Below are 55467 nucleotides of genomic sequence, written 5' to 3'. Positions count from 1 at the left end.
TCCGATGACTTTGAGTCGCCCGGTCTGTCGAGCTGCGGTGATGACATTGGCGTTGACCAGGGCGTAGGTACGGACGACCAAGGCGTCCGCCTCTCGCACCGTGTTGATCAGTGTAGCCTCGTCGTGGTTGCGGAGGCGGATGACCTCTCCGGCGGCCTGGAGCCGGGCCATGGCGGATTCGTTGACCTTTTCAGCGACGACAATACGGGCTCTTGGACTGCTGTTCATGGCTTGAATTATCTGGCGATTTGCGGCGGTGTACAAGCGTTGGCAACCGTGCGAGGCTTCTGGCGCAAAGCAGCGGGCCCAGCGCTGATGCGCCGGGCCCGCTGAATCAGGAGGCCGATTGAGAGTCGTTTACGGGCAGGGATTTGCCATGATCGTGCCCACGTTGTTGCGCACGAGGGTCATGTCCTGGGTGTTGAACGTGCCGCTGATATTCAGGTCGGCCCTGCAGTTAGTGGTGGTGATCTCCATACCGACGTTGTTGCGGAGGAGGGTCATGTCCATGGTATTGACTTTGCCGTCTCCGTTGATGTCTCCGAACAGGACTCTGACGCACTTGGTTTCGGTGACGGCGTTTCCGCAGGCGTCCTGAATGCCCGGGAACGCGATGATGAACCGGTCCGCGTTGGTGACGCCGGCCAGATCGACGGTCAATGCATCGCCGTTGATAGCCACGTTGCCGACTGTTCCGCTGGTGACGCTGACGCTCTCCGGACCCGCCGTTCCGCCGGCTGCCTGGATGGGTTCGCTGAAGGTGACGATGAGCTTGGTGAGGCCGCCGGTACGTCCCTCGACCACATTCCCTGCGGTGAGATCAACGTCGAAGTCTCCCTTGGTGCCATGGGTCTTGCGGGACAATGTGGAGACGATGGCGGGGGCGACGGTATCCTCGGCGCACGGATCGGCTTCGCTGAGGGTGAAGGTGATCGTATCTTCGACGGCTTCGTTGGCCGCCACGGCGAAGGCCTGGACCTGGGGTCCGCTGGTTGGGGCGGTCATGAGATCGACGTCGCCGCGGAGGACGTTGGTGCCGGTTCCGGGCACCAGACGCAGGACGTAGGTGCCCAGTGCCAGGGTCGAGGTGTCGATCTGGCCTTCGATCACTGGAACGATGTCCAGGCCGAAGGTGCCGCTACCCACGGGGACGGGTGTTCCGGCGGGGATGCCGATTCCTGGGGTGGTCGTGGTGCCCAAGCCGCATCCACGGCACCACTGGGCATAGCCTGCTCCGGTCCCGAGGATCTTACCTGCGGCAGCGGGGACGGTGGGCCACATGCACACTTCCATGAATGGTCCGTAGTACACGCCGGAGGATGCCGCCTCGGTCACGCGTGCATAGCCGGTCCAGGTGGGGACTCGCTTGTAGCTGAGGGCGAACGCGGAGCCGGCGCAGAAGCCGCCGCCGCCCTTGCAGGTGGTGCAGGGTACCGCGCCGCCGTCGTGAATGCTGCTGTAGAAATCAGCCGTGGTTACCAGGGGGCCATCGGCGGTCCCTTCGTGCAGTTCGATACTGACCACGAAGTTGGCGACGCCCCAGGTAGGCTTGCCATCCGAGGCATGGCCGGTCTGGCTGTGGAGACCCGTGACGGCGATCGATGCGGCCCAGTTCAGCACGCCCTTACTGAAGGTCAGGCCATCTGCAGGGCTGCCGGGGGTGTACATGGGACGTTGAAGAGCGATGACGTCCGCGGCATGGTTGTCGCCCCCGAGCTGCAGTTCGTAGCTCACCACGCTAGCGGCGAAGGCCGGCGCGGCAGCCAGCATCAGCACCACACTGAACAACCTTGCCATTCCCATTGTGAACCTCCCGATTGAAAGACCCCTGAGTTTACTTCTTACCACTCTGGGTCGTTACGGCACCCCACGACCCACGACTCCCAAGGCAGCCGATGCGTTGTAGAAACACATGCGAAGCGCCCAAGCGTGTCCGAGAGGCTTGGGTTCTTCTGTCCTGGGGAGCGTTCCGCGACACGGTGCTTTCCGTCCCCGCCAAGGACACACGATGGCTACACTTAATTCTACCGAGCCAGGCCCTGATTGCAAGCGGCTTCTGCACAATTCACCCCTGGGCTGTAGTCAGCTGTAACTTAATACTTGAAATGTGGTTACGTCTACCCAGGGAGGGTCGATCAAGGCTCGGTCTGAATGGCCTTGGGCGAAGCGGGGCAGTAAAACTGACATGTGCCGCAGCCCACACAAGCCCCGGCTCGGATCTCGATGCGTCCCCGTTGGTTCAAGGAGATGGCTGAGGGTCCGATCGGGCAGCGGTCGGCGCAGGCGGTGCAAGTTTCGCCGGTCGAACGGAGGCAGGCTTCCTCCTTCCAGCTGGCCGTGCCGAGGCGGATGTGGCCTGGGGACGGGGTGGTCTTCAAGGCCCCGCTGGGGCAGGCCTTGATGCAGGCCAGTTCGTCACAGAAGACGCAGGCGGCGAGATCGGGGTCGATGTAGGGTGTTCCGGTGCAATCCGGCTCGGCGGCGGTGATGGTCCGAATAGCCTTGGCCGGACAGACGTCGACGCAGTTGCCGCATCGGTAGCAGGTTTTCAGGAAAGCCGCTTCCGGCAAGGCGCCAGGAGGGCGGAGGACGGACCGCACGATGGGAAGCTGGACGTCCAGCCGGTCCGTCACGTAGGCGGCCAGCGGTTCGATGAGTCTCTGCAGGCCGAGCCGGAAGACGGATCGGCGACCACAGGGCGGCGTTTTCGGATCGTCGGCCATGAAGAGCCACCCCAGGTTTACCTGACAGACACCTGTCGCTCCAGCTGTTCGATCCTGCTGGCGAGCAACGCGATTTGCCGGTGGAACCGCTCGAATGCGTCACGGACAGGTGCGGGAAGCTCGGCGCAGGCCTGGCAGTGGAAGCGCGTGGCCAAGTTGCCCCGCCCGGGATACCGGTAGGGCTGTCGGCAAGACCGACAGGTACGTTCCTGCATTTCGTCCTTGGGGTTTGCCATGCTGGTATGGTAGGAGAGAGGCCGGGTGACTGCAATGCTGGCGGGCATGAAGGGAGCAGGACCTAGCCATGGGCGGCCGGGCTGGCTCTGGATCGCCGAGCGTTCCGTCAGAATGGCACCGAAAGCTGGGTTATTCGGCGCACTCGTTGGGTCAAATGGCGCAGCCTGGTTGGGTGATTCGGCGTGCGTGTGGTCGGGTTGGGCTACCTGGGTCGCCTTCGGGAAAGGGGTGGGCTTGGCTGCGGGCCCACTGGGGGCCACGGCGATCGATTTGGGGGATGTTGGCCGCATTCTGATCAGGCGGCTGCTGGCCGATCGCAGTCCGGCACGCAAGTTGCCATGTGAAGGTCAGTGTCTTGTGGGCGGATGAAGGTCTGTCAACACGATACCGTCACAGGCCGCAATGGTCTGTACCGGGCCAACAACAAGCAAGCCCTTCCGCTGCAATCCCCCTCTCCGGCCCGAACAAGGAAGGGTGTTGTTGGCCTCATGTAAGCGATCCACCCCGTTGTCTTCGGCGAGTCAGGCTCGCGGGTGACACCGGGGTGGTTTTTTTGTTGTCTAGTCTGCCCATCGTATCGGTCGTAGAATGAATGAGAGCAGGCGTAGGGTCTGATCGGGCCGGCATGCCTATGGCATTCCCGGCCGTGGCCGTGCCAACGAGGAGAGACTCATGGATGCGAAGCCGTCGTTGGGTATCTGCATCATGCGGTCGCTCGACAGCGAGGCGTGGACGGTCACGCTCTGTCATGCGCCGGATCGTCGCGAGGAGATTGGGCGGTTTGCCACGCGCGAGGAAGCGGCCGAGTTTGCCCTTGCCGAGCGTGATCGACGTCGCGACCTGGCCAACCTCGAGCCTTGCATTGAGGTACCGGACGATTGCCCGTGCAGCCGCAGCCGGTAGCGGCTGGTGGCCTGAGGTGGTGTTGGGTTCGGTGCTTATCCCGTGCTCACTCGGTGGTGGACTCCGAAGCGAGCGGCCGATCGTTTGGCGGTGGGCCGCGCGATCGCGTCATGTGCCGCGCTGCTGGCCAAACACCCAGAGCCGATCGCGCTCATTCTGCAGCGCCTGTTAGCTGGTCCGCAACACCGAGAAGGGCAGGGCTCGATGCATCGAGTCGGATCGGATCGTGGGTGAGCGAGCTCGGGAGGCGATGAAGCCGCGGTACGATCAGTGCCATAGCTGCGGGTTTGTCGATGCCAGCGCCCCGATCGTCGTGGGCGGCAAGCAGATTGCCAACTGGCTCATCGGCCAGGTCAACGCAGCGGGGGTGGACGCGGGGAGCATGGCGGTTTTCGCCTGCGAGATTGGTGTCCCTCCGCCGGAGCTGGTACGGGCGTTTCATCAGGTTCCGAGCATGCCGATGGATCGCTTTGCCGAGATTCTGGATCTCTTGTGGCTGTTGGCCGGGGAGATCTCCTCGCTGGCCTACAAGAACCTGCTGTTGGCTCGCGAGCTGGTGGCTCGGGAGCGGACGGAGGTCGAGCTCCAGAAGGCCAAGAACGCCGCCGAGGCGGGGGAGTTGTCCGTGCGGGACGATGAGACTCGGCCGTCCTCCCGCGCATTGGCCGGGCACAGGATCTTGCTGGCGGAGGACGGTCCCGACAGCCAGCGACTGATCGGCCACATGCTCAAAAAGGCCGGGGCCGAGGTGAGCATTGTCGGGAACGGCAAGCTGGCCGTGGATGCAGCGCTCGCCGCCTGGCGGGCGGGCGGACCTTTTGACCTGATCCTGATGGACATACAGATGCCGGAGATGGAAGGTTATGAAGCGACCGGGCTGTTGCGCAAGCAGGGCTATTCCGGTCGGATCATTGCCCTGACCGCTCACGCGATGACGGGCGACCGCGGCAAATGTCTGGCGGCGGGATGTGATGACTATCTCACCAAACCGATCACCCGAGACAGACTGATTGCGTCCGTCATTCTGCATGTATCGCGAGTCTTGGAAGGCTCTGCCAGGTAGACGTGGCCGCGTCGGCCTGACATCCGGCGGGTCTACATAGACCCCAGGAGGGCGAGGGTCTGGAGCAGCAGGCTGATCAGGCCGAGGATCGCGCCCACCAAGCCGCCGGTCGACGTGGTGTGCTTGCTTCGAACCAGTGCGGTCCACCCAAGCCCAAGAGCGATCAAGCCACACACCAGGCCTATGCCTGGGCACAGGGAGGCAAGTAATGCGATGACGCCGCTCATCGCGGCCAGGCTGCCGATCTCGGTGCTTGCGGTTGGGACGCTGTAATTGGCGGCTTCCATGGTGAAAGGCAAGCCGCACCCCGGGCAGCTATCGGAATGCACGGGAGAGTGTCGCTCGCAGCGCGGGCATTCGATCTCGAGGTGATCATCTTCGCAGCGGACGATGCGTGGCGCCTTGGTGCCCGCTGCGGCGTAGGCATGTACCGGGGCGGGCAGCTCGCCGTCGTCGCCCGGGTCGGCATGCTGAATAGCCAGGCCGGTTCGTGGATCCACCTGCGGCACGGTGAAGACGGCATCGCAACTCGGGCACCGGCCATCCCGGTTCGACTGGCTGGAGTGTCCCTCCAGCACCGATCCGCAGCGCAGGCAGCGGAAGTGGAAACGCCTGTCGACCGCGTTCGTCTCCGTATCGCTCATTGTCTGCTTCCGGGCCACGGATCGCGAGTATTATCGCAGGCATCTGGGGGCTCTTCATTCCCCTCGGTATGATACGCAGGTGGTGCCGGCCTTCAAGCGACGGTGTTCGCAGGTTTGTGTTTTGGCGTGTTGACGTTCGTGGGGCTTGTTAGGGGCTTGCTCTACTGGCGCGGGTGGAACTTCTGGTGGATGGCTTTGAGCCGGGAGGAGTCCACGTGGGTGTAGATTTGGGTGGTGGCGATATCGGCGTGGCCGAGTATTTCCTGCACGACGCGGAGGTCGGCTCCGCCGGCGAGCATGTGGGTAGCGAAGGAGTGTCGCAGGGTATGTGGCGACAGCTTGCCGGGCACGCCCATGCGGCGAGCGTACTTGGCCACCATGCGCCAGCAGTTGGTCCGATCGAGGGGCTTGCCGGTGCGTGAGAGGAAGACGCGGTCCGTTGGCCTTCCGTCGGCCAGTTGGGGGCGAAGATCGCGCAGGTACTCGGTGAGGGCCTTGATGGCGTGGCTGCCGATGGGCACGACTCGTTCCTTGTTGCCCTTGCCCAAGCAGCGGAGGTATCCGATCTCCAGTTGAACGTCGCCGAGGCTCAGGCCGACCAGTTCGCTGACTCGCAGTCCGGTGGCGTAGAACAGCTCGAGGATGGCTCGGTCGCGTGAGGCGAGGGAGTCGCCGTCGTCGGGCAAGGTCAGCAGAGCATCGACCTGCTTTTCATTGAGGACCTGGGGCAGGTAGTTCCACTTTTTGGGTGTTTCGATGAAGGCGGCGATGTCGCGGGCGAGGTGACCGGTGGCATAGCAGAACCGGCAGAAGAGCTTGACGGCCACGAGGCGTCGAGCGATCGAACTGACGGCCAAGTTATCTTCCTCACGGAGGGATATGAGGAACGTCTGGACGTCGCGTGGCGAGATGTGTCGAAGCCTGAGGCCGGCTTGCTCGCAGAAGGCGGCCAGGGATTGCAGATCGCGGCGATAGGCGGCCAGGGTGTTCTCGGCGAGTCCCGCCTCGGACCAGAGCCGGGAGAGGAACTGCTCGATCAAGGTGTGTATGGCGGGCTCTTCCGCCGCTGTTTTGGACGGCTCGATGGGCGGGGGCTCCGCCAGGCCGCAACTCGATTCAGGCCGAGCAGGCGACGAGAAGCTGGGTGTCACGTCGGAGCTCGGCCAGTCTGATCTGGTGGTAGACTCTACAGGCTTCATGGTTTCCCGCGCAGAGGCGAAAAGCCTCTTTGAGGTTAGTCATGGTCAGCAGGTTGGCGCAGCGCGCATCGCGCCGGTCAACGAACGGGCACAAGAAACCCGGTTTGATCACTGGACTGTCGTCCTCGCTCAAAGCGCCGGGGGGACGTTTGGACAACGTCCGCCTATCGGAGTATCGGGAGAATGGCTCGAAATGCTTGAACCGAACTGGCTTGAGTCTGGGTGTCCGGTTTTGGCCCCGGTTGTCAGGAGGCCGGGCGGCGCCTGGGCCGATGGGAGGCGCTGGTTTCCGCGGTGGGCAGGATTGGCCGTGATCTCACTCCTGCGGCACGTTGTTCGGGTGCGGTGGGGCGATGTGGGCGAACAGGTCCGCTGGCCAGCGGTCCCCATGGCGTCAAAGCCGAGAGACGCAACGTCGAAACCCGTGTCAAGGGGACGTATAATGTTCTCCGCGTTGTATGGTGTCTTCCTTTCTCCAATGGGAGCTTACCATGCGTCGATCCAAGCCTTCTCGTCGTCAGTTTCTGCGGGGCACGGTTGCCGCAACCGCGGGGCTCGCAGCGGCTTCGCTTGTCTCGCCAAGAGTTCGAGCGGCCTCATCCTCGGGCAAGATCGTGATGGGGATGATGGGTACCGGCGGGCGTGGGGTCTGGCTGCTGCAGCAGGAACTCATCAAACGCGAGGGGATCGAGATCGCCTACCTGTGCGATGTGGACGAGGGCCGGCTCAAGAGTGCGGCCGATCTGGTTGAGAAAGCGAGGGGCAGACGCCCCAAGACAGTCAGCGACTTCCGTCGCATCCTCGATGACAAGGACGTGAACGTGGTCTTCAACGTGACGCCGGATCACTGGCACGCTCTGGGGACGATCCTGGCCTGCCAGGCGGGTAAGGACGTGTACGTGGAGAAGCCCGCTTCGCACAATCCTTGGGAGGGCCGCAAGATGGTTGAGGCCGCTCGCAAGTACCACCGAGTGGTTCAGCACGGCACCCAGACGCGAAGTGGCGACTATGCGGCCGCCGCGGTTGAGTACCTGCGATCCGGCAAGCTCGGCGACGTCCACCTCGTGCGGGTGCTGAACATGAAGCTGTGGCCGCCGATCGGCCGCAAGGCGGACGGGCCGGTGCCGGCCGGCGTGGACTATGATGCCTGGCTTGGCCCGGCACCCATGCGGGCGTTCAACGCGAACCGGTTTCACTACTCATGGCACTGGTTCTGGGACTACTCGGGCGGCGACATCATCAACGACGGCATTCACCAGATCGACTTTGCCCGCTGGCTGATCGGCAAGGACTACCCGAAGTCGGTCTGGGCCACCGGTTCGCGGGTGTACGACCATGACGGCGAGGCTCCGGATACGCAGGTGGTGACCTGGGATTACGGCGGGCTGACCATGGTGTTCGAGCTGACCCTGCGCGTGCCATACATGAAGAAGATGCCCTGGGAACTCCGCGACGGCGACACCTATCCCCACTGGCCGTTCGATGGCATGCGGGTGGAGGTGCACGGCACGAAGGGGCTCATGTTCGCCGAGCGGCACGGCGGCGGCTGGCAGGTTTACGACGATAGCGAGAAGGTGATCGCCCAGCAGAACGGGCACCACCCGCACGTGGCCCACCTGGACAACTTTTTCAGGTGCGTCGAGACTCGCGAGCGCCCCAACGCGGATATCGAGGAGGGCCACCGTTCGACTTTGCTCAGTCAGATGGGCAACATCTCGTACCGAGTTGGGGGGCGCCAACTGCGGTTCGATGCCAAGACGGAGACGTTCATGGAGGATGCCGAGGCCAACGCTCTGTTGAAGCGGGCCGGCCGCGATGAGTGGATTGTGCCGGAGGCGGTGTGAGAGCGAGTGTGGCGCCGGCGTCTCGCCGGTGATGACGGCGTGACATGATGCGAAGACGTGAGTTCATACTGTGTGGTGCGGCTGCGGCGAGTGGTCTGGTGGCCGCGAAGTCGCTTCGTGGGCAAGCGAAGTCTCCCAGGATTCGGGTGCCGGTGATCGGCCGGACTGGGAGGGGTGGCTACGGGCACGGGCTGGATGTCATCTGGAATGCCATCGGGCGGGCGGATGTGGTGGCCATGGCCGACGAGGATGCGAAGGGGCGTGCTGAAGCGGCCGCGAGGCTAGAGGGTTCGCGCAGCTGCGCGGACTATCGGCCGATGCTTGAAAAGGAGCAGTAACCGCGTCCGGCGAGACATCCTCGGATCGCAGAGCCAACCGGTTGTTGGCGAAGTCAATCCTGGCCCCAACAGCCGGCAACAATGGGCCTCCCAGATACCCGTCGATCTTGCCCAGGCGCAGGTTGTCATGACCATCACTCCATCACTTGGCGTTCGCCGAGGCCGGCACCCTCTGAATGTCGGATGACACGATCGCCCCGCGTTCATCGGTCACATTGACGAAGTAGGTGATTGCCTGATCGGACGGAAGTTGGACGCGGACGCGCTGGCCGTTCTGATCCAACTGGGCTGGCCGACTTTCCCACTTACGTTCCTTCCATCCCCCCGTATCCGTGGTGTAGTTCAGGGTCGCCTCTTTGACCGGGATGGGGCTTTTGACCGTCGCCTGCACCTGTGTTCCCTGGCGGGTGATTCGCTTGATTCGGGGCAGAGCCTGTCCGTTGCGGAGCACCGAGTCGACGTAGAGGCCGATTTCCTTTGGAGCCCAGCCGTCCGGATGGCTGTGGGGCAGGCGAATACCGATCCGCTGGGACCGCGGCCCGGAGACCAGCCGGTAGGTTTTCTCAAAGCAATCAAGTCGATAGACGTCGTTGGTACCGTTAATGAACATGATGGGTGTCCAGCAGCCGGCCAGGTATCGTGACGGATCGAAGTTGTGGATCCACTGCTGGCGCTCGGTGTCGGTCAGTTTGTTCATTGGGTTGGTCCAGGTTGGGTCCTCGTAGATGAAGCCGCAGCCGTAGACGGGCACGGCGACCTTGAACCGGTGATCCAACCCGGCGGCGATGCAAGTGAGATATCCGCCCCAGGAGATGCCGGTGATTCCGACGCGTTCCGGATCCACGTCGGGCAGTTTCCGCAGCAGTGAATGAGCCCGGATCACCGCGGCCACGGCGTGGTAGGACCAGACCGCTTGAATGCCCTGGTTCATGGCCGTGAACTTCTCTTCGTGGCCCTGACCCGGTCCGCCGTCGGGGAGCGGTTTGGCGTCCGGGCCGCAGCCTGCCAGATCCATGGCGATGGCGGCGTAGCCTCGCTTTGCCCACATCTCGGCCCACTCTGGGAAGGCCTTGCCTCCGCCGCCGTGGACCAGCACCATGGCCGGCGCCCTGTCTGCGTGATTTTCCGGGACGGCGTAGTAAGCGAACACTCGGGTGGCGTGTCCGTTGTAGGGTTCGTTGGTGTAGTACAGTTGTCGGACCGTACCGCTTGTGTTCACCCATTGCACCGCCGGTGGCTGGTTTAACTGGCGGAGATTCCAGGGGCCGGTTTGCCGCTCCGTGCAGCCGAGGCAGACGGCGGTCAGTATCAGTGGTAACATGTAGTGACAACGGTGTTGCGGTCGTGCCATCGGGCTTGCTCCGTTTCAGGTGGCGCGTGATGACTCTGAGACCTGGACCGCGACGCGGCCTGCTCCTATCTTATTAGCGGGCATCATACACTGTGCAGCCACCACTCGTCACATTCCGCAGGATCGAGCCGGTGGCCCGGAGGATTCCGACCATGACGCAATCGAGAGGGTGCCATTCCGGTCTGATTTCACGGTCAGGGCTGCGTGTCTGGCTGTCGGCGGGTGTGATGGCTGTGTCGCTTGCGAGCGGCGTCCTCGGCGCCGAGCGGCCGCCGAACTTCGTCATCATCTTCGCCGACGATCTGGGTTACGGCGACCTCGGCTGCTATGGACATCCCACGATCCGCACGCCGTGCCTCGACGTGATGGCGGCGGAAGGCATGCGGTTCACCGACTTCTACTCCGCGGCCCCGGTGTGTACACCCAGCCGGACCGCGCTGCTCACCGGCCGGCTGCCGATCCGCAGCGGCATGGTCGGTGCCGAGCGCCGGGTGCTGGCTTCGAATTCGACCGGCGGACTGCCCGAGAGCGAGATCACCATCGCCCAGGCGCTCAAAGCCAAGGGCTACGCCACGGCCTGCGTCGGGAAGTGGCACCTTGGCCATCTCCCGCAGTATCTGCCCACCAAGCGGGGGTTCGACTCTTTCTTTGGTCTGCCCTACAGCAACGACATGAAGCCAACGCCGCTGATCCGCGGCGAGCAGACGCTGGAGGAACCGGTCGTGCTCGAGACGCTGACTGAGCGATACACCAAGGAAGCCGTCGAGTTCATTGTCGCCCAGCGCGACAAGCCGTTCTTCCTGTACCTGGCCCACACCTTCCCCCACACTCCGCTGAAGGCCAATCCGCGTTTCGCCGGCAAGAGCCCGCGCGGTCTCTACGGCGATGTGGTCGAGGAAGTGGACTGGAGCGTGGGGCAGGTGCTCAAGACGCTGCGTGCGCAGGGGCTGGCCGAGCGAACGCTGGTCATGTTCAGCAGCGACAACGGTCCCTGGCTCATTCGGGGACTGAACGGCGGATCAGCCGGGCTTCTCCGCGACGGCAAGGGTTCGACCTTCGAGGGCGGCATGCGCGAGCCGGGCATCTTCTGGTGGCTCGGCCAGATCAAGCCCTCGGTCAACCGCTCGATGGCGTCGACCATGGACGTGTTCCCGACGCTGATGGAACTAGCCGGCGTCGACATGCCCAGCGACCGTGAGTACGACGGCCGGAGTCTGCTGACGGTCCTGCGCGGGGGCGAGCGTGAGGAGGCGCCGTTCTTTTACTACGACAATGCCATGTTGATGGCCGTTCGCAAGGGTCCCTGGAAGGCTTGCCTGGTGACCCGCGCCAGCTACGGTCCGGATCGCCCGAAGATCAACCAGCACGATCCCCCGTTGCTCTACCATCTTGGCCACGACCCGTCGGAGAAGCTCGACGTCGCGAAGGACCATGCGGATGTGGTAGCTGACCTTCTGGCCGAGGTTCAGCGGCATCAGGCGGGGCTGAAGCCGGGCACGCCGCAGTTTGATCTGAAGTAGATCCCATGGCGTGCGATTCAGACCTTGCTTGCTGACGGACGTAGCGGGCCATGGGCTCGTCCTTGCGATCTTCGATCGATGGCGTACTTGTCCTTCCGCGGGACCGGTCGAGACATCGCGAACTCGCCCATCTCCGTTAGGCCCTCGTGACCTGGATAGTCTCTGGCGAATCCGCATACAACTCTACGAAACCGCAGCGGGCGCAGACATACGCGGACATAGTGGTAGTCGATCTGCCCTTGAAGATCAGCGCCTTTGGGTTGGCGTAAGTGGTAACCGACAGTTCCCATTCCGAGAAGCCCTCGCCTCTGTCAATGGCCTTTGCATCCGCGATGATGTCGTTCGATCCGCACTTCGGGCACTTGTTGCTGTTTTTCACCGGAGTCCTCCTCAATGCCTCGGCATCGATTGGGCTATTCGCCCTTGTTGCCGGACAGTCAGGTCGCAAGCTCGCTCTCGTGCCGCCGGCGAGCATGTACGGCCCGTTTGCGCTCATTATGGAGTGGTTCTGAGGGGTGTCAATCGACGCGCATGTCGATCATCACTGCACAGCCTGTTGGCCCTGTTGCGAAATGCGTCGCCCGGAGGAACGTAAGACATCCACTTGGCCGCCCGGGCAGCTGTCGCCCCTTCGGGGCTAGTGTATGTGGGTGGTTTGGAGTTCCGGGGAACGTGCGCCCCCGGCTACAGACCTGTGCCCCTTCGGGGCATGTGGATCAATGGCTGACCGAGATCGCGAGAGGATAACACCGGAGCGGCAGGTTCGGACCCGCGTCCCATGCAACTCTATGAGATCGCGGTCCTGCTCGTGGTGGCTGTCGTCTTCCTGAGGTTGGACATACGTCGCTGGCGAGGATCGTCGTTGTTGTGGTATCTCGCCTTGTATGGCTGCGGCCAGGCGCTGACGGAGTTCTGGCGAGGCGATTTCAAGGACCGTGTGCTTCTTGGCCCGCTGTCACACTTCCAATGGCTATGCTTCGCTGCCGCGGGGGTATCGGCGGCTATCTTGATGCATGCCGCAGCCACTCGGCGATGGCCTCGTCGTCGGCCGGCTCCCGGGTGATTCGCAGTTCGTGGCCGCCGAGGTTGGCTGCGGCCCGGGCCCACTGCTCGTTGAAATGCTCGCCCGCGTTGTACAGCCAAAGCGGCCCGCCGCCGGCCGCAGCGGCCGCCACTGCCTTCAGGCCGCCGATTTTCCGGATACCCGGCAGGAACAGGTCGTTGATGTAGGGCTGGTCGTCGTCGACGTTCATCTGGTTCATGTCGATTGCCGTGCATACGCCGGTGCGAAGAACGACCTCGGGGGGCATCATAGCGCGGGCCACGAGCGTGTGCGGGCCCATGCGGCCGAGACCGACGAGTTTCATTCGGGTTCCGCTTTGGCTGGGAGTCTCGATGCCAATCACCGAGAGGATGTCATAGACTGCTTCGGCGGCATCGCTGCGGTTGAAGGTTGTGTAGTATTTACCCTCGTCGGCTGCCCGGGTTGTCACTGGTGTTCGCTTCATATGGCTGGTGCCGAACGGCTGCACGAAGATGCCGTGGTCGCCCTCGGTAAGCAGTTTCCTGTGTTCTCCGATTTTCGCGAGTCCATCCGGCAGGACGATCACCGCGGCGTCGCCTTCTTGACCGGTCTTGGTGTCGCGCCACTCGTTCGCCGTCCACACCAGGCGTCCGCCTCGCTCCCAGGCGATTCGGGCGAGGGCTGAACGGCCCTTCGGGCGGACCGTGCCCACGACTGGCCAATCCGAACCGATGCTCTGACCCAGCCCGAGGCGTACGAGGGCCTGCAAGTTGGTCAGCGTTTCGGGGCTGGTGGGTTGGTAGGCCTCCATCCGTTCCCGGCAGGCGGTCTTAAGGCTCGCGATCAGGGCTTCACCCTTGAGCATGTTGGCCGGCGGTTCGGCATCAGCGAAGACCAGCATGTCCTTGTCGGTTTCGATCTTGATCTCACCCTCAGTGATCTTGTCCGCATCGGGTTGGTTGAGCAGCCGTCGCCCGAAGAACCGGTACATCGCCTCTCGGCTGGCCTTGTTGTAGTTGTGTGGAGCGTCGATGTGGACGTTCTCGACCAGATCTCCGCGGCCGTACAGCTCGAAGATGCTCTTGATGAACGGGTATTCGACCTGAGGTGTTTTCTTTGTCCAGTCGCCGGTGGCGCTGATCAGCAGGAGTGGTCTGGGGGCCATCAGTGCCCCGATCTCCATGTTGTTGGCGTCGATGCGCAGGAGGGGGGCGTTTTCGCAGATGCAGCCGCCCTGCATGGTGCTGGAGATCATGTTGACCGGGGCGGCCACCTTCACTCGTTCGTCGACCGAATAGAGGATGAACGTCTGCGTTCCGCCGCCGGATTCCCCGGTGACGCCGATCCTGGCCGGGTCCACGTCGGGCAGCGACTGCAGGAAGTCGAGCACTCGCACGCTGTTCCACGTCTGCAGGTGGAACTGGCTGATGCCCCACAAAGCGCAGTCTGCGGCTGCGAACCGGTGGTCGGCGTGCTCGAACTGTTGCTTGCTGTCGTTGTAGCCGACCATGTCGTACATAAACGCCACCGCCCCGAGCCTGGCCAGGGTGATACAGCGGGCGGCGATCGAACCGAGTTTCTCATGGGCCAGGCGGCCGCGGCCCCAGTGGCCGTGCGGATTAGCCACGGCCGGCACCCTGCCCTTGACCTCCGCAGGGCGGTAGAGGTTGCCGGTGACGTAGAAGCCGGGGTAGCTCTCGAAACGGACTTTCTCGAGGGTGTAGCCGTCGCGAACCAGCTTGCCGGAGAGGTGGGCGTTGATCGGGCATCGTTTGGGCTCGGGGATCAGTCCGGCCGCGAAACGGACCTGGTTGATCAGCCATGCCCGGCGGGCCTCCCAGGTGGAGAGGTGTCTGTATTCGGTTGGTGTGTAGACGGTATCCGTGTGGAGGAGAGGGCGGGAGTCCGCGGCCTCCCCTGGATCGGTGGTCTCTTCGGCCCGGGTCGTGGCCAGGGCTAATCCCAGTCCGGCCGCACAAATCACCCAGGATAATCGGCGAGTCATTCTCATTCTCCCTTCGTTGGACCGGGGCGAGCAGCCGTCGTTCCCTTGTGCGAGGATCCGAAGCGATCTTCGTGGTGGAAGACCGTCGGCCTGCCAGCGGCTGGCGCCGAATTGAGTGCGGCGATCACGGACATCCGATGGCCCTCGATGTACCGTCGGATGGACGAGGCCGACGGCGAGAGTGACGGAGCGTCACCGCCTGACGGTGGTCAGTATAAACCATGATTCGCTTTGGGAACACCGGTGCGTTGTCATTCAGCGGCGGGCTGCATGTACGTCTCCGGCTCGTCGGGTTCGGGAGAGGTCGCTGCGGTCGGATGAGGTCTTGGTCGTCTTGCGTCCCCTCGAGCGAGGAGAGGCATTGCTTGCCCGGGCGAGGTACAGGACGCTGCCGGGAGGCTCACCAGGGAAGTCGGTCGTTGGGAGTGTTCTTTGGCACGCCCATGCCCAAGTAGTGGAGCAACCGGGTGCGTGTGAGCACGGGGATGGAAAGGGCCTTGGCCTCGTTGGCGACCTCGTCGAAAGCCTTGCGGGCTGCCAGTCGTTGGGCGGAGCGCTGCTGGGCCTCGGGCGATTCGCCGTTCGCGGCGGCGGACGGTTGCGGAGGCGGTCCGCCCAGGACGACGAAGTCGGTGCGCGTGTCCAACTGTTTGACGACGTTGCCGCCCGACTGGACGATCATCTTGCTGACTTGCTCGCCTCCGGGATCCTCGGCTTCGCCGTCGAAGTTCAGGTCGAAATCGCCGGCCACCACGAAGTTCAGCTTGCGGGACCGATCGAAGAAAGGATTCGCGATCAGGTCGCCTTCGACCAGAGGCTCGCCGTTTGTCGCCTGGCTGACCCGGCATTCGGCGGTGTCGTCGAAGACCTGGGTCACCTCGACGGCTCCCTTGCCCTTGCCTTCGTCGGGAATGCCCTTGGTTCGCGAGTAGACTGAGAAACTCATTCCTCGCTTGATGCCGTCCTTGGCTCCGAGGCTGATGTAGGCGATCTTGTCGCCGGCGACCGCCCGGACGACATAGCCATCGGCGATTTGAAGGGCCGACATGGTGTCGCCCTTGGGGCGGAATTGGGAGAGGGTATCGACCAGTTCCTTGCTACGTTTCTGGGCGTCGGCCAGTTGCTGTTCGACGGCTCGGCGCTGCTGGCGCTCTCCGGTGAGTTGCTGGCCGGCGGCCTCGGAGCGGGTTTCCAGCTGTGCGGTCAGGTCCTGGACCTGTTTTTGCCAATCCTCACGGTTCTTGGCCGCCTGCTGCTCAAGGGCTTGGTAGTCATCTTCCAGCTTCTTGGTTTTCTCCGCGTACTGATCCTGTGTGGCCTTCAGGTCATCGGTGGCTTTCTTGATCTGGTCCTGGAGGTTCTGGATGTCCTTCTTGGCGGTGTCCAGGGCGCCCAGGGACTCGGCATACCTGGTGTTCAGCGTGTTGACGAGGGTGAGCAGGGGTGGGCGCGGCTTGGCGGTGTCCCCGTCGGTGGCCGGTTCGGTGGCTGCCGCCCTGGCTTCGGGTCGCTCGATGCTGTTGATCAGATTCTGCTGAGCGGTCTTGAGGGCCTGAGCCATCTTGGCGGGGTCGCCGTCGCCGGCGATGGATTTGGCTGCGTTCTGCAGACGGTTTTCGGCGTCGGTAGCTCGCTGCTGGGCGTCTTGGGACTGGGTATTGGCCGAGGCGGCCTGGGCCTGAAGGTCTGACTGATAGGTGTAGAGGATGATCGTGCCGGCCAGCGAAGCGACGGTGAGCACGACAAAGACGATGAGCGCGATCTTGATGCCGGTGGCACCTTCGCCTGATGCGCCGCTCTTGTTGCCCATTGCTGCCATAGTCCCGACTCCATGCACCTCGGGTAGGTTTAGGACCGCCATGTCAGGCCGGGGACCGGCCGTCGGGGTGCATTGTTGCGACTCCGTCGGCGTCTGTCAACGGGACGTGGGGGGCCGCGACGCCCAATTGGCGAAGCCGTTCCGGCCGCCCGCTCGGTCGCAGTGCTGCTGGCGGATGCCGGTGCTGCCCTGGTCCACGCGGTGGTCGCCGTCCGGATTGGCGTGTTGCAGCCGTTGGAGGGCGGGATCGTCTGTTCCGTCAAAGCGTCGACGTGGTGGAAAGCCGAACGTGCCTACCATGTTGGCTGGGAGGCTGGTGTTTCGGGTCCGGTGGCTGGAGGGGCAATCTCGCGCAGACGGAGGGTGCGGAACTGCACTGGCTTGGTGTGGGCGGACAGGCCGATGAAACCTCTGCGTGGTCGGTTCCTGAGCGCGGCGTGGTCGGTCATGAGCGTGTCGTTGATGATGTGGCCGTTCAAGGTGACCTTAACGCGGGGGCCGAGGCAAAGGACGGACAGGTCGTTCCACTGGCCTGCGGGTCTGGAGACGAACGCCTTTGGTGGGACGACTTGGTAGATTGCGCCAGTGTCGCCGACGCCCGGCTTGCCGGTGCGGGCTCCGTCATCGAGAAGCTGGATCTCCATGCCCATTCTGGATGTTCGCCCCTCGTGCGGAGCGCGGATGAATATGCCGCTGTTGCCGCGAGGGCTGAGCTTGTACTGCAGGCGGAGTTCGAAGTCGCCGTACTCGCGGGTTGTGCCGAGCCAGTAGGCCGTTTGGCTCTTGCCCGACCGATCGCCGACGATGGCGCCGTCCTGGATTGTGAACGAACCGGGTTTGCCGTTCGGTTCCCAGCCGGTCCAGTCCGTTCCGTTGAACAGCAGCTGGAAGCCCGCGGCCTTTTCGGTGGCCGTTAGTTGGTTCACTGGAGCATGGGGCGGTGCTGCTGGTGCGGGGGCAGTGTTGGTGGTGGGCGCGTCGGAGCCGCCCGCGATCCACAAGCCCAGGAGCGTGACAGCTGTTGTGAACATGGCATTACCTCGAAGGTCGGAGAATGGCCGCGATGCGGTGTGCTGACACTGCCCCGGCGACCTTCCCGACGATGAGATTCGGCGGTGTCGCAGCTACCCTTACCCTACCTCATGCGTTGGCTCGGCGTCAACTCGCCGATGGCCGCCATGGCTACTCGCTTTGCCGTCGCCACTGGAAGGGGCAAGGCGTATCCGATATCCTATTTCGTTCTGCTGTCGCCTGACGGGATGGAGTGTCACCCTTGGCCGTGGACCTTCGCAAAGTGCGCAACATTGGGATCGCGGCTCATATCGATGCCGGCAAGACCACCACTACGGAACGAATGCTCTATTATTCGGGGCGGACGCACAAGGTCGGCGAGGTCGACGACGGGACGACGATCACGGACTTTGACCAGGAAGAGCAGCAGCGTGGGATCACCATCTACTCGGCGGCCGTCAGTCTTCCCTGGAAGGAGAACACCATCAATTTGATTGACACGCCTGGTCACGTGGACTTTACGGCCGAGGTGGAGCGTTCGTTGCGGGTTCTGGACGGGGCGGTGGCGGTTTTCGACGCGAAGGAGGGGGTTGAGGCCCAGTCTGAGACGGTCTGGCGGCAGGCGACCAAGTATCACGTACCGCGGATCTGCTTCATCAACAAGATGGACAAGGTCGGGGCGGATTTCGCGGCCTCGTTCAGCTCGATCCGCGAGCGGCTGGACGCCAATCCGGCGGCGGTACAGCTTCCGATCGGGGCGGAGGGGTTTTTCGAGGGGATCATTGATCTGGTGGCGATGGAGGCGGTCTACTTCCACACCGACGATGTGGACGCCGCGCCCGTTCGCAAGCGGATCCCGGTTGAGCTGGAAGAGGCTGCCAAGCGGGCCCGGCACCGGCTTGAGGAGCAGGTGGCTGAGACCAGCGATGCCCTCATGGAGAAGTTTATTCACGATCAGCCGCTGACCGGGGAGGAGTTGAAGGCGGGTTTGCGGGCGGCCACGCTTGCCAATCGGCTGTACCCGGTGTTCTGCGGATCGTCGCTCCATTTTGTGGGTGTGCAGCCGCTGATGGATGGGGTGATCGATTATCTGCCGTGTCCTCTGGATCTGCCGCCGGTGGTCGGACTCAGGGTTGCCGAGGGGGGCGGCAAGCTCAAGGGTCGGCACAAGGCTGGGCTGGCCCAGGCCAAGGGCAGGTTGCCTGGGGATGACAGGATCTTGTGTCCGTGTGATCTCAGGGCCCCGCTGGTGGCGTACGTGTTCAAGATTCTGGCGTCGAAGCCGATGGATCTCTACTTCCTCCGGGTGTACTCGGGCACGTTGAGATCCGGCTCCCGGGTGGTGAATCCCAGCCGGGACTGCAAGGAGAACATCAGCCGGATCTTTCGCGTTTTCGCTAAGCGCCGCGAGCAGATCGAGGCGGCCGAGGCGGGCGACATCGTTGCGGTGATCGGCCTCAAGGACTCGCTGACGGGTGACACGCTATGCGAGCAGAAGCATCTGGTTGTGCTGGAGGCCATCGAGTTTCCGGAGACGGTGGTGAGCATGTCCATCGAGCCGCAGTCCTCGGCCGAACGTGAGAAGCTGATTGAGGCTCTGACCATGCTGGCCCGCGAGAATCCGACGTTTAAGTACCGGCTCAACGAAGAGACCGGCCAGACGCTGATCAGCGGGATGGGTGAGCTGCATCTTGAGGTTCTGGTGAACCGGCTGAAGCGTGACTACCACGTGGACGTGCGGGTGGGCAAGCCGCGGGTGTCGTATCGGGAGACGGTTTGTGCTGCTGCGGAGGTCGAGGAGGAGTTCAATCGTCAGATTGGCGGGCGGGGGCATTTCGCGAGGGTTCGTCTGCGGGTGGAGCCGTATGCTCCCGAGCCGGGGGAGGAGCACATTCTGTTCGTGAGCCAGGTGAGCGGGGTCAAGATCCAGCGGTCCTTTCTGGAATCTGCGGAGGCGGCGGTCCGTGACACCGCCCAAACCGGCGTTCTGGCGGGTAACCCGATGATGAACATCAAGGTCACGCTGGTGGATGCCGAGGAGCATGAGATGGACAGTTCGGAGGTGGCGTTCGATGCTGCCAGCCGGCGTTGTTTTGACAAGGTGGCGGTCGCCGCGAGTCCGGCGCTGATGGAGCCGATCATGAAGTTGCAGATTGCCACGCCGGAGGCGTATTTCGGGGTGGTGAGCAACGACTTGTCTCGGCGTCGGGGTGTTGTGCAGGATGCCCGGTTGCGAGGCGACCATCGGGTAATCGATGCGGTGGTGCCCTTGCGGGAGATGTTCGGATACGCCAGTGATTTGCGGAGTCTGACTCAGGGCCGGGGGAGCTGGACGATGGAGCCCTCGCATTACGCGGTCGTGCCGCCGGCGATTGCTGATACAATTCTTGCTGTGGTATGAGGTTGCAGCGGGCTGGGTCTGACGGGGGGTAGTCTCGGGAGAGGTCGGGGGGAGGGGGTAGGGCGCTGTTATCGGTCGTGGGGTGTGAAAAGACGGGCTGAATCTTATTTGGGTCGGGACCGGGCCTTGACACAAGACCTGGTGTGAGTACACTAACGAATCTCTGCCGAGCGAGAGGGGGCTATGGTGCGCCCTTGTCCGGCGGGTGGAGGCCAGGGCTGGCGACAAAGCGGCAGTCTGGGTGGCTGTTGTTTGGAGAGTGCCGGACCGAGCGAGTCCGGAAGAAGTGTTTTGAGGCACGCGATGCAAGGCGAACGAATTCGTATCCGAATGGAAGCCTACGACCCGCGGGCTCTGGACGCGTCGGCCCGGGAGATCGTTGATCACGCCAAGCGCACCAACGCGCGAGTTTGTGGCCCCGTTCCCTTGCCGACCAGGATTGAACGCTACACGGTTTTGCGTTCCCCGCACATAGACAAGAAGTCGCGTGAGCAGTTCGAAATGCGGACGCACAAGCGACTCATCGATATCTACGAACCGACCGCGAGGACTGTGGAAGCCCTCAACCGCTTGGTGGTGCCGGCCGGCGTTTTTGTGAAGATCAAGGCCTGACGCTCGGGCGCCGTAAGCGAGCGGGCGGCTGGGCCGGACAAGGGGCTCGCCGATCGGACCGGATGATGTTGTTGGAGTGTTGCCAGCGGTAGTCGGCCTCATTCGTCGGCTTTTCAACGACAAATCGGCCGCGTGAGCATCATCGCGAGGCAAGGCAAAGAGTCAGGAAGAGCCTGATAAGGCTTGAAGGGAATTCTGTCCACATGTTGGCGGCGCTGCTGGGTAGGAAGATCGGAATGACCCGGGTTTACACGGAGGACGGCACGGCCGTGCCGGTCACCGTGATTCAGGCGGGTCCGTGTTCTGTGCTGCAGGTGAAGAAGGCGGGTGCCGCCAAGAGCGGCGAGTCGAAAGACGGCTATCACGCCGTGCAGCTCGGATTTGAGGATGTCAAGGCTCACCGATCGTCGGTCCCGATGATCGGTCACGCGGCCCAGGCCGGGACGGGGCCGAAGAAGTTTGTCCGGGAGATCCGGTTGAAGGAGGCTCCTGAAGCGGCCCGGGGCGATGTCTGGACGGTGGAGGTTTTTGAGAACGCCAAGACGCGTTATGTGGACGTGGTGGGCACGACCAAGGGCCGGGGCTTTGCGGGGGTCATGAAGCGTCACGGCTTCGGTGGTCAGCCGGCCTCGCACGGCACTGAGCGCAAGCATCGCAGCCCAGGTGGCATCGGCGCCAGTGCCGGTCGTGGCCTGGGCCGCTGTGTTAAGAAGGGCAAGCGGATGGCCGGCCACATGGGTCACAGCCGTCGGACGGTCAAGAATCAGCGTCTGGTGAAGGTGGACAAGGAGAACAACCTGTTGCTCGTTCGGGGTGCGGTCCCCGGTCCGAACGGCGGGTACGTGGTGGTCCGGCAGGCCAAGACGAAAGCGTAACGGAAGCATTCGCGATGATCGACGTGCCCGTATACAACATGAGTGGTGAGCAGACCGGCTCGATGCAGATTGACGAGTCGGTGCTGGGTCGCCGGGTCCGGATTGACCTGCTCAAGCAGGCGATCGTGGCTTGGCAGTTTAATCAGCGGCAGGGTTCTGCCCGGCTCAAGAATCGAGCCCGGGTGGAGGGGTCGAGCCGCAAGATCTACCGTCAGAAGGGGACGGGGAACGCCCGTATGGGTACGGTGCGGAGTCCCTCGCGGCGGGGGGGTGGTCGTGCCTTTGCCAAGCTGGAGCAGAATCACCGGCGGGAGATGCCCAAGAAGATGCGTCAGCTTGCCCGCAACAGTGCGCTTCTGGCGAAGCTCAAGGCGGGCCAGGTGGCGGTCATCGATCCGGTCGACGTGACTGAGCCCAAGACCAAGCCGTTCGCTCGGATGCTCAAGGCGGTTGGTGCGGACAAGGGCTGCGTGTTCGTGACCGAGGCGGTCAATCAGGCGGTGTTTAAGTCGGGTCGGAATGTTCCCAAGACGGAAATCCGCCCGGTGACTGAGCTGAACGCGTACGAGATCCTTCGCCGGCGAAAGGTGCTTTTTACCCGTCTGGCGTTTGAGGTGGTGATGGCCCATCCGTCGACTTATCGTCAGGCGGATGAGACTCTGGTGGCGGGAGCGTAACCGGGACTGCAGGAAGGACGATCGGCGATGGACATTTACCATACGATTATCAGGCCGCTGGTTACCGAGAAGGGGACTCACCAGAGCCAGGTGACGCACCAGGGGACTCACAGTCGGAAGGCTCGCGGCGGGGCATACGCGTTCGAGGTGCATCCCGAGGCCCGCAAGGCTCAGATTCGCCAGGCGATCGAGAAGATTTACAACGTGAAGGTGGTCTCTGTTCGGACTGCCAACCGCAAGGGCAAGCCGCGTCGCGTGCGGATGACGACCGGCGTGACCCGGAACTGGAAGAAGGCGGTCGTGGTGCTGGATCCGAATTATCACATTGACCTGTTCTAAGGCAGGAAGTGTCAGGATATGGGTGTCAAGATCTACAGACCGACTTCGGCAGGACGGCGTCAGTCCTCGGTGAACGAGCGTGTGGAGATCACCGACAAGCGGCGGCCGCCGACCAAGGCTCTGCTTAAGCCATTGCACAAGACGGCGGGGCGCAACCACCATGGGGTGATCACGTCGTGGTGGCGAGGAGGCGGGCACAAGCGTCTGTACCGGGTCATCGACTTCAAGCGTCGCCGCGACGATCAGCGTGCCACGGTTGTTGCCATCGAGTATGACCCCAACCGTTCGTGCCACATCGCCCTGATTGAATACCCGGACAAGACTCTGAACTACATTCTCGCCCCCGCCGGCCTGAAGGCTGGCGACTGGGTGGAGAGTGGCAAGAACGCCGAGCCCAAGGTGGGCAACTGCATGCCGCTGAAGAATGTGCCGGTGGGCATGGACGTTCACAACATTGAGCTGACTGCTGGTCAGGGTGGCAAGCTGGTCCGATCGGCGGGGCTCTCTGCCCGGGTGGTCGCCCGGGAGGGTGAGTGGGCCACGCTGCTGATGCCGTCGGGCGAGATGCGGCAGGTGCGGGTTGAATGCCGGGCGACCCTCGGGGCGATCGGCAACGCGGATCATCAGCACGTGCGGGTCGGCAAGGCCGGTCGCAAGCGGCACATGGGTCGCCGGCCGCACAATCGTGGTACGTCGATGAACCCGGTTGCCCACCCGCTGGGCGGCGGCGAAGGCAGGAGCGGCGGTGGCCGCCATCCGTGCAGCGCCTGGGGCAAGCTGGCCAAGGGTGGTCGAACGCGGAGTCGCCGCAAGAATTCGAACAAGCGTATTCTCCGTCGTCGGCGGAGCGTCCGGTATGGGCAGCTAGTGCTGCCGAAGAAGTAGTAGACAGATGATGGAGGTCCGCCCGGCCGCGAGGCCTGGCCTCAAGCGAGCGAGAGTGTTGACCTATGTCCAGGAGCCTGAAAAAAGGTCCGTTCGTCGACGAGAAGTTGTTCCTCAAGGTCCAGAAGTCCAAGCAGACCGGCTCGCACGTTCCGATCCGGACCTGGGCGCGGCGTTGTACGATCGTGCCGGAGTTCATCGGGGTGGCCTTCGAGGTTCACAACGGCAAGATGTTCCACAAGGTCGTGGTGTCCGAGGACATGGTCGGGCACAAGCTGGGCGAGTTCAGCCCGACCCGAATGTTCCGCGGGCACACCGGGGCGAAGAAGGCGGTGGCCGTCTGATCCCGGGGGAGCGGAGGCCGGGGAGGAGGACCGGGGAGCATAGCCGGCCGGACTTATTGAGCAGAAGGTGAGATCGTGGCAGAGCAAGCAACGGAAGCGAGACAATGGCGGGCGACGCACCGGTTCGCTCGGATCAGTTCGCGCAAGGCCGGGCTGGTCATGGCCCTGATTCGCGGGCAGAAGGTGAATGACGCCCAGGACATTCTTCGTTTCACTCGCAAGAAGGGCAGCCGGCTGATCGACATGGTGCTGCGGTCGGCGATTGCGAACGCGAATGAGCAGGAGGCGGACGTCCGGTCGCTCTACGTGGTCGAGGCCCGGGTGGATGGTGGTCCGTTCTTCAACCGGTTCCGGCCCAAGGATCGCGGCCGGGCTCACCCGATTCTGAAGCGGACCAGTCATCTGGTGGTTGTCGTCGGGGAACGGAAGTCGTAGGAGCGTACTGTGGGACAGAAAGTCAACCCGATCGGATTTCGAACCGGCGTCACGCTGGACTGGAAGAGTCGTTGGTACGCCCCGAAGGCGGCCTATGGTGAGTTTCTGATCGAGGATCACAAGATTCGCCGGTTTGTCGATGATCGCTTCAATCGGCGTGAGCCGTACGCGGCCGTGTCCAAGGTCGAGATCGAGCGGACGCGGAGTGATGTGCGGGTGGTTTTGCACACGGCCCGTCCCGGCCTGGTGATTGGGCCCAAGGGGGCGGAGGTGGACAAGCTCCGCGAGGAGCTGGAGGATCTGGTTGACCGGAAGATCACGGTCAACATTGTCGAGATCAAGCATCCGGACCTGGACGCCCAGCTGGTGGCGGAAGGCATTGCGGAGCAGCTCAAGAAGCGGGTGAGTTTCCGGCGGGCGATGAAGATGCGGTGTGATGCGACCATGGCTTCCGGAGCGAAGGGGATACGTGTGCGGTGCAGCGGCCGGCTCGGGGGTGCGGAGATGGCCCGGGTCGAGACGCAGATGCGGGGTTCGATTCCCTTGCAGACTCTCCAGTCGAACGTGGGTTACGGCTACGCCATTGCCCGGACGACGTACGGAGCCATTGGGGTCAAGGTGTGGATTTACCTGGGCAAGTTCGGCGAGGAGATTGAGCCGATCGCGATTGAGAGCAGCCGGGGTCCGCGGCGGCGAGCGCGTCTGTAAGGATTTGGAGTTAAGGAGAAGAGACGGCCATGGCGTTAATGCCGAAACGGCTCAAGTACCGAAAGGCGCAGCGCGGCGGAAGGCAGCCGACGATCGCGACCCGGGGCAACCGGGTATCGTTTGGCGAGTTCGGGTTGCAGTCGCTGGAGCATGGGTGGATGACTGCCCGGCAGATCGAAGCCGGCCGTATGGCCGCGACCCACTTTCTCCATCGTGAGGGACGGGTTTACATCCGGGTGTTCCCGCACAAGCCGGTGTCGCGCAAGCCGCTGGAAACGCGCATGGGTAAGGGCAAGGGCGAGCCGGAGTACTATGTAGCGGTGGTGAAGAAGGGTTCGATGCTGTTCGAGATTGGTGGCGTGGCCGAGGACGTGGCCCGGCGGGCGTTTTCCCGGGTGGCCCACAAGATGCCCTTCCGCTGCCGGTTTGTGACCCGTCGCCACGAGGTATAGCCGAGGCGGAGACGATCTGATGAAGATTTCGGAAATGCGGCAGATGAAGACCGAGGAGCTGCACGGCGAGCTGGATCGGCTGCGCCGTTACACCTTCGATCTCCGCAGCCAGGCGGTGACCGAGAAGCTCCATGACCCCTCCCTGCTGACTCGGGCCAAGAGGGACATTGCCCGGCTGTTCACGGTGCTCCGCGAACGCGGCGAGGAGGGTGTCGAGCAGAAGCAATACCATCTGGAGGCTCTGGCTACGCACAAGCGTACCAAGTAGAGGTAGGTAACGGGCATGGCCGAAATGGTTCAGGACAAGAAGGCGCGCCGGGTGCGGCGGACCGTGATCGGGGTGGTGACCAAGGCGAACAGGACGCCGCAGACCCTTCGGGTTGAGGTCGAGTACCGGGCCCGCCACCCGCAGTACGACAAGTACGTCCGCCATCGAATGGTGCTGCACGCGCACGACGCCCGCCGGGAGGCGCGGCAGGGCGATCGTGTCCAGATCATGGAGTGCCGGCCGATATCCAAGACCAAGAAATGGCGTCTGGTCAAGGTGCTGGAGCGGTCCGTCCAGGGTGAAAAGCAGATTGGCGTCGACACGCGGGCTGACTCGGCCGGCGGCAAGGCATGAGTGAGAGACGGCAATGATTCAGCTTCAAACGGTAGTGGATGTGGCGGACAACACGGGTGCCAAGCTGGCCATGGTGATTCGCGTCCTGGGCGGCAGTACTGGTCGGGTGGGCAAACCCCGACGGAAGACGGCGGGGGTGGGTGACATCGTGATCCTGGCGGTCAAGAAAGCTCTGGCCAACAGCGATTTCATGAAGCCCGGCAACCACAAGGCCCGCGTGGTTCGCGGCGTGGTGGTGCGGACCAACCATCCGACCCGGCGTCCGGACGGCAGCTATGTCCGCTTTGATCGCAACGCCGTGGTGCTGGTGGACGACAAGAACGAGCCCAAGGGGACGCGGATCTTTGGGGCGGTGGCGCGCGAGCTTCGCGAGAAGGGGTACATGAAGATCGTGTCGCTGGCGGACGAGGTGGTTTGAGGGTTGACGGGCGTCCGGCGTTGCCGGAAGGGCTGACGGAAGGTTGCCATGGCGTTTCACATTCGAAAAGACGATCTGGTGGAAGTGATTGCCGGCGATCACAAAGGGGAGCGCGGCAAGGTGCTTCGGGTCAACCCCAAGCGCGGCCTGGTCATAGTCCAGGGCGTGAACATGGTGTTCCGGCACGTGCGTCCGAGCCGCCGCAACCCGCAGGGTGGCCGGCTCCAGAAGGAAGCCCCGATGCACATTTCGAATGTGCTGCCGGTGGACGAGAAGGGGGCCAAGGGTGGGCGCGGGGCCCGGGTCCGCTTTGAGGTGGAGCGCGGCGACAAGGGGAAGGTTCTGGCCAAGCATCGGGTGTCGGTGAGTGGGACGCGGCTGAGTACGCTGACTCGCAGGAAGACGGAAAGCTAATCATGGCTCGCTTGTTGGACAAGTACAAACAGGAAATCATGCCGGCCTTCTTCGAATCGTTGAAGACTCGCAATCCCATGGCCGTTCCGCGGCTGACCAAGATCGTGGTGTCCATGGGGGTGGGCAAGGCGACGCAGGAGAAGAAGCGGATCGAGGTGGCGGCCAAGGATCTGGCCACCATCACCGGGCAGAAGGCCCAGGTCTGCAAGGCCCGCAAGAGCGTGTCGAACTTCAAGCTTCGCGAAGAGAACCCGATTGGGGTGAAAGTGACGCTGCGGGGTACGCGGATGTACGAGTTTCTGGATCGGCTGATCAACATTGCCATTCCGCGTATCCGCGACTTTCGGGGCCTCAATCCCCAGGGTTTCGACGGGCGGGGCAACTACTCGATGGGGGTGAGCGAGCAGACGATCTTTCCTGAGATCGACGTGACCGCGGTCGAGTTTCCCCAGGGGATGAACATCACCCTGGTGACCACGGCCCGGGATGATCGGCAGAGCCGCGAGTTGCTGCGGATGATGGGCATGCCGTTCCGGACGGATGCCCACGCGAAGGATTGAGCGGGAGATTGAGACGATGCAGCCGCGGGCGGTAGCCGGTGGCCGCGAGAATGGATGTAATGCATGGCGACAACAGCGTGGATGTACAAGGCGAACCAGCCCCCGAAGTTCAAGTGCCGCTCGGTGAGGCGATGCCAGGTTTGCGGGCGGTCGCACGCGGTGTACCGCAAGTTTCGGCTGTGCCGGGTGTGTTTCCGGAACATGGCCAATCAGGGCCTGATCCCGGGCGTGAAGAAAGCGAGTTGGTGAACCGCGGGAGCGGGCATCGGGCGGGTGGCGTCCATGAGGCCGAGGGGCCGAGGGGCGCCGGTTCGCGGGTGCCGCCCCGTTTGAACGAGGATGCTGAGGATGTGGAGCGACCCGATTGCTGACATGCTGACCCGGATTCGCAATGCCGTTCGGGTGCGATCCCGCGAGGTCAAGGTGCCCTTGTCGAACGTCAAGGCCAGTATCGCCGAGGTTCTCAAGCAGGAGGGTTACATCCTCGGGTACGACCGGATCGAGGATGCCCACCAGGGTGTGCTCAGGATTCAGTTGAAGTACGGTCCGCTGGGCGAACCGGTCTTGAATGAGATCAAGCGGGTCTCCAAGAATGGTTGCCGGGACTATCGCGGGGTGGATGATCTCCCCCGGGTGCTCAATGGGATGGGGATCGGTGTGGTGTCCACGAGTCAGGGCATGTTGAGTGATCGGCAGTGCCGGGAACGTGGAATCGGTGGTGAGTTGGTCTGTATCGTGAGCTGATCGGCGTAGGTTCTGTCGGCGTCGGGTGAACGAGCGGCAAGAAGAGGACGTCAGGCGATGTCTCGTATCGGCAAGAAACCAGTTCCGGTGCCCGCGGGCGTGAAGGTCGAGGTTGCCGGCCGGACGGTGAAGACGTCCGGGCCGAAGGGTAACCTGGCCTGGGAATGCCCGTCCGGGGTCAGCATTGAGTTCGACAGCAAGGCGGCTGAGATTCGCGTGGGCCGGGAGCAGGATACGGCTCAGGGTCGGGCCCTTCATGGACTGACGCGGGCGCTCATCGCGAACATGGTTCTCGGGGTTCAGAGCGGGTACCGCAAGGCTTTGGAGATCTACGGCACTGGTTACGGCTGCAAGCTTCAGGGCGGCAAGCTGCTGTTGAACTGCGGTTACATGGGACGGGGTGTGGATGCGGCGGGCAAGCCGAAGGACGCGCAATTCTCACTGGAGATCCCCGCTGGGGTCAAAGTCACTGTGGAGGTTGCTGCCGCCCGTGGCGACAATGAGCCGGCCAAACTCTCGATTGAGGGGCCGGACAAGCAGGTGGTCGGTCAATTCGCGGCCGAGATCCGTAAGATCCGCCCACCGGAGCCCTACAAGGGCAAAGGAATCCGTTACGTCGGCGAGCACGTCCGGCGCAAGCAGGGCAAGGCGTTTGCGGGCAGCGGTGGTTGATCCGCTTCCGCTTATTGATCCGGGTAAGGTCATGAATAGAACCGAACAGAAGAAGATCCGCCGGTTACGCCGCAAGATGCGGGTGCGGAAGACGATTTTCGGCACCTCGCAGCGGCCCAGGCTGACCGTGTTCCGCAGCCTTCAGCACATTTACGCTCAGTTGATTGACGATGTCGCGGGTCGGACGCTGCTGTCGGCCAGCACCAAGGGCAAGGACCTCCGTGAGGGGGTCGGCTATGGCGGCAACAAGAAGGCGGCGGCCGCGATCGGCAAGACCCTCGGCGAGCGGGCCGTAGCCCAGGGCATCAAGCAAGCGGTACTCGATCGGAACGGTTACAAATACCACGGGCGCGTCGAGGCGTTGGCCAAGGCGGCTCGCGAGGCGGGGCTGAAGATTTAGTCGAGGCAGGCATGGCTGACGAGTTGACGAAACAGGCGCAGAACCAGGAGCCGACCGGTGAAGCCCAGACCAGTGGTCCGCATGGCGCGGACGGAGAAGGGGAAGTCGGCGGCGGACGGGGTGGACACGGGGGTCGGGGCGGGCACGGCGGCGGTGGTCGGGGCGGGCACGGCGGCGGTGGTCGTGGCGGTCCGGCGGGTCGTGGTGGCCGCGGCGAGCGTGGTGGCCGTGATCGCCGGGACAGCGGGGAGATCGACGACGGCGGGATCGAGGAAGCGGTGGTCAAGGTTTATCGTTGTGCCACCGTGGTCAAGGGCGGCCGGAGATTCAGTTTTGCCGCGTTGGTGGTCTGCGGTGATCGTCAGGGCAAGCTGGGCGTGGGCTACGGCAAGGCCAACGAAGTGCCCAGCGCGGTGGACAAGGCCAGCAAGGCCGCCCGACGGGCCATGGTGCCGGTGAAGCTAGACGGCACGACCATCCCGCATCGGATTCGCTCCAAGTATCGAGCGAGCGAGGTGGTCATGCTGCCGGCCAGCAAGGGAACGGGTATCATCGCCGGGGCTGCGGTCCGGTCGGTGCTCGAGTTGGCGGGCGTGAAGGACGTGCTCACCAAGGTGTACGGCTCGACCAATCCGAAGAATCTGGTCAAGGCCACGTTCGAGGGCCTGTTGGCTCTGCGGGTCAAGGCGGATGTCGCGCGGTTGCGTGAGGTGACGCTGGCTTGAGTGCCGGCTTGGTTTTGAGAGGCCGGTGGCGAGCCGGGAGTGATACAGCCATGATGATTACGGACGTGACTTCCAAGGCCGGAGCCAAGCATCGCGCCAAGCGGTTGGGGCGTGGTGTGGGTTCGGGTCGCGGCAAGACTGCGGGTCGCGGCACCAAAGGCGCCGGGGCCCACTCTTCTCACGGGGCCAAGCCTCTGAGCGAGGGTGGCCAGACGCAGCTCTTTCGCCGGCTGCCCAAGCGTGGCTTCAGCAACTTTGGTTTTCGGACCGAGTACCAGGTGGTGAACGTGGGCACCCTCGAGGATCGTTTTGAGGCCAACACCCACGTCACCCCGGACCTGCTCAAGTCGGTCGGACTCATTCACGACCCCAAGGCACCGGTGAAGATTCTGGGTGACGGTGAGGTTGGGAAGAAGCTGCGGGTTGAGGCCACCTGCTTCAGCGCCTCGGCGGTCAAGAAGATTACCGAGGCCGGCGGCCAGGCCACGGTGATCGGCAAGTAGGCATTGGCAGGGGAAGCGGCCAGGGAACACCAGTATGTTCAGCACGATCCTCAACATCTTCCGGATTCCCGAGTTGCGGCGCAAGCTGTTGTTCACGCTTGGCTTGCTGATGATCTACCGCCTCGGTTTTCACGTGCCCCTGCCAGGTATTGACCAGAGCTCGATGGCTGAAGCCCTCAAGAAGCAGGCCGGCGACCAGGGCGGTTTCGGTCAGCTGGCCGCCGCCTTCGCGCTGTTCACCGGGGGGGATCTGCAGCAGAGCACCGTGTTCGGCCTGGGGATCATGCCGTACATCTCCGCTGCGATCATTTTCCAGCTCCTGGCCACGGTCGTTCCGGCGCTGGAGAAACTGCAGCGCGAAGGGGACACCGGCCGCAAGAAGATCCAGGAGTACACCCGGTATTCGACGGTAGGTTTGTGCCTCATCCAGGCGGTGTTCTGGATCAACTACATGCAGGCTCGCGGCTACGTGTACGCGGATTTCGCGGGTGGGCTGCAGTTCTGGCTGATTGGCGTGTTTGGCCTGACGTGCGGGACCATTTTCCTGATGTGGCTTGGTGAGCAGATCGACGAGTACGGCATCGGCAACGGCATCAGTCTCATCATCATGGCCGGCATCATCGCCCGCATTCCGAACGCGGTGATGTACGTGGCGGAGAACACCTCGTTTGGTGGTTCCGCCGGCACGGCCGGCAGTCTGAGCCCGATCAGCATTGCGGTCCTGATTGTCGCGTTCATTTGTGTGGTCGCGGGGACGATCCTGATTACCCAGGCCCAGCGGAGAATCCCGATCCAGCAGGCCAAGCATACGCGTGGTCGGCGGGTTCTTGGCGGGCAGCGTCAGTATTTGCCTCTGCGGGTCAACCACGGCGGCGTGATGCCGATCATCTTTGCCAGCTCGCTGATGATCTTTCCGGGTGTGATCTTCGGGTATCTGGCTGACGCGACCAACTGGGCGTTCTTTCGCTTCATGCGGGACTCCCTGCAGCACGACGGCTACATTTACGTGCTCTGCTACATCGCCCTGGTGTACTTCTTCGCGTATTTCTGGACTGCGGTTCAGTTCCAGCCGAAGGAGATGGCCAACAACCTCCGCGACTACGGCAGTTTCATTCCGGGCCTGCGGCCGGGCAAGCGTACCGCCGACTACCTCGAGCGGGTCATGGGTCGCATCACTTACGTGGGTGCGGCGTTCCTGTCGATCATTGCCATCATTCCCACCCTGGTGGCCAGTTGGATGCAGATTCCGTACACCGTGTCCTCGTTCCTTGGAGGTACTGGCCTCTTGATTGTGGTCAGCGTTGCCCTGGATATGGTTCAGCGGATCGAGGCCAACCTGGTGATGCGCAACTACAAGGGCTTCCTGAGCAGCGACTGACAGGGAAAGGCGGACTTGGGCATGAACGTGATTCTGTTTGGACCTCCGGGTGCTGGCAAGGGCACCCAAGCCGAGCGGCTGGTTTCGACGTTTGGCTTCGAGCACCTCTCCAGCGGGGATGTGCTCCGGGCGGAGCGCAAGAGCGGGACGGCCCTGGGCGCCAAGGTGGCCGGTTACATGGACTCCGGAGCCCTGGTTCCGGACGACATTATCATCGAGGTGATTCTCGGCCGGGTGCTGAAGGCGTCGGCCGAGAAGCGCAGCGTGTTGTTGGACGGTTTCCCGCGGACCCTGGTTCAGGCCCGCAAGCTGGATGAGGCTCTGGCTAAAGCCGGAACGAAGGTGGATGTGGTGCTCTCGCTGGTTGTGCCGGACGGGCTGATTGTGGAGCGGATCACCGGACGGCGCATTTCGCCGAGCGGGAAGGTGTACCACGTGAAGTACAATCCCCCCAAGGTTCCGGGCGTGTGTGACGAGACCGGGGAGAATCTGGTGCAGCGGCCGGACGACACCGAAGCCGTGGTCAAGCAGCGTCTCGATGCTTACCACGCTCAGACCGAAGTCCTGGAGAGCTACTATTGCGCGAAGGGCGTGCTGAAGCAGGTAGACGGCACCCAGGATATCGAGGTCGTCGCTCGGCAGATGAGCGACTTAGTCCGTGCTTTTGCGCGATAGGTGCTCTCGATGAGGGGCATCCTGCGACGATCTGAGACCGCCAAGCTCAAGAGCCGCGAGGAGCTTGAGCTGATGCGAAAGGCGGGAAGGCTGGTGCATGGCGTGCTGGTTCGGATGCGGGAGATGGCCCGGCCCGGGCTGACGACCGCGGAGCTGAACGCGGAAGCGGATCGGTTGATCGCGGGAGCGGGGGGGGAGCCTCTGTTTCGCGGGCAGCGGATGAAACACGCGAGGTTTCCGTTTCCGGCGGTGTTGTGTACCAGCGTCAACGACGAGGTGGTGCACGGGATTCCGTCCGAGCGGGTGTTGAACGAAGGTGACGTCGTCAGTATTGACTGCGGTGTGCGGTTGGGCGGCTATTGCGGCGACGCGGCGACCACGATCCCGATCGGGAAGGTCTCGGGGGACGTCGAGCGGTTGTTGAGGGTGACTGAGGAGGCCCTGAGCATCGCGATCCATGAGGTCCGGCCGAAGCGGTGGTGGAGCGAGGTGGCCAGCCAGATGCAGCGGCACGTGGAGGCTGCGGGTTTCTCGGTGGTCAGGGATTTCGTTGGGCACGGCATCGGCAAGGAAATGCACGAGGAGCCGAAGGTGCCAAACTACACCGACGCGCGGGAGCGGCGGATGGATTTCATGCTGCTTCCGGGTCTGGTCATTGCAGTTGAGCCCATGGTGAACATGGGAACCGCGTCGGTGGGTTATGCGGACAAGACCGGCTGGCCGGTCGTCACGAAGGACGGGCGGTATGCCGCCCATTTTGAGCACACTCTCGCGGTGACGGAGTATGGGGTGGAGGTGCTCACTGACGGGCATTGAGGTCAGAGGCCGCAGTTGGGAATCGAGCCATGAAAGTCCGAAGCAGCGTTCGTCGTATTTGTGAGAACTGTAAGATTATTCGCCGGCGTGGCGTGGTGCGGGTGATCTGCACGAACCCACGGCACAAGCAGCGGCAGGGATGACAATGGACAGGTCGCCCGGCACCCGGGGACCGGTGCTAAGAGAGGAGGGTCAACGTGCCGCGTATCGCAGGCGTTGACATACCGAGTGACAAGAGAGTCGAGATCTCGTTGCGTTACATTTACGGGATCGGTCCGACCCTGGCCCGCGCTGTCCTCAAGGAGGCGGGTATCGAACCTGGAGTTCGGGCGAAGAACCTGACCGAGGACGAGGTGGCTCGCATTGCGGGCGTGATCGACCGGAACTATGTGGCCGAGGGCCAGCTCCGTCGCCAGGTGCAGCAGAACATTGCCCGGCTGCGGGACATTGGCTGCTACCGAGGGATGCGGCACCGGCGAGGCCTTCCGGTGCGCGGGCAGCGGACCCGCTCGAATGCCCGGACGCGCAAGGGGCCGAAGAAGACCGTAGCAGGGAAGAAGGGTGTGAAGGAGATGCATCGTGGCTAAAGGTGGCAAGAAGAAAGCTCGCCGGAGCGTATCCCGCGGGATCGCTCACATCAAGGCGACGTTCAACAACACGATGATCACGATTACCGACACGGCGGGCGAAGTGCTGGCCTGGGCCTCGGCCGGAACAGTCGGCTTCAAGGGCACGCGGAAGAGCACGCCGTTCGCCGCCACCCGGGCTGCCGAAGCCGCGGCTCAGGCGGCCAAGAAGTTTGGCTTGAACGAGCTCGAGATCCGCGTCAAGGGGCCCGGTCCCGGTCGCGAGTCGGCCATCACTGCACTCCAGGCGGCGGGCATGCGGATCCAGTCCATTGAGGATGTGACGCCGTTGCCGCACAACGGATGCCGGCCGGCCAAGAAGCGTCGCGTCTAACCCTTGACCGATTTTGGAGGAATCCCCGATGCGAACAAGGTGGCGTGGCCTCGAACTGCCGACGCAGGTCATTCGTGATGAGTCTATCAGCACGGACACCTATGCCCGGCTGCTCATCGAACCGTTCGAGCGCGGTTTTGGCACGACGGTCGGTAACAGCCTGCGCCGGATTCTGCTCTCCAGTTTGGAGGGCGCGGCGGTCACCAAAGTACGGATTGCAGGCGCCAGCCACGAGTTCATGAGCCTCCCCGGTGTGATGGAGGACGTGACTGACATCATTTTGAACATCAAGAACCTCGTTCTTCGAATGGAGAGCGAGGGTGAGAAGACCATGAAGTTGGTCCGCAAGGGACCTGGCGAGGTCTTCGCCCGGGACATTGAGCCGGATGCGAGCATCCAGATCATCAACCAGGGGCAGCTGATCGCCACGCTGACCGAGCCGGTCGAGCTGTCCATCGAGTTCTGGGTCAGTCCGGGCCGCGGTTACCGAACCTCGGAAGAGAACCAGACGGGCAGCGACGAATTGGGCGTTATCGCGGTTGACTCGGTTTTTTCGCCGGTCACCCGGGTGCGCTACAAGACCGAGGAGACCCGCGTGGGTCAGCGGACCAATTACGATCGTCTGATCATGGAGATCTGGACCAAGGGCACGATTCGGCCCGAGGACGCCATGGTCGAGGCGGCCAAGATTCTCCGCAAGCACCTCAATCCGTTCGTTGGTTACCAGGAGCTTGGGGAAGAGACGGCCGCGGCGGAAGTTCCGGCCGCGGAAGCGGTCGCCGCGACTGCCGTGGATCGCGATCTGCAGGAGCGGCTGTCCATGCCCATCGCTCAGCTGGATTTATCCGTTCGGGCGGGCAACTGCCTGCAGTCGGCGAAGGTCAGCACGGTGGGTGAGCTAGCCCGCATGACCGAGACCGACCTGTTGAAGGTGAGGAGCTTTGGTCGGACGTCGCTTCGCGAGGTCAAGCGCAAGTTAGCGGACCTGGGCCTGAGCCTGGGAATGACTTTTGGAGCCACCGGTGCGTCGTCGGAGCCGGGGGCGGCGAATGCGGGTGATTCCGCTGGTCAGAACCCGGTCTCTCCCGCGTCGGCCGGCAATCCCGGTGATGGCGGCGACACCGTCCCAGCCGGTGTGAGTTCGAACTAGCGTGGAGTGTTGTCATGAGGCATCTCGTCGCAAGACGAAAACTGAATCGAACGAAGGAGCACCGCCTGGCCCTGCGGCGGAACATGGCCCAGAACCTGTTCGAGCACGGGCAGATCCGCACCACGTTGACCAAGGCCAAGGACGTTCGTCCCTTTGTCGAGCGATTGATTACCCTGGCTCGCAAGGCTCGTACCGGGGCCCCCGCCGCCCGCCTGGCTGCCCGCCAGCGACTGACCTCGCTGCTCGGCGATCGGGCGGTGATTCCGGCCGAGAACCGTGAGGAGTATGGAGGGATGTCGGACGCGGCCCGGCAGAGGGTGATGCGATCCCGCAGCGGGCGGCGGTATCGTCTGGGGGCCGCCCGGGGTGGCCAGAAGTTCACGGCCGTCTCCATCGTCAACCACTTGATCCAGAACGTCGCCTCCGGGTTCGAGGATCGGCCGGGTGGATACACCCGGGTTATTCCCCTTGGCAAGGTGAGCAAGGGGGATAGTGCTCCCCGGGCCGTGCTCCAACTGGTTGGCCGGGAGGAGTCTCCCGGCACCGTCACCCGTCCGGAAAAAACCGCTCGCCAGCGACGCACCGAGCGGCGCTATGCAGCGGCCGCCAAAGCGGGTAAAATGACTCGCAAGCGCGGTTCCGCCGATGCCGAGGCTGCGCCGGCGCAGGTGCCGGAAGCGGGTGCTTCCAGTGAGGCCTCGGGCGGCGACAAGGCGTAGTTCCGGTTCAGGGCCGCTCCCGACCCGGGTACGCCGGCCGGGTCTCATTCATGAGTGCCGATCCCAACTGCATTTTCTGCAAGATCGTCGCAGGACAGATCCCTGCCTTGCGGGTGTTCGAGGATGATGGCACGCTGGCCTTTCTGGATATTGGTCCTCTGGCTGAGGGGCACCTGCTCGTCGTCCCCAAGGAGCACTACGCCCGTGTGGAGGACATGCCGCCGGACAAGATGGCCGCGCTGGCCAGGCACTTTCCCCGGTTGGTGCGTGCGGTGGTGGGGGTCACGTCCGCCGAAGGCTGCAATCTGCTACTCAACAACGAGCCTGTGGCCGGGCAGGAGGTGCCCCATGTTCACTGGCACGTGATTCCCCGCAGCGCGGCCGACGGCCTGGGGTTTCGGTGGAAACCATCCAAGTACGCGACCGGTCGCGGCGAGGTCGTGCAGCAGTTGGTCAAGGATGCCCTGTCATGATTGAGCGGCTGCTTGAGAGCGAAACGGTGGTCAGCGCTTTTCTCTTCGCTTACCTGGCCATTCTCCTGGTGGTGTGCGTGTACGGCATGCATCGTTACCAGCTGGTGCATCTCTACTATAAGTATCGCCGCAACACGCCGAAGGCCCGGGCCTGTTTTCTGACGCTTCCCCGAGTGACCATTCAGCTCCCGATGTACAACGAGAACGTGGTTGCCCGGCGGATCATTGATCACACCTGCCGGATCGATTATCCCAGGGATCGGCTCCAGATTCAGGTGCTTGACGACTCAACCGACGAGACGGTTCAGATCGCCCGAGCTGCTGTGGAATACTGGCGCGGACGTGGTGTCGACATTGATTACGTGCACCGCGTCAACCGGGAGGGTTTCAAGGCCGGGGCCCTGACTCACGGCATGAAGACCGCCACCGGAGAGTTCATTCTCATCTTCGACGCGGACTTCATTCCGCCGCCCGAGATCATCCGTGAGACCATTCACTACTTCACCGATCCGCGTGTCGGCATGGTCCAGGCCCGCTGGGAGCACTTGAATCGGGAGCAGTCGCTACTGACCAAGGGACAGGCCATTCTCCTCGATGGTCACTTCGTGATCGAGCACGCAGCCCGAAACCGCTCTGGCCGGTTCATGAGTTTCAACGGCACTGCCGGCCTATGGCGCCGGGCGTGCATTGAGGATGCCGGTGGCTGGCAGCATGACACCCTGACCGAGGACCTCGACCTGTCTTACCGGGCCCAGATGAAGGGCTGGAAGTTCCAGTTTCTGCCCGATCTGACCTCGCCTGCCGAACTGCCCCCGGACATGGAAGCCTTCAAGCAGCAGCAGTACCGCTGGGCCAAGGGTGGTGCCCAGACTTGCCGGAAGCTGCTCCCGATGATCCTCCGTTCCCGGCTGCCCAAGCGGATCAAACTCGAGGCTTTCTTCCACCTGACTTCCTGCACCGTCTATGTGTACGTGGTCATTCTGACCCTCATGCTCTACCCGGTAGTGTATCTCAAGCTGCATGTGTTCGAGGAGGGCTGGGGCCGATACCTGTTTGACGCGTCCGTGCTGCTGCTGGCCACCTGTGGGGCGAGCACCTTCTACATTGCCAGCCAGCGGGCTCAGTTCAAGACGTGGTCGGAGAGTCTCAAGTACATACCCTTCCTGATGTCGCTGGGGATCGGCATCTCGCTGAACAACGCCCGGGCGGTCTTCGCCGGCTTCTTCGGCAAGCCTGGCGAGTTCGTTCGAACGCCGAAGTTTGGGGTGACCGCCGGTGACGGCAAGTTCCAGCAGCAGGCCCAGGTTACCCGGCGGAAGGGCCGCAGGACCCGCATCCAGCCCTTCGTCGAACTGGCGATCGGCCTCTACCTGCTCGCCTGCCTCGCGCTGTGCCTTTCGAACCACCGCATCACCATCGGTGTTCCGTTCATCTGTCTGTTCATGGTGGGATACCTGTATGTCCCGCTCACGACCTGGTTCGGTCACCGGCTGGGCAGGCACATACTCGGCGACGGGGCCGAGATGGCTCGAGACGCTTCGGCGAGTTCCCGCGGGGTCCAGGTGGAGAGTGACCCTTTGAAGAGATCGGCGTAGCGAGGGCGGCCTCTTCTGCCGGGGTTTCCCCTTTCTTCCTCCCGAGCCTCGACGGCTATGGGGTGTGCTTCTTCCCGTCCGGATGGTCCTTGTCCAGCCGGAAATCCGCGTCAGTGAAGTCTGTCCGTTTCCTGACATCCGTGTATCGGTACCGGGCGTCGAGTGTCCCGTCTTTGAGCCAGAGATCCGTGCCGGACGGCAGCAGGGTCTCGGCATCGATGTAGAAGTCCTGGCGGGTGTACTGGTAGCCTGGCATCGGCGGGCGCTGAACCACCAGATGGTGGGCCGGGCGGTGCATGGGTTCGAGATCGACCACCCCCTCATAGTTGATGGTCATGACCTTCGCCGTCTTCGGGTCGTCGAACGCCTCGAGCGATCGGCTGGTAACCTGGGCCAGGCCGAACGAGGTGATCGGGTTTTTCGCCTTGCCGATCTTGGTGGGAAGATCTGCATCCAGAATGCGGACCTGCGGCGGCATAAACAGCAGTCCATGCCGTTCGCGGATGAGCAATTTCCCGTCGTTCTGCCCGGCCACATACACGGATTCGAAAAACGGCATCCTCTCGTCGTCCCACTCGAACTTGACGCTGAAGGGTGTCTTGCGGAATCGGGCCCGGATTGTCTCCATGTCGGTGAGTTGCGGCACAACTCCCAGCCGTTCCTGGCGATAGAAGGTGAGCTGATATTGTTCCATCGCGTCGCAGCGGGTCTTCAACCTCCGCAGGCAGGCCACGGGATCGGCTGCGATTCGTTGCCCCTCGCGAGCGTACTGTTCCTGCGGTGTTTCGACTCGACTCTCGATCTTCGCGCCGGGTGCACCGCATCCGCCGAGAATGGTGACGATGCCGATGGCGGCTGCCGTGAGGACTCGGCCGGTTGCGACACGATGGTACAGGCCGGTCGGCCCAGAACGCGGCGATCGGTTTGGGACGGAGGTTTCACTTCTCAAGGCTCATCTCCCGTTTTCAGTAATAATGCGTCACTGTCCGGTGATGCCGGACGATCACATCCGGGTCGTGGCTATGATCCCACAGGTACTCATCCACCAACCAGCAGGGCAGATCCGCTCGCCGCATCCGGCGCAAGGCTTCGACCATCAGGTCAACCGCCCGGACGGTTCCCGCCCGCAATTCGATTTCTTCCGGGCTTCCGGATCTGACCAGTTGTTCGGACTCGATCCTCGACTCGAGCTCGGCCGCCAGGACCATGACGCCGAAGTGGCGAAGCGTCTGGGGCAGCCGGTAGTCGGCGAACGCGGTCAAGCCCGCCAGATTGGCGATCGGTGTGGTCTGGTTTTCCTCGAAGCCGGCGGCCAGATCCGATGCGAAAATCTGGGCTCGCTTCAGGATCGGGATCTGCCGGCCCTTGTAGCCGTGGACATCACGGAAACTCGGAAACGCCTCGCTTACGGCCGCCGCGACACGGACGGCATCGAACCTCGCTTCCTCGGCCAAGTGGATGGCCTCACCGTCGAACCGGTTCAGCAGCACGCGGCCGGTTTCGTTCAGGATCCTCGTCCGCTCCTCGAGCAGGGGAATGTGCCCGTCGCCGGCGAACACGGCCGCGCAGTCTTTTGCAGTGGCCGAGGCCCATCGTTCGGCGGTCAGCCAGCTCGGGTGACGGGCCACTGCTCGTCGCAGTGCGGCGACCAGTGCGAAGTACCGCTGCCAAGGTCGGCCTTCGTATTCGACCGTCCAGAGCGGACCGGTCTGCGACCAGAAGAAGAAGTTGAGGCAGTCGATGAGCAGGATCCAGCGGGCGACGTCTGCCGGCCGACCCAGAAAGCGCAGGGTTGCGGGGCGAGGCGCGGGCCGGATCTCATGTAGTGACACGTGCTTGGCCCACCGCTCGATGGCCCCGGTGTCGATCTGAATACAATCTGCCCGTTCGATCACCCACCGGCACGCACCGCGGACGTCAAACCTCGCGGCGCCCACAACATCCTCGTCGCCGGTCAACCCGTCACTCATCGCTTATTACGCCTCACGTTGGGGCTACGCTTCCCTCTCCACTACCGCTGCGATGGCCTTGATTTCCTTCATGATCTTGGTGAAGGTCTGCAGGGTCACCGATTGTCCTCCGTCGGTCATGGCGTGCTCGGGATCGTGGTGTACCTCGATCAGCAGTCCATCCGCGCCCGCGGCCACCGATGCCCGGCACATGGCCGGTACCATGTAGGCGTGGCCGGTCCCTTGCGACGGATCGATGACGATGGGCAAGTGCGATTCGCGCTTGACCGCCGGGATGATGGCCAGGGTGAGGGTGTTACGCACGTACTGCTCGTGTGTGCGGATGCCGCGCTCGCACAGAACGACCCGTTGATTGCCCGCATCCATGATGTACTCGGCGGCCAGCAGGAACTCCTCCAGGGTGGCGATCCATCCTCGCTTGAGCAGTACCGGTTTGTTGGTTTTGCCTACCGCGGTCAGCAGGTTGAAGTTGTGCATGTTCCGTGTACCGATCTGGAGCACGTCGGCGTACTCGCAGACCAAATCTACCTGGTCGATGCTCATGACCTCGGTGACCACGGCCAGGCCGGTCTGCTCGCGGGCCTCGGCCAGGTGCTTCAGGCCCTTTTCGCCCAAACCCTGGAACTGATACGGGCTGGTCCGTGGCTTGAAGGCTCCGCCGCGCAGTGCGGTGGCGCCCGCATCCTTCACGGCGTGGGCGATTTCGAGCAGCATGGAGCGGTCCTCGACGCTGCATGGGCCGGCCATCACGCAGACTCTCCTCCCGCCGACCGACGCCCCGAGCCGCCCGCCGAGCGGAATGACTGTTGGTTCCGGCTTGGCTACCCGGCTGGCGACCTTGTAGGGAGCCAGAATCGGCACGACCCGATCGACCCCCGGGCAGCTCTCCAGCACGCTGCGGTCCTTGAGGCGGTCGTCGCCGATCACGGCGACGACTGTCCGTTCAGTCCCGACGATGACGTGATCGATCAGGCTCATCTCGCGGATCAAGTGGCAGACGTGGTCCACGTTTTCCTTTGGACATCCTTCTTGCATAACGACGATCATGGTTGAGACTCCCTTACAGTTCCTCTTGATAGGCGGACAGGCTTCGAGCCTGTCGGTTGACCGACAAGATGCCGGCGCCACACCTACCAGGGTAGGCCCACATGGTGACTCGCCCGCGCGTGGCGCAGGGCGCGAGGTTCTTTCTCGATATGATACGCTGATTGTCCTTCCGTTACAGGTTCTCTGAGTGTATGACGCCGTGAGGGTGCCGTCGAAGGGCCGCCCAGCAGCCGAACGACGGCTAGCGAAACAGGAACGTGCATCGGCCGGTCTTTTGGCGTCGGCGTTTGAGCATTTCAGGATTTCCCCAGCACTTCGCGCCCACCCAGGTAGGGTCGCAGGGCCTTGGGCAGACGGATGGTCCCGTCTTGGTTCTGGTGGTTCTCGACTAGTGCGATCAGGACCCGGGGGCTGGCGATGACCGTGTTGTTCAGCGTGTGGCAGAACTTGAGGTTGCGGTCCTTGTCGCGATATCGCAGCTTAAGCCGCCGGGCCTGGAACTCATAGAATCGCGAAGCCGAGTGGGTCTCGCCGTAGTTACCGCGTGAGGGCATCCACGTTTCGATATCGAATTTCTGAACTTGTCCCTGTCCGAGGTCGCCGCTGCACACGTTAACGACCCGGTAGGGCAGTTCCAGCTTGGTGAGGACGTCCTCGGCGTTCTGGAGGATCTCCGCGTGGTGCTGGATCGAGGTCTGCTCGTCGTTCCGGCAAATGATGACCTGCTCGACCTTGTCGAACGTGTGGATTCGGTACAGTCCATAGGTGTCTTTGCCGGCCGCTCCAGCCTCGCGGCGGAAGCACGAGCTCAGCGCGAAGTACTTCTTGGGGAGTTCGTCCTCGTTGAGAATCTCGTCGCAGTGGTAGGCGGTCAACGGCACCTCGGCCGTGCCCACCAGGCTCATCTGGTCGCGCTCGCAGCGGTAGGCCTGTTCCTCGCCGCCCGGGAAGTAGCCGGTGCCGACCATCATGGTGTCGCGGACGAGGACGGGCACGCCCAGCTGAACGAAGCCGCGCTCATTCATCAGGTCCACGGCGAGCTGCAGCACAGCTCGGTGCAAGGCCACGCCGAGCCCGCGGAGCACGTAGTTCCGGGCACCGGCCAGCTTGACCCCGCGTTCGACATCGAGCATACCCAGTTCGGTCAGCAGGGCAACGTGGTCCTTGAGCTTGAAGCCGGGATGCGGCGCTTGTCCGACCCTGCGGATCTCGACGTTCTGGGTGTCGTCCTGGCCGACGGGGACCTCGGGGGCGGGGGGCTGGGGGATGGTCAGCAGCATGGCATCGAACCGGTCGCTGACTTCCTTGAACTCGGCTTCGAGGTCCTTGGTCTTGTTCTTGAGGTCGGCCATCTGGTGGACGAGCTTTTGGGCCTCGGCCTTGAGTTGATCGACGGACCGGCCGGCGGCCACCGCGGCCTGATACCACTGGCTCTTGGGGTTGCGGTAGAGGGCGATCTGGTTACCGGTTTCGTTCTGTTGATGTTTTAATTCATCAAGACTGACTTGCAGTGCGCGTCGGCGATCGTCCAGGGTACAGAACGCATCGATATCACAGTCCATCCGTTTCAGCTTGACGGCGTTCTTGAACCGTTCGGGGTCCTGGCGGATGAGTTTCGGGTCGATCATGCAGCAAGGTCCGCTCTAAGGAAAGGGGATGAGTCACTCACGAACGCGCCCGGGGGGACTCGAACCTCCAACCCTCTGGTCCGAAGCCAGATGCTCTGTCCAATTGAGCTACGGGCGCTTGCCCGGTATTCGGCCGGATCAAGTCCCGGTGTAGGGTAGCAGGGCGAGGAACCGGGCTCGCTTGATGGCCCGGCGCAGGTCGCGCTGCTCGCGGGCGCTGGTGCCGGCCCGCTTGCGGGACATGGTCTTGCTGCTGGCGGTCATGAACTTGCGGAGCAGCTCGACCTCCTTGTAGTCGATGATCGGGCCTTTCCAGCCTTCGCCGCCCCGGTCCGCGAAGCGGCGTTTTTCCTGCCGGCGGCCGCCGGACTTCCTCTGTGCATCGTTAGCCATTCGCACGTTTCTCCTGAACCTGTTGCATGATCCGCTTGAACTCCGCCTCATCGACGACCTCGGACTCGTCGATCAACATGATCGGAATCCCCTCCCGGATGGGGTACCGCCGCCGGGTGGCCGGGTCGGTGCTGTAAAGCCATTCGCCGACCTGTTCCAGCCGGGCGTGGCTTTCCGGACAAACGAGGATCTCCATGAGCTCCGGGTCAAGCGTTTGGGCCATAGGTTTCCCGTCCCCGTCTCAGCGTCCGCATAACGGACAGATTACCTCCGGGGGCCGGTCCGTGGCCCTTACCGGGGATCCCATAGCGTACCGTCAGGGGGCGGGGGCGTCAAGGCGGTTGCAGGGTTCCTGCCGTCTCGCGGGCACATCCGAGAAACCGAGGCAGCCCGCGGGGTGGGCAGGTTTCGCGCGGTCATGAGGAGACGGCCGCAGGTAGCGGTGTGTCACCGCGGTCAATCCCGAGACCTGCATCGGTGTGCTACGGCCGTACATGGTTGTTCCATCGCCCAACTGTCCATGGTCGTGGCGCCCCCCGGGCCCCTGATACCGCGTTTTGGTTCGATGCTCTTTTGGGGGCTGTATCAGGCTCAGTTCCACGTAGTGCCAACGCAATCTGCCGAACACATCCCGAGGGATGCTTGGGGGCGGTGGATCCACAACTGCGTCAGCTTGGCGTGCGGTCTGGCTGATTGAGAAGCCGCGAAGTAGAATAGCAGTTGATGTGTTCCGCAGAGGTCAATCCTGAGCCCGTTGCGGCTGAGGGTCGTTCGTTCGAGAGGGACGCTGAGGCCGACGCTCGTTTGCTCGACGACTGGCTGGCATTGTCTCCGGCTGATCGGATACGCCGGAATGATCGGTCGCTGGCTCTGGTACGTGCCCTGCGTTTGGCGGGAACCAAGCTCTATGGCTTCGACCCTCGACCTCCTCAAGCGGCTGGCTGACCACGGCGTTGAGTGCGTGCTGGTGGGCGGCATGGCTGGTGTTGTTCACGGCTGCGGGCTGATTACCGAGGATATCGACGTCTGCGCTCCGATGAGTCCGGAGAACCTCACCCGGTTGCTTGCGGCCCTGAACGGGCTTCATCCCAAACACCGGATGCGGCCGGACCGTCCGCCGCTGCCGGAGGATCCCGCTCGCCTCCACGGGTTCAAGAACCTGTACATCGAGACCGATCTCGGGCAGATCGACGTTCTTGGCGAAATCGCCGGGCTTGGCGGGTACGATGAGGTTGCCGGCCGTGCAGTCACTGTCGATCTGGATGGCCGAACCTACCGTGTGCTCAGCATCGACTCTTTGATCCAGGCCAAACGAGCCATGGGGCGCCCCCAGGACATGCGAGCCGTCGAACTCCTGGAGGTCGTGTATGATCGGCTTCGGAGGCAAGGGCGATAGTGGTTCACCCATTGCGGTCTGGCGGATCAGCAGAGTGTGCCTTTCGCGTGTTCAGCGTGTTCGGCGGGTCACCTCGCGGCCGGTTGGCGTCACACCCACACCTTCGATCGCTTGCAGCATCGCTGAAACCGCCCGTTTTGGTCGTTCTCGTGGCCGGGACCTATCATTGTGCGATGGCGGATGCCCTGAGAGTGGCCGTGCATGTGGCGTGATCATGCAGCTTGACGGCCGGTTGTCCGCCGAGTGGCATGGCCGATGCGGATGAGTCATAAACCGACTACATTGAATGAGTTGCGCGACAGCGGGTGGCAGACCAAGTCGGTCAAACGTGAGGTGCATGACAACTTCCTGCGTATGCTACGGGACGGTGGTGAGTTGTTCCCCGGCATCGTGGGGTACGAAGACACGGTCATCCCGGAGGTCAATATCGGCCTGCTGGCCCAGCACGACTTGCTGTTCCTCGGCGAGAAGGGGCAGGCGAAGAGCCGGCTGATGCGGTTGCTGGTTCGGTTTCTCGATCCCGAGATTCCCTGTCTGGACATTCCCGACTGCCCGGTCCACGAGGATCCGTTTAAGCCCGTGACCGCGGCCGGCAAGCGATTCCTGGCCGAGCACTCCGTAGACGACGTGCCAATCACCTGGTGGCCGCGCGAGCATCGGTACGCGGAGCGGCTCAGCCCGGGCACGAAGTTTGCTGACATCATTGGCGAGATCGACCCGGCCAAGCTGGCGGCCGGCACGAGTTTGGGGGCCGAGGAGGCTCTGCACTTCGGGCTTATTCCGCGCATGCACCGTGGGATCTTCGCGATGAACGAGTTGCCCGAGCTCGACGAGCTGGTGCAGGTCGGCCTGTTCAACATCCTGGAAGAGCGGGACGTGCAGATTCGTGGTTTTCCGGTCAAGTTCGATATCGATGTGCTGATCCTGTTCTCTGCGAATCCAGCCACGTACAACCGCAGCGGCAAGGTCATTCCGCAACTCAAGGATCGGATTGGTACGGTCATTCACACTCACTATCCGCGGCAGCGCGAAGCGGGTATCCGGATCATGGAGCAGGAGGCGGGTATCAGCTTAGACGGCGAGTTTTCGGTGCAGGTTCCGCCGTTCATGAAGGAGATCGTCGAGCAGATGAGCATCTGCGCCCGGCGATCCAAGTATGTGGATCAGCAGTCGGGGGTCAGTGCCCGGCTGAGCATTGCCAACTACCGCACGATGGTCGCCAGCGCCCGCCAGCGGGCGGTGCGGCTCGGGGAGCGGCCGGCCGTCCCCCGGGTTTCCGATCTCGCCCATCTCGAGGCCTCGTCGCTCGGCAAGCTCGAGCTGGACATGATGGGCTCCCAGCAGATGTCTGAGCGGCAGGTGTTGGACGCCATCTTGGCCGAGGCGATCCGGACGGTGTTCGATGAATATGTCGATCGGCATGGACTGGAGGAGATCACCGGTGTCTTTTCCAAGGGAGTGAAGATCGAGGTCGGCGACATGTTGCCGTCATCGCACTATGCCGAGCGGGTGCAGCGGATACCGAAGATCTGGGAGAAGGCCTTTGAGGTGAACCCAGCGGACAGCCCGGCGGTGCGGGCGTCGTGCGTCGAGTTCGTGCTCGCCGGGCTCCACGCCAAGGACCAGATCTCCCGCAGCCAGCGCCATGGTAGGATCACCTATGAGCTTTGACCGACCGCCGAGCTTGGCCGATCTGCAACGTCTGGGCGGGATCATCCACACCTACCAGAGATTTGACCCGAAGGATTTCCCGAGCCCGACCGTGCCACCCCCGGATGTGGTCGCTCCGGCGTTTGACCACATGCTGGCGTATGGCAGCCTGCGTGAGCTGACCGAAGAAGAGCTGGCTCGGGCGGTCCGGATCGATCCCAGCCAGATTGCCTCGCTGGGGCCAAGCCTCGGATCGCTCATCGCCATGCTGCTGGAGCGGAAGCGCAAGATCCTCACGACGTATGAAACCGACGCGGTTCAAGAGGAGATCCACCGGCGCTGGCAGGCGGAATACCGGGGCGTCCGCGTGCCCAAATGGTTGGCGGATTCGTTTCGCTCCGCCGCTCGCGGCGAGCAGCTTTACGACCTGGAGCGGCTCTGGTATCGAGTCGAGCGCCGATCGCCGGAACTTGCCGGCCGGCTGGTCTCGCTCATGGAGTTGCTGGGGGAGAAGTACCAGGTGGACGAATTGGCGGCGAAGTACGAGTTCAGCGGCCAGACCTCGATGGACATCCCGAAAGCCCTGGCGGTCAAGGAGGAGCTGGAGAAGATTGACCGGCTGTTGGAACAGCTCAAGAAAGCGGCGGAGACCGGGCAGATCGGGATCATCGACATGCAGGAGCTGTCCGAGTTCGCCGAACCGGGCGACATCGAACGGCTGAATGCCCTTCAGCAGTACCTTCAGGACTACCTGCGCGAACTGGCGGAGCGACAAGGGCTCGAGAGAACGAAAGGTGGCTACCGCCTGACCCCGAGGGCTTTTCGTCTGTTCCAATCGCGGCTCCTGCAGGAGATATTCAGTGATCTGCAGGCCGCCCGATCCGGCAGGCACACCGGACCGATCATCGGCGAGGGGGCCATTGAGATCCAGCAAACCAAGGCCTACGAGTTCGGCGACTCACTGACGCACATGGACATCCCCGCCTCGATGGTGAACGCCATGATCCGCGACGGACCGGGCGTGCCCGTGCGAATGAGGCCGGGAGACATCGAGATCTACAGGACGCGAAACAACCCGAAGTGTGCCACGGCTGTACTGATCGACATGAGCGGCTCGATGCGTTACGGTGGCCAGTACATCAACGCCAAGCGCATGGGCCTGGCCCTGCACGGGCTGATCTGTAGTGAGTATCCAGGTGATTTCTTGCAGTTCATCGAGATGTACACTTTCGCGAAGCCGCGGCACATCTCCGAGTTGCCTGGCCTGATGCCCAAGCCGGTGACCCTGAACGACCCTTCCATCGCCCTGAAGGCGGACATGAGTCGCACGGATCTCACCGAGTTCGACATTCCGCCGCACTTCACTAACATCCAGCACGGCTTGCAGCTTGCGCGGCAGTTTCTTACCGTGCGGGATACGCCGAACCGCCAGATCATCCTGTTGACTGACGGCCTGCCCACCGCTCATTTCGAAGGCCGGTTTCTGTACCTGCTTTATCCACCGCATCCACTCACGGAAGAGGCCACGCTGCGCGAGGCCCGGCTTTGCGCCCGCCAGGGTATTACCATCAACATCTTTCTGTTGCCCAACTGGTCCCAATCCAGCGAGGATGTGCAGTTCGCCCACCGGATGGCAGAGTCCACCCGCGGCCGGGTCTTCTTCACCGGCGGCCGCGACCTCGACCGGTACGTGGTCTGGGACTACATCCGCCGGCGCCGACTGCTGATCGGCTGACCTGACCGCCGGGCGCCCATCAGTTACCAGTCACCACAGGCCTCATGGCAATACTCGAGGGCGAGGATCTGGCCGTGACTACGAGTGCTCCAGTCACTCAATCCATGCAACTCGGATCGGCCGGACGGTTCGAACCGCGGTAGCGTCTTTGGAGCATGCCGAAGTCGGACTGATCCACGTCGCCGTCCTTTTCGCAGTCGCCCAGGATGGTTCGTACGAACTCGTACGCCCCCCAAGACCCCTCCATCGTACAGGCCGGATCGGCAGTTGGAACTCGACGGCCTGCGGCTCTCGATCGCCCGTGGCCGGCCGTTCGGCATGCCGGACGGGACGGCCAAGACGGTGCGAAAGCTGGCCTGGAGAGCTCGCTTCGTCCTCGCGGTCGGCCCGCGCAAGCGAAAGGACGACGGTTCGGTGGAAAACAGGCGTTCGCTATAAACGGACCCGTCCCGTCCCGTTATCCGGTCGCAAGGCAGGGATCCGACCCAATTCGTGGTCGCCCTGCTCACTCAACCCCTGCCTGCCGCCCGGGCCGCCCTCTTCGCCAATAGCTCCTAACCATCGCGCCGCGCCCTACCTCCTTGGCCCGCCAATGCCGCCAGAACACGGGACCAACACCCGCGCAGGGACTAAACTGTCACGTTATCCGGACCAGAAAACGCTTGACCCGATTTCGCTCTAGTGATAGGCTGATTACTATTACTGCATTTCATCGCCAGCCGAGAGGAACCCCCGTATTCACGGGGGGAAAGAAAGGAGCTTCCTGCCATGTCGCCCAAGCCGGCAACCCCCACGCGTTTCCTTGCAGCAGTGGCTCTCCAGGCGGCTCTCACGCTGCCGGCCGCCGGGCAGCTCATCGGCTTCAACGACGGCTTCGGCTGGAGCCTCAACGGCGGGGCTTGGGTTGACAAGCAAAACCTCTATCTCACCAACAGCCTCTTCAACCAGGCCACCAGCGCCTTCTTCGTGATCCCGCAGCCGGTGACCAAGCCGTTCACCCTCGGCTTCTTCTACACGGCCAGCAACTTCGACCCGTTTTACGGCGGGGCCGATGGTTTCACCTTCTGCCTTCAGAATGAGGGTCCTACGGCCGTGGGCGGCAGCGGCAGCAACCTTGGCTATCTGCGTAGCGGGGCCCAGGGCATTGCCCCTTCCGTCGCTGTGGCCTTCAACATCTACGGCGGCTCCCGGCTGGCCATCCTCGAAAAGGGCCGGATGACCTACTATTTGCCCTGCCAGTGCCTGCGTTGCGGGCACCCGATCCGCATCATCATGCGCTTCGGCGACAATATCAGCGGCCATCCGCCTGACATTGACACCCTTGCCTGGACGATGCAGAACACCGTCACCGGCGAGCACACGGGGTGGGCTCGTCTAGACCTGCCGATCCCGACTTTGGCCGGCGGGAATACCGCCTACATCGGTTTCACCGGCTCGACGGGACTCGGCTTCTCGACGCAAAAGGTGTCTAACTTCTTCTACGTCCCAGGCGCGGCCGTGGACGTCAGCGGCGTCAACGTCGGCCCCGGTCAGACACAGCAGTATTCAGGCTCACTCATTAACACCGGGACCTTCACCCTCCACGGCACCGTCGTGCTCATCGGCCCCACGGTGCTCTATGGCTGGGGCTGGTGGTACATGATGAATGGTGAGCTCATCGACAATCCCGGCGCCGATTTCACCAACGACTCCAACGTCGCCGGCTACGGCACCGTAAACGTAACCATCATCAATAACGGAGCATTTAACATCACCGACGGGCCGCTCATCAGCGGCCCCGATACCCCCAGCTATACGAACAATGGCAGCACAACCATCGACACTGGTGTGAGCATGACCGGTTTTCCGTACACGCAGGCGGCTGGCACCACCACGGTGAACGGCACCCTCGAGACCGGGAGTGGCTACATCAGCGGCGGAGCTTTGGACATCGGCCCCCCGGGGATCGTCGATCTCAGCGCCGGGGCTGGGACGGGCGGGGCGCCTCCCCGGTTGCCTGCGTCGGATGCCGCCGCTGCGCTGACCATTCACGCCGGCACGGTGAACAACGCCGGCTCGATCCGCGGCGACGTGGTCATCGACTCGGCTGCTGGCCAGCTCACCGGCCGCGGCACCATCACCGGGGACCTCACCAGCAGCGGAGTCGTCTCGCCGGGCCACAATCTCGGCACAATGACGCTCGGCGGGAGTTTCACACAGACTGCCGACGGCACGCTCCAGGTAACGCTTGCCGGGCCGGCTGCCGGCCAGCTCAGCCTGCTGGCGGTGGGTGAGGCCGCGGCCCTCGAGGGCACTTTGTCCATCATCCCCCAGCTCAAACCTCGGCCAGGCCAGGAGTTTGTGATCCTGACGGCCCAGGCCATCACCGGCGCCTTCGCTCAGGTCACCGGCTCGGAGGTTTTCCAAGTGGTCTACACGCCCGGCTCAGTGAAGCTGGTCTCCACCACCACCTCCGCCGGCTTTGCGCGCGCCGACTTCAACCACGACTACGGCGTGGATCAACTCGACGTGCAGGCTCTTGAGGCCTGCCACAGCGGCCCGGCGATTCCGTACTGGACCGGCTGCCAGGACAAGGACCTCGATGGCGACGGCGACGTGGATCAGGATGACTTCGGCGTCTTCCAGCGCTGCTACAGTGGACCGGGAATGGCCGATCCGAACTGCGCGAACTGACGAGACAAACGGCCGTCAGTGCCATCGCTCTTGCTACACAGCGAGTTGTCATCGTGGTCCACCGAATGGAGGAAATCACCGTTGAGCTCAGCCCGCGGCACGAACGACAGGCAGGGTCATCTGTTCCTCGCTATCACGACCGCCGCGATGATGATCATCGCCGGATTCGCGACGGTTCGAGGCTCAGACCAGCCGACGATCGGGGCTCGAGCCGACGCCGCCCCCATCCCCTGGAAGATGCTCGTCCTCATTTACCGCAACGTGGACGCAACCTACATCGACTCTGCCGGAAACGAGCAGCACGCCGCTTATTCAATGAGTGACACGGACTACATCTACGTGGTCCAAGCTGTCTCTCGCCTCCCAGTCACGATCTCGGCTTGGTCGGCCGGAAAGGCCGCCATGAGCCTCAAGATCGTCACCGTGACCGACCCCATGAAAACTCTGAACTCCAATGGCGCTCCCGACGAATACCAGGCCCTGCGTGAGATTTCCATCTACAACCCCGGCGACATCTATGATTCCATCTCCATGGTCTACAGCCTCAACGACATTTGGATCAGCGGGGTCGCTTCCGTCGGTCTTTCCGGCAGGGCGAACTCGGCGGGCTTCTCGGTCATCCATATGCCAATCAACTACGTCGCCTGGGGCGCCACCTACCCGGAAGAGATCATTCTCCACGAATGGCTCCACAACGTGGAAGGCTATTACCGATCGCCGGACTCCCAGATACCCGGCCTTCACGACGCCGAGGCATTCGGCTACGCCCCGGACCCTGATGCCGGCGGCAGCTGGCATCGCTGGTACGAGGACTACATGCAAAACCGGATCTGGAACGGCACCACCTATGTGGGAGTGCCAGCCGAGGCCTGGCAAACCCACGTGCCCGCCGGACCGATCTCCGGCTCCGTCCCGGCAACGCCGCACCCGACCGAGCCTGCGAACCAAGCGGTCGGCATCCCACCTCAAACGGTCTTCAAATGGATGGCGGCTGCAGGGGCCCGCTGGTACGGCCTACAGATCTCCACCGACCCTACCTTCACCGACAACTACGTGGATCGGTGGGTGGAGGGAACGCAGTACCAGGTCATCGACCTGCCCACGGGCGGGAGCTGCTATTACCGTGTCCGAGCTCTCAATTCGACGGGTATGAGCCCGTGGTCGTCTGTCTTCTCATTCACGACCGCTCCAGAAAGCAGTACGATCAGGGGCAAGGCCCTTCGGTTTGACGGAGTCGATGACCACGTCCGGGTTCGCCGCCAGATCGGCAACGACTTCACACTCGAAGCCTGGATCAAGACCACCTCCGCCGATGTGGGGTATGCCCCGTGGGACGGCCGGCCGGTGATCCACGCTGACCTGCCGTACGGTGACTCTCGAGATTTCTGCAGCGGGATAGTCAACTCGAAGTTCGCCTTCTCGGTGGGCGGGCCGGACGTGATGGTTCAATCGACCACTTCGGTCAACTCAGGCGATTGGGTCCACGTGGCGGCGGTACGTGTTCAACAGACCGGCACCATCAAGGTCTACGTCAACGGCCGCGAAGAGGCTGTGCAGACCGGGGCGACGACAGAGACTCTCGATACTCCCGTCTTCATCGACCTCGGCGGGAATACCGTGAACAACCGCTTCTTCGATGGCCTCATGGACGAAGTCCGCATCTGGAACCGAGCCCGTAGCGCCGGCGAGACTGCCGCCGACATGAATCGCCGCTTGGCCGGAACTGAATCCGGCCTAGTGGGTTACTGGCGCATGGACGAGGGCTTCGGTGAAGTCGCCCGCGATTCCAGTTTGAGCGCCACCGACGGCAGTCTGCGTTACGGACCGATCTGGGTCGCTTCGACGGCACCCATCACCCAACCGCTGGCCGATCTCGATTTCGACGGGGACGTGGACTTGGACGACTTCAGCCTGTTCCGGTCTTGTATATCCGGCCCCTCGATGCCGCTTTCCGCGGGCTGCAGAGCCAGTGACTTCGATCACGACAGCGACGTCGACCAGTCCGACTTCGGCATCTTCCAGCGATGCTGGAGCGGAGCGAACAAGCCGGCCTGGGTGGACTACGTCATGGCCGACAATTTCGAGGAGTACCCGCGCTATCCGCTGGAGAAGGGCGTGCCGGGAGGCTTTCCGCTGCTGAACTTCCCGGATATCAGCATGTACGGGCAGGAACCATGGGGCGGGTACGGGGCCAATCCGCATCCCGGCCGGCTCCAGAAGCGATGGGATGAAACCCGAGGCAAGCTCTCCGGGGGCATTCCGTACTCGGAGGGTATCTACGAGGACCTCAACAAGGTGATCTGCGCCCAGTTATACTGGTCGCCCGAGCGGCCGGCTATCGAGACGGTCAGGGACTATGCTGCGTACGAGTTCTCCCCCGCGGTGGCCGACGAGGTCGTGGAAGTGGTCAAGATCTTCGAGGCCAATCACGTGCGGGCCAAGGTTGCCGAGAGTGCGGTCAAGGCCTGCGAGTTGACCGAGCGGATCGAAGCTCGGATGACGCCGGAGGCTCGTCGGGCCTGGCGATGGCGCTTGTTCCGCATTCGGGCGGCGATCGACCAGGAGCTTTACCGAAACAGTCAGGGTCAGGGGCGGGATGAGGTGTTCCGCAACGCGTACGAGGAGTTGACCGAGATCTCCCATGCGAAGAACACCTGGCCGATGCTGCGGCCGGTGTTGATTCCGGCAGTGAAGACGAAGTGAGTCCCGATCTCACGGACCGCAGGGAGGGGGGACAAGGCATGGCGCGTTGAGGATCGAGAAAGCGTTGGCTGGCGCCCCGATGGTGGCTGCGATCCCATAGTCTGCTCAAAAGTCGTAGGGACGGTGACGCCGAGCTGGCACGCGGGAGTGATTTGTCTTGGATCATCGACCTACTCTTCGCCTGGTGCAGACTCGTATGTGTCGATGCGGTCTGTGGGTCGACCGTCTCGCCTCTAGGAGCAACGTGATGCTCAGCGAGTCCCGGCGGACGGCCACCCCGTGGGTCAGTCGCCTCGCTCTGATTCTGTGTGTGCTCGGTCCCGGGTCGTGCCTCGCGACCGGCGCCGGGCCACAGCCGCTCGTTCTCCAAGGCGGAGCCGTACCGAGCGAGTAGTCGCCAACCAACGGAGTCGTGTCTCGTTCGAGCAGCGACGGGTGGAATCGTCGGTCTGCCACACAATAACCTCTTAAAGGATATATATGTCTCTATTTGGCAGTCTTTAGAGCGTTCTAAAGTCGGCGGGCTCCTACGGTCCCACACGGTACAAGTGTACGCCATAGCCGTCGAAAGCATCGCGCCATTGCCCGTCGTTGATGTCCAGCGTGCGGTTCTCGCCAAGAACACTTACGGTCGTTGGTGCGAGCTTGCCGCCCAGTCTGAATGTTCCGGTGGTCTTGCCATCGCGCATTGCGATGGCGAAAACGTACACGGCCTTGTCGCGGCTCTTGTTGAGCAGACGAATCGGGACCTCGGGATTCGAACTGACGACGTTTGCCAAGCCGGGCTGTGTCGGGCTGTTGAGTACTGGGGCCAGTTGCTCGATCTGACGATTGAGCCGGCCCACCGACTCACGGACATCGGGGTATGCCAGGACCCCGGCCTCGATGAACTTGGGCTTGAACTCATGGGCGAAGTAGAGCACGCCTTTCGCTCCGTGGATGAGAGCCATCCACACGATTGAGCGGACCTGCTCCGGCGTCGGCCGGGTCTCTGGATCGCCGATGTGCGTGGTTTCGATGCAGGCCCACACCGGTTTGCGGTCCTGCGACCATTCTCGCAGTCGTTCCACTCCCTGACCGACGTACCACAGGTTGCCGCGCACCTCCTTGCGATGGTGCGTCACCGGGTAAATGTCGAACGACAGGATGTCGGCGCCTTTGACGTACTCGAGATAGTCCTCGGGGTGCCGCGTTCTTACGCCTCGGCCATACCAGTCGTCCCAGGCAACGCCCTGGCCCAGATTGAGGACGACGGGCCGCGTCGGATCGAGCTTGCGGATCCGCTGGTAGTCGTCGAGGATCTTGTTCGGCAAAATGGGTGGGTCGTACCCGTCGCCGGATGGCCTCCCCTGAGCGTTGTCCGGTTCGTCGCCGTGCATCCACCCCACGATGATGCGTCGTTCCAGGTGTTTCCTGGCGAACTCGTTCTGTTCGCAGATGACCGGCATTCCGACTTTTTCCAGTTCCTGCAGTTGCTGCTCCGTTGGTCCTTTCCACAGCCCACAGAAGAGATTGATGCCGATCGCCTTGTACTTGGCCGCGTTCGCCGGTGTTTGCAGCCAGACCGCAATGGGGAAGAAGTCGGGCCGTTCCGGCCAGCCCCGCTCGAATCGTGCCGCCGGCTGTGTCTGGGCCTTGGTCACAGGCTCGGAGTAGTCCTCTTCCGGTACTGGTCGTCGCCCGGGGCTCAGACCCTGGCTCGGATCGCACCAGGTGAGGGTGATTCCAGCAAGCAGAGGGACGCACGCGATGTGTCGGTAGTCAGGTGTCATGGCGAGCCTCTCCATTCTCCCAGTCTGGATCCGGGAGGGAACCCAAAGGTGACAATGCATCTCGCAGGTCACGTCGCGCGAGTATTGTCAATCCTATACCGCACTTGTGCAAATGCTCGAAATCCTCGCGCGAGCCACCGCAGCCCTGATGAATAGCCGATTCTTCGCACCGCAGGGGCAGGACGGAGGGCCCCGGGCTCGCTGAAAGGCTGAGAATCGCGGGGGGAGGGGCATCCCGACCGAAATCGAAAGTTTTTTTCTTCGCAG

At 63.1% G+C, this 55467-nt stretch carries 59 protein-coding genes and 1 tRNA gene (1 of these 60 only partly in view); 42 read left to right on the top strand and 18 right to left on the bottom strand.

The features are described 5' to 3' along the window. The 3 genes from KA354_10315 to KA354_10305 form a co-directional block, all read right to left on the bottom strand. On the bottom strand, positions 1–228 hold the 5' end (the start) of the coding sequence (locus tag KA354_10315) for a hypothetical protein (GenBank protein ID MBP7935027.1). It extends 753 nt beyond the left edge of the window; the window shows 228 of its 981 coding nt (coding positions 1–228); it begins with the start codon at positions 226–228; its stop codon lies off the left edge, out of view. Positions 229–357: 129 nt separating this feature from the next. After that, positions 358–1797 (bottom strand): hypothetical protein, encoded by a 1440-nt coding sequence (locus tag KA354_10310; protein MBP7935026.1) that lies wholly within the window; start codon positions 1795–1797, stop codon positions 358–360. Between the two features lie 338 nt (positions 1798–2135). Then, on the bottom strand, positions 2136–2723 hold the full coding sequence (locus KA354_10305; GenBank protein MBP7935025.1) for a 4Fe-4S dicluster domain-containing protein: 588 nt from the start codon (positions 2721–2723) through the stop codon (positions 2136–2138). A 909-nt stretch (positions 2724–3632) separates the two neighbouring features. Here KA354_10305 and KA354_10300 point away from each other — a divergent pair. Together KA354_10300 and KA354_10295 are read left to right on the top strand one after the other, a co-directional pair. Continuing rightward, entirely contained in the window at positions 3633–3863 is a 231-nt protein-coding gene (locus KA354_10300; GenBank protein MBP7935024.1) for a hypothetical protein, read from the top strand. A 226-nt stretch (positions 3864–4089) separates the two neighbouring features. Then, positions 4090–4926: a response regulator gene (locus tag KA354_10295; protein MBP7935023.1), complete on the top strand. Its 837-nt coding sequence runs from the start codon at positions 4090–4092 to the stop codon at positions 4924–4926. 32 nt (positions 4927–4958) lie between these two features. On the opposite strand, the gene KA354_10290 is transcribed toward KA354_10295, so the two are convergent. Together KA354_10290 and xerD are read right to left on the bottom strand one after the other, a co-directional pair. Next, positions 4959–5570, bottom strand: a complete 612-nt coding sequence (locus KA354_10290) for a DUF4190 domain-containing protein (protein MBP7935022.1) — start codon at positions 5568–5570, stop codon at positions 4959–4961. 161 nt (positions 5571–5731) lie between these two features. After that, complete coding sequence (gene xerD, locus KA354_10285; protein ID MBP7935021.1) at positions 5732–6769, bottom strand: site-specific tyrosine recombinase XerD; 1038 nt, start codon at positions 6767–6769, stop codon at positions 5732–5734. Positions 6770–7260: 491 nt separating this feature from the next. Between xerD and KA354_10280 the strand changes: the two genes are divergently transcribed. Next, complete coding sequence (locus KA354_10280) at positions 7261–8613, top strand: Gfo/Idh/MocA family oxidoreductase (protein ID MBP7935020.1); 1353 nt, start codon at positions 7261–7263, stop codon at positions 8611–8613. A gap of 44 nt (positions 8614–8657) precedes the next feature. Then, positions 8658–8951, top strand: a complete 294-nt coding sequence (locus tag KA354_10275) for a hypothetical protein (protein ID MBP7935019.1) — start codon at positions 8658–8660, stop codon at positions 8949–8951. A gap of 142 nt (positions 8952–9093) precedes the next feature. Here the strand turns inward: KA354_10275 and KA354_10270 are convergent, their stop codons facing one another. Continuing rightward, the gene (locus tag KA354_10270; protein MBP7935018.1) at positions 9094–10302 is read right to left on the bottom strand and encodes an alpha/beta fold hydrolase; all 1209 of its coding nucleotides are present in this window, start codon (positions 10300–10302) and stop codon (positions 9094–9096) included. Positions 10303–10454: 152 nt separating this feature from the next. Here KA354_10270 and KA354_10265 point away from each other — a divergent pair, with 152 nt between their 5' ends. After that, positions 10455–11822, top strand: coding sequence for a sulfatase (locus KA354_10265; GenBank protein MBP7935017.1), 1368 nt, complete (start codon positions 10455–10457; stop codon positions 11820–11822). Between the two features lie 136 nt (positions 11823–11958). On the opposite strand, the gene KA354_10260 is transcribed toward KA354_10265, so the two are convergent. After that, the gene (locus tag KA354_10260; protein ID MBP7935016.1) at positions 11959–12201 is read right to left on the bottom strand and encodes a hypothetical protein; all 243 of its coding nucleotides are present in this window, start codon (positions 12199–12201) and stop codon (positions 11959–11961) included. Between the two features lie 399 nt (positions 12202–12600). On the opposite strand from KA354_10260, the gene KA354_10255 reads away from it, so the two are divergent. Beyond that, the gene (locus KA354_10255) at positions 12601–12885 is read left to right on the top strand and encodes a prolipoprotein diacylglyceryl transferase (GenBank protein ID MBP7935015.1); all 285 of its coding nucleotides are present in this window, start codon (positions 12601–12603) and stop codon (positions 12883–12885) included. Here KA354_10255 and KA354_10250 read toward each other — a convergent pair. The 3 genes from KA354_10250 to KA354_10240 all read right to left on the bottom strand — a co-directional run bounded on the left by KA354_10250 (position 12824) and on the right by KA354_10240 (position 17701). Continuing rightward, positions 12824–14851 carry an acetylxylan esterase gene (locus tag KA354_10250; protein MBP7935014.1) on the bottom strand — a complete coding sequence of 676 codons (2028 nt, stop codon included), beginning with the start codon at positions 14849–14851 and terminating at the stop codon, positions 12824–12826. The genes KA354_10255 and KA354_10250 overlap by 62 nt on opposite strands. 400 nt (positions 14852–15251) lie before the next feature. Then, positions 15252–16670, bottom strand: a complete 1419-nt coding sequence (locus KA354_10245) for a hypothetical protein (protein MBP7935013.1) — start codon at positions 16668–16670, stop codon at positions 15252–15254. A 293-nt stretch (positions 16671–16963) separates the two neighbouring features. Continuing rightward, positions 16964–17701 (bottom strand): DUF1080 domain-containing protein, encoded by a 738-nt coding sequence (locus KA354_10240; protein ID MBP7935012.1) that lies wholly within the window; start codon positions 17699–17701, stop codon positions 16964–16966. A 242-nt stretch (positions 17702–17943) separates the two neighbouring features. Here KA354_10240 and fusA point away from each other — a divergent pair, with 242 nt between their 5' ends. The 31 genes from fusA (at position 17944) to KA354_10085 (ending at position 38233) form a co-directional block, all read left to right on the top strand. Further along, on the top strand, positions 17944–20082 hold the full coding sequence (gene fusA, locus KA354_10235) for an elongation factor G (GenBank protein MBP7935011.1): 2139 nt from the start codon (positions 17944–17946) through the stop codon (positions 20080–20082). Positions 20083–20385: 303 nt separating this feature from the next. After that, a complete protein-coding gene (rpsJ, locus tag KA354_10230; GenBank protein ID MBP7935010.1) occupies positions 20386–20694 on the top strand; it encodes a 30S ribosomal protein S10 in 309 nt (102 codons plus the stop codon). A gap of 203 nt (positions 20695–20897) precedes the next feature. Continuing rightward, positions 20898–21569, top strand: coding sequence for a 50S ribosomal protein L3 (gene rplC, locus KA354_10225; GenBank protein ID MBP7935009.1), 672 nt, complete (start codon positions 20898–20900; stop codon positions 21567–21569). A 14-nt stretch (positions 21570–21583) separates the two neighbouring features. Continuing rightward, positions 21584–22246 carry a 50S ribosomal protein L4 gene (rplD, locus tag KA354_10220; protein MBP7935008.1) on the top strand — a complete coding sequence of 221 codons (663 nt, stop codon included), beginning with the start codon at positions 21584–21586 and terminating at the stop codon, positions 22244–22246. A gap of 27 nt (positions 22247–22273) precedes the next feature. Continuing rightward, the gene (rplW, locus tag KA354_10215; GenBank protein ID MBP7935007.1) at positions 22274–22585 is read left to right on the top strand and encodes a 50S ribosomal protein L23; all 312 of its coding nucleotides are present in this window, start codon (positions 22274–22276) and stop codon (positions 22583–22585) included. A gap of 18 nt (positions 22586–22603) precedes the next feature. Continuing rightward, positions 22604–23470 carry a 50S ribosomal protein L2 gene (gene rplB / locus KA354_10210; protein MBP7935006.1) on the top strand — a complete coding sequence of 289 codons (867 nt, stop codon included), beginning with the start codon at positions 22604–22606 and terminating at the stop codon, positions 23468–23470. Positions 23471–23535: 65 nt separating this feature from the next. After that, positions 23536–23814: a 30S ribosomal protein S19 gene (rpsS, locus tag KA354_10205; protein MBP7935005.1), complete on the top strand. Its 279-nt coding sequence runs from the start codon at positions 23536–23538 to the stop codon at positions 23812–23814. Positions 23815–23889: 75 nt separating this feature from the next. Next, positions 23890–24249 carry a 50S ribosomal protein L22 gene (gene rplV, locus KA354_10200; protein MBP7935004.1) on the top strand — a complete coding sequence of 120 codons (360 nt, stop codon included), beginning with the start codon at positions 23890–23892 and terminating at the stop codon, positions 24247–24249. Between the two features lie 9 nt (positions 24250–24258). Continuing rightward, on the top strand, positions 24259–24957 hold the full coding sequence (gene rpsC, locus KA354_10195; protein MBP7935003.1) for a 30S ribosomal protein S3: 699 nt from the start codon (positions 24259–24261) through the stop codon (positions 24955–24957). Positions 24958–24986: 29 nt separating this feature from the next. Next, complete coding sequence (gene rplP / locus KA354_10190; protein MBP7935002.1) at positions 24987–25409, top strand: 50S ribosomal protein L16; 423 nt, start codon at positions 24987–24989, stop codon at positions 25407–25409. A 19-nt stretch (positions 25410–25428) separates the two neighbouring features. Further along, entirely contained in the window at positions 25429–25677 is a 249-nt protein-coding gene (rpmC, locus tag KA354_10185; protein ID MBP7935001.1) for a 50S ribosomal protein L29, read from the top strand. 15 nt (positions 25678–25692) lie between these two features. Continuing rightward, positions 25693–26031 (top strand): 30S ribosomal protein S17, encoded by a 339-nt coding sequence (gene rpsQ, locus KA354_10180; GenBank protein MBP7935000.1) that lies wholly within the window; start codon positions 25693–25695, stop codon positions 26029–26031. 13 nt (positions 26032–26044) lie between these two features. Next, positions 26045–26449 carry a 50S ribosomal protein L14 gene (rplN, locus tag KA354_10175; protein MBP7934999.1) on the top strand — a complete coding sequence of 135 codons (405 nt, stop codon included), beginning with the start codon at positions 26045–26047 and terminating at the stop codon, positions 26447–26449. 48 nt (positions 26450–26497) lie between these two features. Continuing rightward, complete coding sequence (locus tag KA354_10170) at positions 26498–26863, top strand: 50S ribosomal protein L24 (GenBank protein ID MBP7934998.1); 366 nt, start codon at positions 26498–26500, stop codon at positions 26861–26863. A 2-nt stretch (positions 26864–26865) separates the two neighbouring features. Beyond that, positions 26866–27423, top strand: a complete 558-nt coding sequence (gene rplE, locus KA354_10165) for a 50S ribosomal protein L5 (protein ID MBP7934997.1) — start codon at positions 26866–26868, stop codon at positions 27421–27423. Positions 27424–27486: 63 nt separating this feature from the next. Then, positions 27487–27672, top strand: a complete 186-nt coding sequence (locus tag KA354_10160) for a type Z 30S ribosomal protein S14 (GenBank protein MBP7934996.1) — start codon at positions 27487–27489, stop codon at positions 27670–27672. A 99-nt stretch (positions 27673–27771) separates the two neighbouring features. Next, a complete protein-coding gene (gene rpsH, locus KA354_10155; GenBank protein MBP7934995.1) occupies positions 27772–28167 on the top strand; it encodes a 30S ribosomal protein S8 in 396 nt (131 codons plus the stop codon). Positions 28168–28224: 57 nt separating this feature from the next. Beyond that, positions 28225–28839: a 50S ribosomal protein L6 gene (gene rplF / locus KA354_10150; protein ID MBP7934994.1), complete on the top strand. Its 615-nt coding sequence runs from the start codon at positions 28225–28227 to the stop codon at positions 28837–28839. Between the two features lie 31 nt (positions 28840–28870). Beyond that, positions 28871–29239, top strand: coding sequence for a 50S ribosomal protein L18 (locus tag KA354_10145; GenBank protein MBP7934993.1), 369 nt, complete (start codon positions 28871–28873; stop codon positions 29237–29239). Positions 29240–29250: 11 nt separating this feature from the next. Then, a complete protein-coding gene (gene rpsE / locus KA354_10140) occupies positions 29251–29964 on the top strand; it encodes a 30S ribosomal protein S5 (GenBank protein ID MBP7934992.1) in 714 nt (237 codons plus the stop codon). A gap of 50 nt (positions 29965–30014) precedes the next feature. Continuing rightward, entirely contained in the window at positions 30015–30467 is a 453-nt protein-coding gene (rplO, locus tag KA354_10135) for a 50S ribosomal protein L15 (protein MBP7934991.1), read from the top strand. Between the two features lie 34 nt (positions 30468–30501). Next, positions 30502–31845, top strand: a complete 1344-nt coding sequence (gene secY, locus KA354_10130) for a preprotein translocase subunit SecY (GenBank protein ID MBP7934990.1) — start codon at positions 30502–30504, stop codon at positions 31843–31845. A gap of 21 nt (positions 31846–31866) precedes the next feature. Further along, positions 31867–32520 (top strand): adenylate kinase, encoded by a 654-nt coding sequence (locus KA354_10125; protein MBP7934989.1) that lies wholly within the window; start codon positions 31867–31869, stop codon positions 32518–32520. A 9-nt stretch (positions 32521–32529) separates the two neighbouring features. Further along, positions 32530–33336, top strand: coding sequence for a type I methionyl aminopeptidase (gene map / locus KA354_10120; protein ID MBP7934988.1), 807 nt, complete (start codon positions 32530–32532; stop codon positions 33334–33336). Positions 33337–33365: 29 nt separating this feature from the next. After that, positions 33366–33479: a 50S ribosomal protein L36 gene (rpmJ, locus tag KA354_10115; protein MBP7934987.1), complete on the top strand. Its 114-nt coding sequence runs from the start codon at positions 33366–33368 to the stop codon at positions 33477–33479. Between the two features lie 54 nt (positions 33480–33533). Then, positions 33534–33923, top strand: a complete 390-nt coding sequence (gene rpsM, locus KA354_10110; GenBank protein ID MBP7934986.1) for a 30S ribosomal protein S13 — start codon at positions 33534–33536, stop codon at positions 33921–33923. Then, positions 33916–34296 (top strand): 30S ribosomal protein S11, encoded by a 381-nt coding sequence (rpsK, locus tag KA354_10105; GenBank protein MBP7934985.1) that lies wholly within the window; start codon positions 33916–33918, stop codon positions 34294–34296. Before rpsM ends, rpsK begins: the two co-directional genes overlap by 8 nt. A gap of 28 nt (positions 34297–34324) precedes the next feature. Beyond that, positions 34325–35446: a DNA-directed RNA polymerase subunit alpha gene (locus tag KA354_10100; protein ID MBP7934984.1), complete on the top strand. Its 1122-nt coding sequence runs from the start codon at positions 34325–34327 to the stop codon at positions 35444–35446. A 14-nt stretch (positions 35447–35460) separates the two neighbouring features. Continuing rightward, positions 35461–36165 (top strand): 50S ribosomal protein L17, encoded by a 705-nt coding sequence (gene rplQ / locus KA354_10095; GenBank protein ID MBP7934983.1) that lies wholly within the window; start codon positions 35461–35463, stop codon positions 36163–36165. A 50-nt stretch (positions 36166–36215) separates the two neighbouring features. After that, a complete protein-coding gene (locus tag KA354_10090) occupies positions 36216–36638 on the top strand; it encodes an HIT family protein (GenBank protein MBP7934982.1) in 423 nt (140 codons plus the stop codon). Further along, positions 36635–38233 carry a glycosyltransferase family 2 protein gene (locus KA354_10085; GenBank protein ID MBP7934981.1) on the top strand — a complete coding sequence of 533 codons (1599 nt, stop codon included), beginning with the start codon at positions 36635–36637 and terminating at the stop codon, positions 38231–38233. The genes KA354_10090 and KA354_10085 overlap by 4 nt, the downstream gene beginning before the upstream one ends. 55 nt (positions 38234–38288) lie before the next feature. Here the strand turns inward: KA354_10085 and KA354_10080 are convergent, their stop codons facing one another. The 7 genes from KA354_10080 to KA354_10050 all read right to left on the bottom strand — a co-directional run bounded on the left by KA354_10080 (position 38289) and on the right by KA354_10050 (position 43494). Then, positions 38289–39182 carry a DUF1571 domain-containing protein gene (locus KA354_10080; protein ID MBP7934980.1) on the bottom strand — a complete coding sequence of 298 codons (894 nt, stop codon included), beginning with the start codon at positions 39180–39182 and terminating at the stop codon, positions 38289–38291. Between the two features lie 16 nt (positions 39183–39198). Continuing rightward, the gene (locus KA354_10075) at positions 39199–40203 is read right to left on the bottom strand and encodes a queuosine salvage family protein (protein ID MBP7934979.1); all 1005 of its coding nucleotides are present in this window, start codon (positions 40201–40203) and stop codon (positions 39199–39201) included. 24 nt (positions 40204–40227) lie between these two features. Further along, on the bottom strand, positions 40228–41250 hold the full coding sequence (gene aroF / locus KA354_10070; protein ID MBP7934978.1) for a 3-deoxy-7-phosphoheptulonate synthase: 1023 nt from the start codon (positions 41248–41250) through the stop codon (positions 40228–40230). A 296-nt stretch (positions 41251–41546) separates the two neighbouring features. Further along, entirely contained in the window at positions 41547–42878 is a 1332-nt protein-coding gene (gene serS, locus KA354_10065) for a serine--tRNA ligase (GenBank protein ID MBP7934977.1), read from the bottom strand. A gap of 44 nt (positions 42879–42922) precedes the next feature. Further along, a tRNA-Arg gene (locus tag KA354_10060) sits at positions 42923–42996 on the bottom strand. Positions 42997–43016: 20 nt separating this feature from the next. Further along, positions 43017–43271 carry a 30S ribosomal protein S18 gene (locus KA354_10055; protein MBP7934976.1) on the bottom strand — a complete coding sequence of 85 codons (255 nt, stop codon included), beginning with the start codon at positions 43269–43271 and terminating at the stop codon, positions 43017–43019. Next, positions 43264–43494, bottom strand: a complete 231-nt coding sequence (locus tag KA354_10050) for a hypothetical protein (protein ID MBP7934975.1) — start codon at positions 43492–43494, stop codon at positions 43264–43266. Before KA354_10050 ends, KA354_10055 begins: the two co-directional genes overlap by 8 nt. A gap of 684 nt (positions 43495–44178) precedes the next feature. Between KA354_10050 and KA354_10045 the strand changes: the two genes are divergently transcribed. The 5 genes from KA354_10045 to KA354_10025 all read left to right on the top strand — a co-directional run bounded on the left by KA354_10045 (position 44179) and on the right by KA354_10025 (position 53428). Next, on the top strand, positions 44179–44667 hold the full coding sequence (locus KA354_10045) for a nucleotidyltransferase (protein MBP7934974.1): 489 nt from the start codon (positions 44179–44181) through the stop codon (positions 44665–44667). A 261-nt stretch (positions 44668–44928) separates the two neighbouring features. Beyond that, positions 44929–46338: a magnesium chelatase gene (locus tag KA354_10040; GenBank protein MBP7934973.1), complete on the top strand. Its 1410-nt coding sequence runs from the start codon at positions 44929–44931 to the stop codon at positions 46336–46338. Further along, positions 46328–48052, top strand: a complete 1725-nt coding sequence (locus tag KA354_10035; GenBank protein MBP7934972.1) for a hypothetical protein — start codon at positions 46328–46330, stop codon at positions 48050–48052. Before KA354_10040 ends, KA354_10035 begins: the two co-directional genes overlap by 11 nt. A gap of 768 nt (positions 48053–48820) precedes the next feature. Continuing rightward, positions 48821–50725 (top strand): hypothetical protein, encoded by a 1905-nt coding sequence (locus KA354_10030; protein ID MBP7934971.1) that lies wholly within the window; start codon positions 48821–48823, stop codon positions 50723–50725. Positions 50726–50806: 81 nt separating this feature from the next. After that, entirely contained in the window at positions 50807–53428 is a 2622-nt protein-coding gene (locus KA354_10025) for a LamG domain-containing protein (GenBank protein ID MBP7934970.1), read from the top strand. A 527-nt stretch (positions 53429–53955) separates the two neighbouring features. Here KA354_10025 and KA354_10020 read toward each other — a convergent pair. Next, positions 53956–55200: a beta-galactosidase gene (locus tag KA354_10020; protein MBP7934969.1), complete on the bottom strand. Its 1245-nt coding sequence runs from the start codon at positions 55198–55200 to the stop codon at positions 53956–53958. Positions 55201–55467 lie beyond the last annotated feature (267 nt).

This window comes from Phycisphaerae bacterium (genome assembly GCA_018003015.1).
In the GTDB taxonomy this organism is placed as follows: Bacteria; Planctomycetota; Phycisphaerae; order UBA1845; family PWPN01; genus JAGNEZ01.
The sequence above is the reverse complement of the archived record's forward strand: the minus strand, read 5'-3'. Positions and strand labels throughout refer to the sequence as shown.

What these genes read in the sequence shown, in the direction of transcription:
- KA354_10310 (MBP7935026.1), bottom strand. Translation starts at nt 1,797, where the DNA reads ATGGCAAGGTTGTTCAGTGTGGTGCTGATGCTGGCTGCCGCGCCGGCC.
- KA354_10305 (MBP7935025.1), bottom strand. Translation starts at nt 2,723, where the DNA reads ATGGCCGACGATCCGAAAACGCCGCCCTGTGGTCGCCGATCCGTCTTC.
- KA354_10300 (MBP7935024.1), top strand. Translation starts at nt 3,633, where the DNA reads ATGGATGCGAAGCCGTCGTTGGGTATCTGCATCATGCGGTCGCTCGAC.
- KA354_10290 (MBP7935022.1), bottom strand. Translation starts at nt 5,570, where the DNA reads ATGAGCGATACGGAGACGAACGCGGTCGACAGGCGTTTCCACTTCCGC.
- xerD (MBP7935021.1), bottom strand. Translation starts at nt 6,769, where the DNA reads ATGAAGCCTGTAGAGTCTACCACCAGATCAGACTGGCCGAGCTCCGAC.
- KA354_10280 (MBP7935020.1), top strand. Translation starts at nt 7,261, where the DNA reads ATGCGTCGATCCAAGCCTTCTCGTCGTCAGTTTCTGCGGGGCACGGTT.
- KA354_10275 (MBP7935019.1), top strand. Translation starts at nt 8,658, where the DNA reads ATGATGCGAAGACGTGAGTTCATACTGTGTGGTGCGGCTGCGGCGAGT.
- KA354_10270 (MBP7935018.1), bottom strand. Translation starts at nt 10,302, where the DNA reads ATGGCACGACCGCAACACCGTTGTCACTACATGTTACCACTGATACTG.
- KA354_10265 (MBP7935017.1), top strand. Translation starts at nt 10,455, where the DNA reads ATGACGCAATCGAGAGGGTGCCATTCCGGTCTGATTTCACGGTCAGGG.
- KA354_10255 (MBP7935015.1), top strand. Translation starts at nt 12,601, where the DNA reads ATGCAACTCTATGAGATCGCGGTCCTGCTCGTGGTGGCTGTCGTCTTC.
- KA354_10250 (MBP7935014.1), bottom strand. Translation starts at nt 14,851, where the DNA reads ATGACTCGCCGATTATCCTGGGTGATTTGTGCGGCCGGACTGGGATTA.
- KA354_10245 (MBP7935013.1), bottom strand. Translation starts at nt 16,670, where the DNA reads ATGGCAGCAATGGGCAACAAGAGCGGCGCATCAGGCGAAGGTGCCACC.
- KA354_10240 (MBP7935012.1), bottom strand. Translation starts at nt 17,701, where the DNA reads ATGTTCACAACAGCTGTCACGCTCCTGGGCTTGTGGATCGCGGGCGGC.
- rpsJ (MBP7935010.1), top strand. Translation starts at nt 20,386, where the DNA reads ATGCAAGGCGAACGAATTCGTATCCGAATGGAAGCCTACGACCCGCGG.
- rplC (MBP7935009.1), top strand. Translation starts at nt 20,898, where the DNA reads ATGTTGGCGGCGCTGCTGGGTAGGAAGATCGGAATGACCCGGGTTTAC.
- rplD (MBP7935008.1), top strand. Translation starts at nt 21,584, where the DNA reads ATGATCGACGTGCCCGTATACAACATGAGTGGTGAGCAGACCGGCTCG.
- rplW (MBP7935007.1), top strand. Translation starts at nt 22,274, where the DNA reads ATGGACATTTACCATACGATTATCAGGCCGCTGGTTACCGAGAAGGGG.
- rplB (MBP7935006.1), top strand. Translation starts at nt 22,604, where the DNA reads ATGGGTGTCAAGATCTACAGACCGACTTCGGCAGGACGGCGTCAGTCC.
- rpsS (MBP7935005.1), top strand. Translation starts at nt 23,536, where the DNA reads ATGTCCAGGAGCCTGAAAAAAGGTCCGTTCGTCGACGAGAAGTTGTTC.
- rplP (MBP7935002.1), top strand. Translation starts at nt 24,987, where the DNA reads ATGGCGTTAATGCCGAAACGGCTCAAGTACCGAAAGGCGCAGCGCGGC.
- rpmC (MBP7935001.1), top strand. Translation starts at nt 25,429, where the DNA reads ATGAAGATTTCGGAAATGCGGCAGATGAAGACCGAGGAGCTGCACGGC.
- rpsQ (MBP7935000.1), top strand. Translation starts at nt 25,693, where the DNA reads ATGGCCGAAATGGTTCAGGACAAGAAGGCGCGCCGGGTGCGGCGGACC.
- rplN (MBP7934999.1), top strand. Translation starts at nt 26,045, where the DNA reads ATGATTCAGCTTCAAACGGTAGTGGATGTGGCGGACAACACGGGTGCC.
- KA354_10170 (MBP7934998.1), top strand. Translation starts at nt 26,498, where the DNA reads ATGGCGTTTCACATTCGAAAAGACGATCTGGTGGAAGTGATTGCCGGC.
- rplE (MBP7934997.1), top strand. Translation starts at nt 26,866, where the DNA reads ATGGCTCGCTTGTTGGACAAGTACAAACAGGAAATCATGCCGGCCTTC.
- KA354_10160 (MBP7934996.1), top strand. Translation starts at nt 27,487, where the DNA reads ATGGCGACAACAGCGTGGATGTACAAGGCGAACCAGCCCCCGAAGTTC.
- rpsH (MBP7934995.1), top strand. Translation starts at nt 27,772, where the DNA reads ATGTGGAGCGACCCGATTGCTGACATGCTGACCCGGATTCGCAATGCC.
- rplF (MBP7934994.1), top strand. Translation starts at nt 28,225, where the DNA reads ATGTCTCGTATCGGCAAGAAACCAGTTCCGGTGCCCGCGGGCGTGAAG.
- KA354_10145 (MBP7934993.1), top strand. Translation starts at nt 28,871, where the DNA reads ATGAATAGAACCGAACAGAAGAAGATCCGCCGGTTACGCCGCAAGATG.
- rpsE (MBP7934992.1), top strand. Translation starts at nt 29,251, where the DNA reads ATGGCTGACGAGTTGACGAAACAGGCGCAGAACCAGGAGCCGACCGGT.
- rplO (MBP7934991.1), top strand. Translation starts at nt 30,015, where the DNA reads ATGATGATTACGGACGTGACTTCCAAGGCCGGAGCCAAGCATCGCGCC.
- secY (MBP7934990.1), top strand. Translation starts at nt 30,502, where the DNA reads ATGTTCAGCACGATCCTCAACATCTTCCGGATTCCCGAGTTGCGGCGC.
- KA354_10125 (MBP7934989.1), top strand. Translation starts at nt 31,867, where the DNA reads ATGAACGTGATTCTGTTTGGACCTCCGGGTGCTGGCAAGGGCACCCAA.
- map (MBP7934988.1), top strand. Translation starts at nt 32,530, where the DNA reads ATGAGGGGCATCCTGCGACGATCTGAGACCGCCAAGCTCAAGAGCCGC.
- rpmJ (MBP7934987.1), top strand. Translation starts at nt 33,366, where the DNA reads ATGAAAGTCCGAAGCAGCGTTCGTCGTATTTGTGAGAACTGTAAGATT.
- KA354_10100 (MBP7934984.1), top strand. Translation starts at nt 34,325, where the DNA reads ATGCGAACAAGGTGGCGTGGCCTCGAACTGCCGACGCAGGTCATTCGT.
- rplQ (MBP7934983.1), top strand. Translation starts at nt 35,461, where the DNA reads ATGAGGCATCTCGTCGCAAGACGAAAACTGAATCGAACGAAGGAGCAC.
- KA354_10090 (MBP7934982.1), top strand. Translation starts at nt 36,216, where the DNA reads ATGAGTGCCGATCCCAACTGCATTTTCTGCAAGATCGTCGCAGGACAG.
- KA354_10085 (MBP7934981.1), top strand. Translation starts at nt 36,635, where the DNA reads ATGATTGAGCGGCTGCTTGAGAGCGAAACGGTGGTCAGCGCTTTTCTC.
- KA354_10075 (MBP7934979.1), bottom strand. Translation starts at nt 40,203, where the DNA reads ATGAGTGACGGGTTGACCGGCGACGAGGATGTTGTGGGCGCCGCGAGG.
- aroF (MBP7934978.1), bottom strand. Translation starts at nt 41,250, where the DNA reads ATGATCGTCGTTATGCAAGAAGGATGTCCAAAGGAAAACGTGGACCAC.
- serS (MBP7934977.1), bottom strand. Translation starts at nt 42,878, where the DNA reads ATGATCGACCCGAAACTCATCCGCCAGGACCCCGAACGGTTCAAGAAC.
- KA354_10055 (MBP7934976.1), bottom strand. Translation starts at nt 43,271, where the DNA reads ATGGCTAACGATGCACAGAGGAAGTCCGGCGGCCGCCGGCAGGAAAAA.
- KA354_10050 (MBP7934975.1), bottom strand. Translation starts at nt 43,494, where the DNA reads ATGGCCCAAACGCTTGACCCGGAGCTCATGGAGATCCTCGTTTGTCCG.
- KA354_10045 (MBP7934974.1), top strand. Translation starts at nt 44,179, where the DNA reads ATGGCTTCGACCCTCGACCTCCTCAAGCGGCTGGCTGACCACGGCGTT.
- KA354_10040 (MBP7934973.1), top strand. Translation starts at nt 44,929, where the DNA reads ATGAGTCATAAACCGACTACATTGAATGAGTTGCGCGACAGCGGGTGG.
- KA354_10035 (MBP7934972.1), top strand. Translation starts at nt 46,328, where the DNA reads ATGAGCTTTGACCGACCGCCGAGCTTGGCCGATCTGCAACGTCTGGGC.
- KA354_10030 (MBP7934971.1), top strand. Translation starts at nt 48,821, where the DNA reads ATGTCGCCCAAGCCGGCAACCCCCACGCGTTTCCTTGCAGCAGTGGCT.
- KA354_10020 (MBP7934969.1), bottom strand. Translation starts at nt 55,200, where the DNA reads ATGACACCTGACTACCGACACATCGCGTGCGTCCCTCTGCTTGCTGGA.